Raw genomic sequence first — 57,671 nt, forward strand, 5'->3', positions numbered from 1 at the left:
GCTTCTTTAAGTTCAAGACGTTCGATAATATCAATATGAATATCGCTTCGCTCAAAATTAGCAATTGTTTTTGACAAATTCGTTGAAAGCTCTTTTAAGATGCTGGGGTCTTGCTCAATTAACAATATACGAAGTAAGGGTAACATAGATGGTCCGCACTATAATTTTATTTATGCTCAGTAGCATAACTAAAGGAATGATACTTGTGAAATTAATACTTTAAAAATGTGCCTATAACTGCTTTTAGTACGGGTGCAGATATAAGCGTTTATTTAATTAATTTGCAGTATAAGAAAGTGCAAGGTGCCAAGTTAGGCACCTGCATTAGGAAATTGTACGTGTTGATCGAAGAGCACTCGCCATATAGTTATTCAGTTTTACCTTTAAACTCACACAAGTCTTTAATAATACAGCTACCACACTTAGGTTTTCGGGCTACACAGGTATAGCGACCATGTAAAATGAGCCAGTGGAGTACATCGACTTTGAACTTTTTGGGCACTAGTTTTTCGAGCTTCTTTTCTACTTCAACAACGTTCTTACACATTGCAAACTTAGTAAGGTTTGAGTCGGCCAGCCGAAAGATAATAAAAGTAGATGCAAAAGGTAATACCTATAGGAGGCTTTTATTAACTTCCTGACTGTTACTATCGACATAGCATTATTTACTCTAATTAAACAGCTAACAGTCTCAATAGTTTTAGTTTTTTAAAACAATGTTTTGGCCTACTAAGTGCATTTTTTAAAAATCCATTCTAAAGGCCCGTGTTTAAAATACTTGAGCCAAAACACACTGAAAATTATGCTAATTATGCAAAAAACCAATGCGGAAAATATTGACAAGTCTATGGTTTGATTAACGAGTAAGCCAGTTGCCTCAAGAATTCCCATGCCAATAATGACATGTGCTACATACAGAGTTAACGTTAACTGCCCAGTTTTGCTTAGCCACTCAATTAACCGGTTGGTAGGAAATACACTTGCTAGTTTTAGAGAAACCAGCAAAACAAGAACGGCAGAGCTTGCAGCTGAAAACATATATTGTGGCAACGGCGGTATTATTGACGTGGTTAACAAAAACTCAATTTCATCTTTTGACATGCCAATAGACGGGTCATCTCCTGCCCACATTCTCAGCATATAGAAGCTTGCTTCTACAATAAGTAAAATACTTAAAGACCATGTAAACAAAGACTTCCTTACATTAGTATTGGATAAATCTTGTTTACCCAACCATATGCCAAATAGCAAGAAACCACACCATGGTAAAACTGGGTGATAACCATTAAAGAAAAGGTGTCTAATCACTCCTTCAGTTGTCCAAAAACCAGAATAACTAAGCTCAAGCCAATCCCATCCTTTTTCGTAATCAAAGAATAGCCACATTAATGGAAATGCAAAAACAAAACCGATAGATGCACTGAGCAGTTTCTTGCTGCTAAGAGTAAATAATAATGCAGCTATCAAAAAATAGAATGCATAGAATTTCAAGATGTCGGCTTCCCAAATAGGTGTAAAAGCCAAGCCAATCAAAAGTAGTAAAACAGACCTTTTTATCAAAGAGGTTCTTACTTGCTTGATGTGTTCAAGTGATCCACTGGTAACACATTTTTTAGTTAAAAACGCAATACCTATACCCGCTAATATAACAAACAAAGCCGAAGCCCGACCTTCGAATAGAGCCGCAAACTCTATTAATTGTGGTGTGCCAATATCGGCGTTCATGGCTAACTTAAAGTTGACAATAACCATACCAAAGAGCGCTAACGCTCTTGCAAAGTCAATACCGATTAGTCTATTCACTCTCTTGCTCCACAGAATTCATTTTTAACTTTTGAGACATTGCTGTATCATAATGGAACTTAATAGATGATACAAGGCTGTCTCATAAAATGGATGCAAGAACAAATAATTCGAGAAAAAAAATTATTCAATCGGGGTTAAAACTGTTTATTCAAAATGAGGATTCAACGCTAGTTGACGTGGCTAAAAGGGCTGAAGTTGGTAGAGCAACGGTGTACCGCCAATTTAAGCATAAGGAAGCGCTTCAAGAAGAGATTGCGTTATATTGTTTAGACCGCTTTGACGAAGTAAATATGTCCGTTGAAAATAAAGCTAAAGACTCATTGGATGCTATTAGGCTTGTATTCGAAAATACTTTGCCGTTATACGAGGAATTCGCTTTTTTGCAAAAGTTCGAGAAGATGTTTCAGAAAAGTGAAAAGCTTCAAGTTCGTATGCAACAGCAAGATAACGAGATACGAGAATTGATAAAACTTGCGAAAGATGAGGGGTTATTAAGTAAGCACTTCTGTGTTGATTGGATTTTTTATTTTTTTGAAGGTTTATTGTACGCAGGTTACAAGATGAGTCATCTAGATAATTACAGTTCAGGTAAGGCAGCACATTTAGCTTTTTTATCGTTCAAGAGTGGGGTTGCTTCATAACCCCCTGCAAGAATATAGATGTAACATTAATTTACTGAAGACAGTTACTACGCCAGCATAACCCCTGAGCCATTCAACGAGCACACTTAGCTGCTAAAAGAAGTGAGTGAATCGTTATAAGTTTACTAGGCACATCTTGTGGTTAATTTATTTAAAAGATCAGTTTGCTACCTATCAGTTCTTTTTTGGGGGGAAATCGACACAACTTAAGCCAGCTATGTCGCAACTTGACACTGGGTAAGCCAAATCTAACGTCCGCTTTCGTACCTTAACAGGTGGGAGCTATTCAGTCTTATCTTTAAACTCACATAAATCTTCAATAATACAGCTGCCACATTTGGGCTTTCGTGCAGTACACACGTAGCGGCCATGTAAAATGAGCCAGTGGTGCACGTCTACTTTAAATTCTTTGGGGATAACTTTTTCGAGCTTTTGCTCAACCGCAACCACGTCTTTACCCATAGCAAGTTTAGTACGGTTCGATACACGGAATATGTGCGTGTCTACGGCAATGGTCGGCCAGCCAAAATATAATGAACGTAGAACGAAAATACTTACTTTTTCAAGACTGCTTTGAGCGAAAACCTGTCATTGATATTGAATAATATAAAAGTCAATTGGGTGATCAAACTCTGCTTTGCGCATATATTCACGAAAATGAGCGACGCGCGCATATTGTTCTATTTAACTTTACTTTAAATTTTGAGAAAACTTAGTGATAGTAATACCTTAGGTAATTTGTTAAAACTATATAAAATAGATAAATGAGCGTTAAGTCGGCAGAAATATGCGCGATGAGCGCACTATTAAATTGTTATGCATCAAGGAAAAGTTACTATGAATCAACTCGAAGGTTTTGGTTTAGGCCCTTTAGCAAAGACAAAGCTGAACGGGGGGCGTCTAAGTAATATTCCGGCTTACAAATTTTTACACAAAGAAGATCTTCGATATTGGCTGGAAGACAAAACAATTAAGATTGACAGCCTTCTCTCATTTTCAGGACAAGAGAATACAGGTGGTGTTGGTGATCCTTTAGAGATGGAAATTAAAGGAATTTCTGCCTTTGTAGAAAATGTCAACGATCCGATAACTAGTTTGATAGTTAATAACCTTAGATCGCTAGGAGTTGCTGACTTGAAGTGCGGGAATCGTATTACTATAGAAAACTTTACTACACGGAGGGCAAATCGTTTTATTTACTGCATGTCGAGTAGTATAAATGAAAACTTATATAAAAAATGGCATGAAGTCGAAGGTTATGACTCAATAATAAAGATCAAAGATATAGCCGCTTTTGTGAAAGCAATTCAGTTTGCTGATTATTATGACCAGCGCTTGCTTGGAGGGAGAGCCATATTTGATTGGGTTGAATATGTTGACATGCCTCCTGACCTATCAGTTGTAGATTTAACTGAATACAAATTTATTAAGGATAAAAACTCGTTTGAGTGGCAAACAGAATTACGCTTTTCTTGGCCAAATGGTCCCCAAGAAAACAATTTACCTTATTATTTACATATTCCAGATTTATGTGACCACTTAGAAGTAATAGATATACCAAATAGTTGGAAGAATAATAACAATGCATAACAAGTTGCTTAAACGGAAAAATAACAGTTGGCCATCGCTTCGCGATTATAGCCAACCATTATTTTCCGCTTAGCAAGGCGTTAGCTGGCAAAAGGAAATTGAGGCTTATGTGGACAGAAAAAAGCTTAATTGAAGGTCAATATGTTGCTCTTGAACCTCTTACTTTAGATCATGTTCCGGCATTGATTGAGGCAGTTAAAGACGGAGAGCATTGGAAGCTATGGTTCGCTAATGTACCAAGCCCAGAAAAGATGCATTGCTATGTCAGTGATGCAATCACTCAGATGCTTCTAGGTAATATCGCCTATGCGGTGAGAGACAGAGTGACTAATAAGATAGTAGGGTCGACTCGTTACTATGGAGTTGAGGATTCAAATAAACGGGCTTTGATTGGTTATACTTGGTATGCAAATTCGGCTAGGGGAACTCTGATAAATACAGAGTGTAAATATCTTCTCCTCAAACAGTTATTTGAGAGGTACGAGGCAATTGCAGTAGAGTTTCGAACTCATGTTTGCAATACAGCTTCTCGAAAAGCTATTGAACGGCTAGGTGCAAATCAAGACGGTATTTTACGCAACCATCAAATACTAAAGGATGGTTCTGTAAGGGACACGGTTGTTTATTCAATTATTGATTCAGAGTGGTCTGAAATTAAGCAAGGGTTGCTAAAAAAGCTCTGCTAACAAAGCGTTTAAGGCAGATTAGCAACGCGCGGTAATTTCGGTTTGGTTGAGTTTTTGTGTTTCTGGTGGCAAGGTTAAGTTTCGTATCAGCGTTGCTCACTACTTAACGCGGCGTTACCACTGTCTGCAAATGGCACTTAGCTGAACTTCGCCAAAGAGCTACAAGCAAACATTGAGTTATTGGTTTTAATAATTAGCTTTTAACTAAATTTAAATAAACTTTAAAGCTGGTAGTTTGATTATTTGAACTGACCTCTATATCTCCACCGTTTGCTTGCGCTAGAGCTTTAACTATTGCAAGCCCTAAACCTGCTCCGTCACTGTGTCGTTGCCGCGACTTATCAGGTCGATAAAAGCGGTCAAATAAATAAGGTAAATGCTCAGAAGGTATTCTCTCCCCTGTATTAATCACTGAAATGCATATTTTTTCAGCGGTGGTCATTTCACTGTTTACAGTGATTGATGAGCCTTTTGGAGCGTACCTAATTGCATTGGATAGTAAGTTTGATAATAATTGACGAAAGTGTAATTTGTCACAATAAAAACAAAGGTTTTGACCTTTTTTATTAAATGCAATCAATGAGTCTTCAGCCAAAGCGTCAAAATACTCAAATAACACTTCAATTTCATCATGGCTTTTTAGAGTGTTTTGAACTGGTTTAATTAGCCCGTTTTGAGTTTTGGCGAGCCAAAGCATATCACTAACCATTTTCGTTAATCGCTCGAGTTCTTCTAAGTTAGAAAATAATAATTCTTGATACTCTTCCAACTGCCTTTTTTTAGATAATCCAACCTGTGTTTGAGTAATTATATTCGTTAGTGGAGTTCGTAGTTCATGAGCAATATCACTAGAAAAATTTGATAAGCGAATAAATTCACCCTGGAGCCTGTCGAGCATTGAGTTAAACGACTGCACCATATTAACAAGCTCAATAGGCACTTTATTTTCATCGAGCCTTACATCCATTTTATTAGTTTGGATATCGTGTATTTTCTGACTTAAACCTCGTAAAGGGTTTAATCCTTGATGTACAGCAAACCAAGCCACCAATGAAATGAGTACCGCTGAGCCAAACATAATGGCCCAAAGGCTTTGTTGAAATTGATTGAGAAAGTGTAAATGAAAGCTCATGTCTATCGCTGTAGTAATTTTGTATTGCTGTTGCTCAGTACTTAAATTACTCACCAGAGCTCGGTAGGTGTGGGTATCATTTTGCCATGAGGTAATGTTGTTACGGTTAAAGCCAGTTGAAGCCTTAGCACTCATTACAAAATCACTAAAATCTCGTTCAGAGCTTTGAAAAATGAGATCTCCTTTTGCGGTATTTACCTGATAGTAAACACCGTGATGACCCGCTACAGCGTTAGATAATTCATTTTTAAATTTCAGGTTTGATTTATAGTGTTGTCTTAAAACTAATTCAATAGATTGATTAATAACATGCAGTTCACTACTATCTTGCTGGAAAAAATGATGTTTTATCGAACTATTTATTAAGGTGGCAACTAAAGTTAAGCACGCAATAACGGTTACAGCCACAAACAACACAACACGCATCGTAAGTGATAAAGGCCGTGACTTAATAGCCATCAGTTTCAACCTCTAATTTATAGCCCATACCGCGAACTGTATGAATTAATTTAATAGTAAAGTCATCATCAACTTTTGCTCTTAGCCTACGAATGGCAACATCAATCACATTGGTGTCGCTATCAAAATTCATATCCCATACTTGAGAAGCAATTAACGAACGTGGCAGTACTTCACCTTCGCGCCGTAACAATAGTTCAAGTAAGCTAAACTCTTTATTACTCAATAAAATACGCTTGCCTGCACGTTGTATTTTTCGCTTTGGAATATCCATTTCTAAATCAGCAACGATCAGTATATCGTCAACTGTTTGTACTGCACCACGGCGAATAAGAGTGCGTACTCTTGCTAAAACTTCAGCAAAAGCAAAAGGCTTTATTAAATAGTCATCAGCACCAAGTTCGAGCCCCTTTACTCTATCGTCTATGCTATCGCGAGCAGATAAAAATAGTACTGGGGTTTTGTTATCTGCTTCACGTAGCGACTGTAAAATTTTCCAACCGGATACGTCAGGTAACATGACATCAAGTATTATTACATCAAATAATTCGGTCATTGCTAGGTGATGACCGTCAAGACCATTGCGCGCCAAAGAAACCTGAAAACCAGCTTCACTTAGTCCCTGTTTTAAATAATCTCCCGTTTTTGCTTCATCTTCAACAACTAATAAGCGCATACAATTCCTTCATTAAAGTCCTAACAACTACCTCTGCAAATATTATGCAGTATCTGTCACTACAGCAACATGACACCAAGATTACAACTTTGTAATGTTCGCGTCATGTTGAAAACAGGTCTATTTTCTATACTCAATACATATTCTGCTATGAAGGAGTAAGGAAATGGGGTTTAAAAAGTCATCACAACAGGTTAGCACACCACGAAGACGATTTGTTCAAGGCTTAATTGCAGGAGGTGTACTTGCTGCTTTTCCGAGTGTATTACATGCTGCATCATCTTTAGTAGCAGGAACAATAACAGGCACTGTGCCCGAACTTAGCGGCGAAGTAATTGATCTGGTTATAGATGAATCGCCGGTTAACTTTACTGGCGTAGTACGTATGGCGACAACTATCAATGGATCTATACCCGCTCCTACCTTGCGCCTCAAAGAAGGCGATGACGTTACTATTAGAGTAACAAATAAGTTATCAGTACCGAGTTCAATTCATTGGCATGGCATTATTTTACCGTATCAAATGGATGGCGTACCAGGTATCAGCTTTAAAGGCATTATGCCGGGCGAAACCTTTGTTTATAAATTTAAACTGCAACAAAGCGGTACATATTGGTATCACTCACATAGTGGCTTTCAAGAAATGACAGGCATGTACGGTGCATTAATTATTGAACCGCGAGAAAACGATATTATTAGTGCAGATAACGAGCATGTTATTCAATTATCTGATTGGACTGATGATGACCCAATGGCGCTGTTCCGTAAATTAAAAGTACAGAGTGATGTATTTAATTTCAATCAACCCACTGTCCCAGAGTTTTTCGATGACGTTTCAAGCAGCAGTATTTCAAATGCTCTACAGCGCCGAAAAATGTGGAATCAGATGCGAATGAATCCTACAGATTTAGCTGATTTATCTGCATCAGCAATGACTTTTTTAATGAACGGTAGTACTCCAATGGCAAACTGGCGTGGATTATTTAAAGTCGGTGAAAAGCTTAGGTTAAGGTTTATTAATGGCTCTAGTAATAGCTTTTTTGACGTGCGTATCCCCGAGTTAAAACTAACGGTTGTACAAGCAGATGGGCAAAACGTTGAACCAGTGACAGTTGATGAATTTAGATTCGGCCCTGGTGAAACCTACGACGTAATTGTTGAGCCTAAAAATGATGCCTATACGATTTTTGCTCAAAGTATGGATCGCTCTGGTTACGCAAAAGGAACTTTATCAAGCTCGCCTAATATTGATGCGCCAGTACCTGCACTTGACCCTGTTGAATGGTTAACGATGACCGATATGATGGGCAATATGACCCACGGCGGTGAGCACTCTGCAATGGCTGGTATGGCAGGCATGTCAGGTATGAACTCTAAAGAAATGGATCATAGCGCTATGGGCCACGGTGCAATGGCGATGGATCATAGCAAACATGGTATGTCTGAAAACCCATTAGCGGTTGCCAGCTCTAAAGTGCGTCATGCAAAAACGGAGTATGGAGCTTCAGTTGATATGCGCGTTGATATGCCTAGAACAAATCTTGATGATCCTGGTATTGGTTTACGTAAAAATGGTCGTCGTGTTTTAACACTTGCAGATTTACACTCACTTGAAGGGATCACTAACCAGCAAGAGCCAGAAGCTGAAATTGAGCTGCATTTAACCGGAAACATGGAGCGTTATAGCTGGTCATTTGATGGCTTAGAATTTGGTAAAAGCACGCCAGTGCATATGAAGCATAACCAACGTTTAAGAGTTATTTTACAAAACGATACCATGATGACGCACCCTATGCATTTGCATGGTATGTGGAGTGATTTAGAAAACGAGCAAGGTGATGTGCAAGTGCGACGTCATACGATACCTGTTCAACCCGCACAAAGAATCAGCTTTTTAACCACCCCTCACGATGTAGGTCGCTGGGCTTGGCATTGCCATTTATTATTCCATATGGATGCCGGTATGTTTAGAGAGGTAGTCGTATCATGAAACAATTAAAACTATCTAAATCATTAGGTTTATTAATGTTAACAGGGGCTTCATTAATTAGTTTCCCTTTATTAGCGCAAAGTGAAATGGCACAAATGAATAGCGCTAAGATGCAACCACAAGGAGGAAGTGCACCTAAAGATGCAAGAGACCCCCATGCTTACTCTGCGGGAACAACTTTAACAGAAGGCCCATATGCGCTTGAGGGCAATGAGCGATTAACACTCGCTGATGAGCATCCATTTTACGCATTACTAGGCGATCGTCTTGAATATAACGAGCAAGCAAACGCAGGTGTATTTGACTTACAAGCATGGTACGGCACTACCTTTGATCGATTGGTAATTAAAACCGAGGGTGATTTCAGCGAAGGAAGTATTGAAGAAAACCAAACCGATATTTTATGGGGTCACGCCGTATCAGCATATTGGGATACTCAAGCAGGTGTTCGTCTTGATTACAATAAAGAAGGTGAAAATCGGCAATGGTTGGCTTTTGGCTTACAAGGTTTAGCCCCTTATTGGTTTGAACTTGATATGACAGCATACGTAGGTGAGCGAGGCAATACCGCATTTACGTTAGAGGCAGAGTACGAACTATTACTCACGCAAAAGCTAATTATACAACCGCGAGCCGAAATTACACTTTATGGCAAAAACGATAAACAAAACGAACTTGGAAGTGGCCTATCAAGCAGCGCGATTGGCTTTAGGGTTCGTTATGAATTTACACGCCAGTTTGCGCCCTATATTGGCGTTGAATGGAGCAATAAATTTGGCAATACCGCCGACTATGCCACATCAAGTGGACAAAGTAGCAACAACACCGCATTTGTTACGGGTATTAAATTTTGGTTTTAATCATTTTAAATAAGAGGTAATTATGAAGTTTTTTAATTCTGCAGTAGCTATTTTAGGTTTAGTACTTACATTTTCCGCATCAGCGCATATATCACTCAAGCAATCAACACCTGCGCAAGAAGCCATGTTAATGAAAAGCCCAGAGCAACTTTCGTTAACTTTTGGTGGTGAAGTAAGGCTAGCAAAAGTCATCATCAAAGATGAAAAAAATAAATCAATAAACTTTGATTTCAAACCAAGCTCTACCCCAAGCACAGACTTTAGTTGGTCATTGCCGAGCTTAGTCCAAGGCACTTACACGGTTAAATGGACAGCACTGGGTGGTGATGGACATAAAATGACCGACACGTTTAGATTTATGGTACACAAAAGTGAATCGCATAAGATGATGCAAGTACAATCTAATACCCACAGCAAACATAATCATTAAGTAGCAACATAATGCAATTAAGTGAATGGTCAGTACTCTTACTATTATTAAAACTAGCAAGCTATATCGCAATTTCAGGGCTTGCGGGCACTTTATTAATGCGCTTTATGTGTGGCAACAGCAATGTTGCAGGGCATCACTTAATTAGCTTTTATCAGTTCTTAAAACGTTGGCAAATTACGTGTGTAGTTACAGGTAGTATTGCTGCACTTTTACAAGTACCAATAGAAGCTGGAGCAATGGCTGAATCAGGCTTTATGGGAATGTTTGACCCCTTTATGCTTGAAATTGTTTGGCAATCAGTCATAGGTGACCAAGCAACGTTTAGAATACCAGCGCTTATTATTGCTCTAATTAGCGCATGTATGTGGAGTGTGGAATCAGATGATAACGTAGCAGGTTATAAAAACGTTGCCGTTATACTAATCATGCTTGGGTTTATCGCTTATAGCTTCACTTTTACTGGGCACAGTGCAAATGAAAATGGGTTAGTGAAAAGTATTTTAACCTTTCACCTTATTGCCATTGCGAGCTGGTTAGGGTCATTGTGGCCGCTTTACAAAAGCTGCACTTTACTACCTACCAGTGAAGTAAAGCGGTTAATGCATTACTTTGGTCAACTCGCTATTGTTATTGTATTTGTACTACTTATTTCGGGCTTAACTCTGCTCCTGCAGTACCTAGAGTCATTTTCTGCATTGTTTACATCAAATTATGGGCAACTAATTTTATTAAAGCTGTTACTCGTCAGCGCGATGCTGTTACTAGGTGCATGGCATAAGCTTTTTTTAGTCCCGCAAATCACTCAACAACACCATATAAGTATATTAAAACGCTCGATCACTGTTGAAATATTAATTGCCCTATTTGTACTTATTACAACAAGTGTATTTACAACACTTGTTGGTCCGCCTATTTAACGATTAATAAAAAAGGAAAATGTATGTTAATTAAATCCTCTAATTTAAAAATTTTATTGCTACTAATTTTTAGCGCTGTTAGTTCTTTTGCTGTGAACGCACACACCCATGAAGAGCACACAAAAAAAGGCTGGGTCTTTGTTAATGTTGATAGCGAAGCTGCAAAGGCAGTTAGCTTATTTCATGCATCCCTAAAACAAGGCGATGCCAAAGGTGCCCGTAAATTACTGGCCGACGATGTCGTCATTTTTGAAGGCGGAATTGTTGAGCGTTCTGCAGATGTATACGCGAACCATCATATGATAGCGGATATGAAATTCTTAAGTGCAGTTGATAGTGAACTGCTAGAGCATCAAGTTCACACAAATGGAGACATAGCTTACTCAATTTCAAGAAGTAAAACTCAAGGAAAGTATAAAGGGAAAGATATTAAGTCTACGGGAATGGAATCAATCACATTAAAAAACACCGATAAAGGTTGGAAAATCACTCATATTCACTGGTCTAATTAAGGAGTTAACAATGCGAGTAATCTACATTACCTCAGCGTTTTTTTTATCATTAACTATGTCATTTTCGGCAATGAGTATCGAAAAACAGCATAAAACATCAATAATCTATGAAAATTCAGAAAAACCTGAAATTGAGCTTACCGTTTATAAAAGTAAAAATTGTGGATGTTGTAATAAGTGGATTGCTCATTTGAGTGAAAACAATATTCAAACAAAAGCAATTAACGTTAATGACATGGGGTCGATTAAATCTCAGTATCAAATAAAACCTAATATGCGCTCATGCCATACAGCCGTGTCAGCCGATGGATTTGTATTTGAAGGTCATGTTCCCGTTAAACATATAAAACAGTTTTTATCTGGGCAACACGCTCCGCACATTACAGGCTTAAGTGTACCAGCCATGCCTATTGGCACTCCCGGAATGGAAATGGAGGGTATATTTCACAAATATAATATTGAACTACTCACTGACAACTCAAATGAAGAAACCTACAGATACATAAGTAAATCCAGCGAGCAATTTTAGCCTAACGGCATAATTCTTGAGTTAATTATTAAATACCCATTTTACACAACAGGAAACACTGATTTGTGAGCTTGATAGTGTAAAAATTACTCACATGTAAAAACAAAATACAAAACTTTTAAGGAGCAATACAATGTCACACTATTCAAAATTTTTTTTAATGATAGCAACATCCACAATAACCATGTTTGTATTGATGTATTTGAACACCTACCAACTTAGTCATGTTTATTTTAGTGAAACTCGTACTTATATGGCGCTTTATATGGGAGCCACGATGGCAGTGATAATGCTACTTTTCATGCTCAATATGTATAAAGATAAAAAGAAAAATATAACAGTACTCATTGCTAGTGTTGCCGTATTTGCAGGAAGTTTATTTTTAGTTCGCTCACAAGTGACTGTTGATGATAGCTCATGGATGTCGGCGATGATCCCACATCATTCAATTGCCATACTCACCAGTGACAGGGCAAAAATCAAAGATAAACGCGTTCAAAAGCTTGCTACAAATATAATTGAAGCCCAAGAGCGAGAAATAAAAGAAATGCAATGGCTCCTAAAAGATATAGAGCAAAACGGCATTGCACAAACCAATGCTCAAGCACAATTAAGAGCTGTTCCAGATTTCAATTCAAATAAATAAATAAACCGCATAACATAAGGAGTAAAGCATGAGTAAATCAGCCCAACTTTTTAGAATGGCAACAGATGAGCATATTTGTCCGTTTGGTTTAAAATCAAAAGACCTACTAGAGCGAGAGGGATATACAGTTGATGATCAGCTTTTAACTTCTCGAGAGCAAACAGATGAATTTAAAAAACAACACAGTGTAGAAACTACACCTCAAGCATTTATTGATAATAAACGTATAGGTGGCTACGACGATTTACGTGATTACTTTAATAAGCCACAAGCAGCCCAAGAAGGTACAACTTACACGCCCGTGATTGCGATTTTTTCGGTTAGTTTTTTGCTTAGTGTGGCATTTAGTTTTGCATCGGATAATAGCTTATTATCAATGCAAACCGCTGAACTGTTTGTAGCCCTAACAATGGCAGTGTTAGCAATACAAAAGCTTCAAGACTTATTTAGCTTTACTAATTCATTTATAACCTATGACTTAGTCGCTATGAAAGTAGTCAGGTACGCTTATGTTTACCCATTTTTAGAAGCATTTGTTGGCATTGGAATGATAGCCGGGTTACCAGCCTATATTATTGCCCCTATTTCATTATTCATAGGTGGGGTTGGTGCTGTTTCAGTGATAAAAGCAGTCTATATAGATAAACGAGAGTTAAAATGTGCGTGTGTAGGCGGTGACAGTAACGTACCACTAGGGTTTATCTCTCTAACAGAAAACTTATTTATGATAGCTGCCGGTATTTGGATGTTTGTTAGGTAAATAACAGCTTTAATTTAAAAATATGATGACGAGCTTATTTATAGCACGAACCAGATTCAGTAGTTGAGTCTGGTTCTGCCTGAACTTAAAATGCCATCAATTTGCTCTGGCTTCTCTAAGGTATCTTGAAGTTACAACGAGACTAAAGTTTTTTATCAATTGCATGATTTAAAAAAGCACTAGCCCTCTAATTTTATTAAATAGATCTAATCTAAATTTGATTCCAGAATTCTTTTGGCAATAAATTTTTAATCATCCTAGTGTTTAAGAATTTATAAATTTAATTAATAAATTTTGTGAAATTTTTCTAGTCCGCTTAGAGCGAGAAGCAGACGGTCATCTTTTTATATCAAATGCATTTAAGATTTCCTGACTTGAATTAACTGTTGTATTGTAAATAGTAATTTTGCTTCTGTATAAGGAGCGATATAAGTATCGTGAGATAAGGTTTACTTAGCTACTTTTTGTTAATGTAAATAAGGTAATAATTAATTTTTAAGGTTGAAGTAATGGAATATAACAATCTATCCAAGCTTGTAAAAAAAGTTCTCAAAACAGATCAAAGTGGTAATACAACAATGCCCTCAAGACGCGAAATGACAAGCAAAATTTTTGCGTTTATTATGCTTATTCCTGGAATTACTAGCATTGTGATGACAGTAACAAGCGAAGGAGGGGAAAGTATTTTCTTCGCTATTTCTGCAAGCTTCTTTTTAAGTATATCAATATTGCTTTTTGGTCGAAAGAGCCGCTTAGAGTTTAACGGGACAGAAAAACAGCTTAATTTAAAAACCGCATTATGGGGTTACTTTCAAAGAAGTAAAATTGTTGTACCGTTTGATACACTATCATTTGAATTAAGTAGTATAGGCGCGCAAGGCCCTTATCAAATTAAGTTTGTTGATCAGTTATATGAATTTAAACAGTATACAGATGCTAAGATGTTCATTTCGTTTTTATATACGAAATATAATACTACTGCAGTTGAAACCATATCGGATTGGCCTAATAAAACACCGATAAGGTTTGCTCAAAGTGAATTATATAACTCACCTCAAGTTACTCATGATACTAAAAAAGCTAATTCAAACTCTCACCTGGAAGATGAAGATTTTAATAGTGAAGATCTTGTTTTCATTGAAATATGGGATCGCAAATCGCTAATAAAACTATCCCTGCCATTTTTTGTTTTTACAGCCATTGCCGGCTTAGTTAAATACGGAGTGCTGTAATGTATTTTAAAGAACTATCTAGTGAGCTAGCTATTTATCGACAACCGAGGTTAACTAGATTATTGCTAGTTTTGTTGTGTGGTTTCTTTTTATTTATCGGGCTAATTAATGTGTTTAATTCTGATGAAGCAAAATCATTACCGATATGGGTATCTGGGTTTATATGCTGGCTAGGGTGGAGTGGTTCGTTTGGTGGCTATGTATGTCGTTTTGATCTCGCAAAACAAACCTTGGAATTAAAGTCGAGTAGTTTATATACTATTTTTAAACGTGTTTATAAATTATCAGATATTAAAGGTTTTAAAGCTATACCTAGAAAAGGCTACACACATGACTATAGATTATATGCAGTGTTAACTGATAATACTCATATTGCTTTCGCAAACTACAAAGGACGAGGGTTTGCAGTTAAGGAGTGTATAAAAATGGCTGAATTTGTCAGTAAGCCTTATCAAATCAATATTGATACAGCTTCATTATGATTTTCTTAGAACAAAGTAGCGTGGATTAACATTTTTTTAGAAACCAATGCCAGACGCTTACTTCAGGTCTGGCATTGGTTCAAACTTAAGCATCGATCTGTTCTGATACTTCTAACGCATCATCAACTTCTATTCCCAAGTACCTGACAGTGCTTTCTAGTTTTCTATGGCCAAGTAGAAGCTGACAGGCTCTTAAATTTTTAGTTTTTTTGTAAATTAGTGATGGTTTAGTACGTCTCATAGAATGAGTGCCATATTGAGTCTTATCTAACCCAATTGAAGTGACCCAAGAATCAACTATACGTCCATATTGACGGGTTGAAAGGTGTTCTGAGGAATGAATTCGTGACTTAAACAAGTAATCATAAGAGTTGAGAGTAAATTGCTCTATGAGCGCCACAATTGATTTCCTTGTATTCCCAGTAATTTCAAATTGGACGGGCATACCAGTCTTTTTTTGAACGACTATTGCCCTTGATTGAATTGTTTTACCATGTGCGATGTCGTTAACTTTTAGTGAAACTAAATCACACCCTCTTAGTTTGCTATCTATGGCTAGGTTAAATAGTGCTAGATCTCTTATTTTATGAAAAAGTTCTAGTCGTATTCGGATAGCCCATATTTGCTGTAATTTCAGAGGTAACTTTTGTCCTACAAGCTTATTTTTATTCCAAGGCTCTTTAGGCTGATATATTGTTAACTGGTGCATTAGTTGTACTCCGGTGTTTATGGAGTTTTAAGCTTAGCCCGCTACAAAAGAATTCGGGTATGAGCGATTACCGGCCATTGAGGTTGGTTAAATACAATGGAAAACTGTGATAGTAATATCTAAAGTTATTTGTTAAAACTATATAGATTATAAAGGCGAGCTTTACATCCGCTCAGATGTGCCCTTCGAACACTAAGAAATGTTAAGCATTTAAGGAATAAATTTGAAACATCCCAAATATAAAGGTGTTAACTTTCTAGATGCAGAAATACGAAAACTTGAACAAAATGTAATTACTAGAGAGATAGAGTTCGAGTGGGCAGTAAAAAAATTAAAAAATGCAGATCCTTATGACGATATACATAAATTAAGGAAGGCCTTAAAAAGTAAAGAAAAGTCTGTTATTAAAGCTAGACGACAAGTTAAGTCAAAAATAGCTCAAAAAACCAGAAAGTTAGCTGAGCGAAATAAAGAAAAATTTGGTGGTAAAGTTCAAAAAAGAAAGAATATTGCACTTAATCAATCATTAAATGAAGAATTAAAAATTCAGGGAAACATATTGTCTCAATTAAAAAATATGCCGATCAGTTTTGCTAAGGATTTAACTAAGCAAGATGGTAAAGCAAGCGACTTATTTATTTCACACGCCTCTGAAGATAAAGCTGATTTTGTGAAATCATTAGCAGATGAGCTCATAAAACAGGGAGTTTCAGTTTGGTATGATGAATACGCACTAAGAATTGGTGATAGTTTAAGGAAGTCCATTGATAAAGGCCTTTCTCAATCTAGGTTTGGTTTAATTATTTTATCTAAAAGTTTTTTCGAAAAAAACTGGACACAATATGAACTAAATGGATTAGTCGCAAAAGAGATGGAGGGTGAAAAAGTCATTCTTCCTATTTGGCATAATATTAGTAAAGATGAGATTATGAAGTTGAGTCCTACGCTTGTGGATAAGTTTGCTCTTAATTCAGCAACTAATACGGTATATGAAATTGCAGAAAAAGTTGCAGATGCCGTAAACAACGCGTGAAAGCTAATTAATTAGAAAATCCCTAAGAGAGAATAAGAGCAAATTTTGGCTCATGAATCTCATTATCGAACGTCTGCAACTGGCACTGAGCCGAACTTCGGCAAAGAGCGAAAAGCAGACATTGACCGTTAATCGTTTCAACGACGGCAATTAGCCATACGTTGCATGTTTGCTCCCTTACTGGTTTTACGATATCCAAAACCGACATAACGACCATTAAGCAAATACCAAAGTAAAATAGGTATGTGCTTCAATCATATAGCCAAAGAGGATAAAGCGTTAATAGCACTGCTACAGGCCCTAGAATGCTGAAGACAGCTCTGGTATGGTTTTTATTTTTGTGCCAGTTGTATAAGTTTACCAATAGTTCCAAAGATGCAAAAATAGGTAAAAGCGTATTTACAGCTATTCCTTCGAAGTGAGAGAAGAAGCCTAGTCCTAATGCCGATGCAAGTGACCTTAATGCAGGGAAGCAGGCCGTGCCGCTAGCCAAACGCCACTAGAGCCTACTCTGTCTAATATTTTATTTATCATTTGAAAGTCTATTGGTTGATATTACCATCATTCTAAACTCCGTATATAAGTACGGAGTCAATCATTTTAATGAATCAATTATGGGGCAATGTGTTGGATCTTCGTTTTGCATACAGGTATTTGTCATATCCACAATTACTTTCTCTAAACGTTGAAGGTCATTAATTTTGTCTCGAATGATTGCTAACTTTTGTCGGCTTAATAGCTCAACTTGAGTGCAGTTGCTGTCCATAGACATTAGCGATTTTATTTCTCTTAACGTAAAGCCGAGCGCTTTGGCTTTTGTGATAAACCTAAGTTGTCCTGCTATTGTTTCGTCATATTGTCTATAACCAGATATTGGTTTTTCAGGTTGTGTAATCAGCCCTTCTCGTTCATAAAAACGAATGGTTTCTACATTTAAATTTAATGATTGTGCTAATTTGCCAATGGTTTACATTATTGCCTTTGTGAATACTACTAATCTAAAGTTATATTTAGTTTAGCTATCCAATGATTTGATGATGCCGCACGCTTCAATTGTATTGTCTGAACCACAAGCACTTGCCATCTGTTGTAATTCAGCTTTAAGCGCCCTTAATTCTTTCATACGTTTATTCACTAGTGCAAGTTGCTGATCAATTAATGCATTAACGCTAGAGCAGCTTTCTTCTGGCTTATTTTTTAATTCGATAAGACGTTTAATATCATTGAGTGATATATCTAGGCTGCGACAATGCTTTACGAATTCCAATTGTTTAAGTGCTTTACTATCATACAGCCTGAAATTACCTTCTGAACGGTTTGGATTTAACAGTAATCCTTCTCTTTCATAATATCTAATCGTTTGTATTGAACAGCCCGATTTTTTTGACAATTCGCCTATTTTCATCAATTTCCCCCAGACATTTGACTCTATAGTTACTATAGGATCTATAGTATAGGTATGCAACGAAAGGGATATATAAAAATGACTGAGAAATATTTAAACAATACGAATATCGTTAATTTTGAACACAAAGATATCCAATCCCTGATCGATCAACGAGGGTGGAAAAATTTGGATAATTTCAACAAAATTGGTGCCGCTTATCAGTTTGTAAAAGATGAAATAATGTTTGGCTATAACAAGAGTGATGATATTTCAGCAAGCGATGTGCTAGCAGATGGTTATGGACAATGTAATACTAAGGGTAATCTGTTAATGGCACTATTGCGTGGACTAGGTATCCAGTGTCGTTTCCAAGGTTTTACCATTGATCAGCAACTATAAAAAGGTGCTATCCTAAGCTTGTATTTTGGTTAGCACCTAAATACATCATTCATAGTTGGGTAGAAGTTTACTTTGAAGGGCGTTGGATAAACTTAGAGGGCTTTATATTGGATGAGCAATACTTAAGCTCACTACAGCAGAAATTTAGCCAAGCAAAAGATGAGTTTTGTGGTTATGGTGTTGCAACAAAGTGCTTATCTTCACCCGGTACGGATTGGCGTGGAGAGGATACCTATATTCAAAAAGAAGGTATTCATGACGACTTTGGGCTTTATGATTCACCAGATAAGTTCTATCTCGAAAAAGGTACTAATCTATCAGGTGTAAAACGTTGGTTGTATCAACGAGTGATCCGACATTTGATTAATATGAATGTATCAAAAATAAGAAATAAAAAAGTACTGGAGGTACAAAATGCACAACCATAGTCACAGTCATCAGCATGGTAAAGACGACCGGATTGGTTGGGCATTTTTCCTTAATGTGATATTTACCATTATCGAATTTATAGGTGGTTGGCTCACAAACAGTACGGCGATAATGGCGGATGCCGTTCACGATCTTGGTGATAGTCTTTCAATAGGTTTTGCGTGGATTTTAAGTCGTTTTTCAGATAAAGAAGCATCAGACAAATTCAGCTATGGTTATCGCCGACTTACACTTTTTGGTGCATTGGTAAATAGTATTGTTTTGATTATCGGCTCTATTTGGGTTTTATTTGAAGCAATACCTAAGCTGTCCAATCCTGAAATGCCTGTAGTTGAGGGGATGTTAGGGCTAGCCATACTCGGTGTTGCCGTAAATGGTTATGCGGTATTCAAATTAAAAGCGGGTGAAACACTAAATGAAAAAGTGCTGACATGGCACCTACTTGAAGATGTACTCGGTTGGGTTGCCGTTCTTATAGTCTCTATTGTATTGTTGTTCGTTGAACTGCCGATATTAGATCCTCTATTATCAATAGGGTTTACGCTGTTTATCTTATTTAACGTTTTCAAAAATCTTAAATCAACATTGGTGCTTTTTCTTCAAGCTGCACCCGATAAAGAGACCCAAGAGCGTATTAAGCAGTCATTAATTGAATTTCCTGAAGTAAATGGTATACACCATATGCATTTTTGGTCACTGGATGGTGAAAGTCACGTTTTAACAGCGCACCTTGAGCTGAGTGACAACTTTGACGTTAAAGAATTAATTAAGCTTAAACAAGAGGTTGCAGCTAAATTATCTTCCTATCATTTATCGCATACGACGATAGAGTTTGAGTTTTTAAATGAAAATTGTAGGGATGAAGCAGAGTAAGTTTTATCAATAAAATTTTGGAGCATACAATATAAAAAGCAGCTTAATTAGGCATAACTTAGTAATTAAGCTGCTTTTTTGCTTTTAGATTTCGTCGGATTGCTGTTTGTTACTCTCAGCGCCATGCGCCCATTGATATAAAATAGGCAATACAAACAAAGTTAAAATGGTAGAAGATACAATACCGCCGATAACAACTGTTGCTAGTGGTCGTTGTACTTCTGCACCAATTCCAGTGTTTAACGCCATTGGAATAAAACCTAAACTTGCGACCAGTGCCGTCATTAAAATAGGTCTTAAACGAATGATGGCACCTTCAATGATCGCTACGTATAGGTCGCCTTTTTCATGCCAAAGATCTCGAATAAAAGCCAACATAACCAAGCCATTTAATACTGCGACACCTGACAATGCAATGAAGCCGACACCTGCCGAAATTGATAAGGGCATGTCTCTTAAATAAAGTGAAAATACGCCCCCTGTTAATGCTAAAGGCACGCCACTGAAAATGATTAATGCATCTTTTAATGAACCAAATGCTATAATCAAAATACCTAGGATAACAACCAATGTTATCGGTACAACTAGGCTTAATCGCTTACTTGCTGATTCTAGTTGTTCAAACGTTCCACCATAATCAAGCCAGTATCCTGCTGGAATTTCTCCTTCCTGATTAATTTTAGCTTTAACTTCTTTTACAAAACCGCCTAAATCTCTACCACGAACATTGACGGTAACCACAACTCTTCTTTTTCCGTTCTCTCGGCTAATCTGCGCGGGTAAAGACTCTGATTTAAGCTCTGCAACTTCTTCAATTGGCACATAGTTACCATTCTCAAGTGGAAGCGGCAGATGCTTCAAGCTATCGATATCCGTTCTTATTTGCTCTGGTAGGCGAACAACTAACTCAAACCGTCTGTCACCTTCATAAATGATCCCCGCAGATTCACCGCCAATCGCAGTGGCAACCCAGTCTTGCAATTCGGTAACGTTCAATCCATACCTACCAAGCGCTTCTCGTTTAGGAATTACTGATAAAGATGGAACACCTGTGACCTGTTCTATTCGAGCATCAGCGGCACCATCCACGGTTTTCACAATATTTAGAATATCTTTTGCGGTAAGTAATAACCGATCCAAATCATCACCAAATATTTTGATGCCGACATCAGCTCTAACGCCAGAAATCAATTCATTGAAACGCATTTGAATAGGCTGAGTGAATTCATAGTTGTTGCCTGGAATGTTTTTCAGTACTTTTTCCATTTCTTCAACTAATTCACTTTTTGGTTTTGAAGGTTCGGCCCATTCTTTACGTGGTTTTAAAATAACAAAGATATCAGCAATACTCGGTGGCATTGGGTCGGTTGCTACTTCTGGTGTGCCAATGCGCGAGAATACTTTATCAACTTCAGGAAACGCTTTAATACGTTGCTCAAGTACTTCTTGCATTTCTACTGATTGCTCTAGGCCAGTCGATGGAATTCTTAATGCCTGTAGTGCAATATCACCTTCATTTAATTGAGGAACAAATTCTGTCCCAAGCGTAGTTGCTAACCAAAGGCTATACCCCATTAACAGCGTTGAGAATGAAACAATAATCCAACGAAATTTCATCGCCATTTTTAACAATGGTTCATAAATAGACTTGGTTGAACGAATAACTACACTTTCTTTTTCGCTGATTTTACCTTTCATAAACACAGCTACAGCAGCAGGAACCAGTGTAACTGAAAGGATCATTGCGGAAATTAACGCCATAACGACAGTTGCCGCCATAGGGTGGAACATTTTCCCTTCAACGCCAGTTAGCGTGAAAATGGGGATGTAAACAACAGTGATAATTGCCACACCAAACAAGCTTGGACGTATCACTTCTGAAGTGGCTTCAAAAACGGTATTTAGGCGTTCTCTTAAGTCTTGCCTATGACCGTTGTGTTGGGCCTGTGCTAACCTACGGACAGAGTTTTCAACGATGATTACAGCCCCGTCCACTATCAAGCCAAAGTCCAATGCGCCGAGACTCATTAAATTGGCAGATACTCCTGCTTGCACCATACCTGTGATTGTCATTAACATGGAAATAGGGATAACAGCAGCGGTAATGAGAGCTGCACGTAAATTTCCAAGTAGAATAAATAACACAACAATAACTAAAAGCGCACCTTCAACGAGGTTTTTGGTAACGGTTGCAATCGCTTTATCTACTAACGTTGTTCTGTCGTAAACAGGCTCTGCGGTAATGCCCTTTGGCAGAGATTTTTGTATTTCGCTGAGCTTATGTTCCACTTCTAAAGCAACGGTGCGAGAATTCTCACCAATCAGCATCATGGTTGTACCAAGCACTGTCTCAATGCCATTACGAGTAGCAGCCCCTGTTCTAAGTTCTTTGCCTATAGCAACATTGGCAACATCACTTATTTTTACAGGAATACCATCGTTCTTTTTGATGATGACATTGAGGATTTCATCCATTGTCGCAAGTTGCCCGATGGAGCGCACTAACACTTGTTGTCCGTTTTGCTCAATATAACCCGCGCCACGGTTATCATTATTTTTACGTAATGCATCAGAAACGTCTTCAAAGCTTACCTGATGAAAAAGTAATTTTTCGGGTTTCGGCGTTATATGATACTGCTTGTTATAGCCGCCGATGCTGTTGACCTCAATGACGCCTTTAACTTGAGCCAATTGCGGTTTAATGATCCAGTCTTGTATTTCTCTTAAGGCAATAGCGGTATAAGGCTCTCCATTAGGCATTTTAGCGTCAGGAGAAGCTTGTACGGTATACATAAATATTTCACCAAGCCCTGTGGAAATAGGACCCATCTCTGGCTCTAAGCCAGAGGGAATAACGCCTTTTATCGCAGCTAATCTTGCATTGATTAAGTTGCGTGCGAAATAAATATCGGTTCCCTCTTCAAAGATAACGGTCACCTGGGATAAACCATATCTTGAAAGAGAGCGGGTGTGAGACAGCTTTGGTAGTCCAGCTAATGCGTTTTCTACTGGAAAAGTTACCCTTTGCTCCGCTTCTAAAGGTGAATAACCGGGGGCAGAGGTATTTATTTGTACCTGTACGTTTGTTATATCTGGAACAGCATCAATGGGAAGTTTTTGATAACTCCACATACCAACGCCGATGATTACCATCAGCAAGCTTAATACTAAATAGCGCCTATTTATTGCAAGACGCAAAATTGATTCAATCATATTGCGTCTCCTAATCGTCGTCTTCTACTTCAGATTTCAAGATATCTGCTTTAATCAGATAACTGTTTTTGTTTACATATTCAGCGTCTTTACTGAGGCCATCAATGACCTCGATATAGTTTTTGTCTGAACGACCAAGGACAAGTGGTGCAAACTCGTACTCTTCATTTTCTTTTACAAAGACACCTAATTGTCCACCTAGCTCTTGTATGGCAACTTTCTCGACCGCTAAATCCACCTCAAATTGGTTTATCTTTACGTTGCCTTTTAATAATTGACCTGACGTTAGCTTTAACTCAGTGTTGTTTAATCGTACCCGTGCTAAAACATAAGGCTGATCTTTAGCTGGAATAATATTAGTGATGACTGAACTGAATGCGTGTTCACCTTGCTCAATATCAACATGCTGACCGACTTTGATTTGATTATATTGGCTGGTAAACACCTTAAATTCAGCCCACAAGGTGTCAAATTTGACGATTTCAAACAAGCTAGTGTTTTGCGTGATACCGCCAATATTTCCATTTCGCTGTAAAACAGTCCCAGAAACAGGCGATGTTATTTTATAAGTATTTAAGCTCTCATTAGATTCAATAACGGCTAATAGATCGCCTTTTTTTACCGTATCACCAACAGTGAAGTTTATTGTCTTTATAACGCCGTTATATCTAGCGCTAACTTGAAATAATTGTTCAGCGCCTATCGTCGTAGAGCCGTATACAGGGATAGTTTGGTTCAACGTTTTTGAAGCTAAATAGGCTGTTTCAACACCAACCTTTTTTGCCATGTTATTGTCGATTTTGCTTATGCCTTCTTCGCCTTCATGTTCATCTTCACTAGCGAAAACACTTTGAATGGGTGATAGATACCCAATAAAAATCAATAGTGCGAGTAAATAGTTTTTCATTTTGAATTCCTAAACGATTCAGTTAATCACTGAATCAATAAATTGTTATTAAACTTAAAGTGATGTTTATTTAGAGTGACAGCGCTTCGTTTGTTAGTTTTTCTATCTCTGCGCCATAAATTAGGGCAGCAGATGCCGCGTCAATAAGGGTTCGCCGAGCATTTAACAGCTCTTGTCTAGCCGATACATAATCAAGATATCCATATCGACCTTTTTGATAGGCGTCTTGAGTATCTTCCAGTGCATCTTCAAGCATTGGGATAACCGACTGCTTTAATGAATTAGCTGTTAATATGGCTTGTTTTCTATTGGAGTATGCTCGTAGTAAGTGATTTCTAAATCTTAACTTAGTCGCCTCTTTCTCTATGGCAACTTGGTCACGCTCTGCTAGCGCACTAGCGATTGCGCCAGAATTTCGCTTTTCAGCAAACAAAGGTAAGCTAAAGCCAGCGACCAGTGCCGTATCATTGGCTTCTTGAGAGCGCCTAACACCAACAGACCATTTGATATTGGCCGTTGACTCTGTTTTAGCCAACTGTAACTCGGCCTCTTTTAGTCGCTGCTCACTTGCATAAACTTGAATAGCAGGGTTTTTCTCTAATTTCGCAAAGAGACTACTAAAATCACTATCATTGCCAAACTGAAACAGATCTCCAGTTACTCTAGAGAATGACACTGATGTTTCTCCCCAGTAAGCTGATAAAGAAAGCTTTAGATATTCCAAGCGCTTTTGTTCAGATTGAAGGGTGAGGTTAGCCTGAGCAATAACTGCTTTTGAGCGTTTCACTTCAGCCTCAGGAGTAGCACCTGCGCGGTTACGCTGAGATACAATCTCTAAGGTTTCTTGTGCTAAGCTCAAAGCATTTTCTGCCAATATAACTCTTTGTTGGGCTGCAAGTACTTCCACGTACTTCTCAGTGACTTGAGCCATTAAATTAAGCGCAGAGACTTCTTTTTCAGCAGTGAGTAGTGTTCTTGATTTTGAAACAATTCCAATCCGCGCTGAGCGTTTATCTCCCATTTCGATAACCGAAGATAGAGCGACTGTTAATTCAGCACTGTCGAATGTATTAAATTCACCTGAGCCTGCAAAGTTCTCAGCTTCAAGCTCTAGTTCATAAGCAGGATTTAAACTTGCGATTTGTTCTCGTCCAATTAATGCCGTTTGCTTGAAATCAAATATTTTAAGTTCTGGATTTTGTTTAAGCGTCCACTGAATTGCCTCTTGAAGGTTTAACTGCTTCTCAAAGGCATAAACATTAAATGTAAAAAGTGACAAAGCGAGAAACGCGATATATTTAAGCCGAGGTGTTACACACCTTAAAATTGCTATCTTGCGATGCACACAGGTATTAAGTGCCATGTATACTTTCCTATAAATTTATATGTGATATTTAGGTCATTAACATTTGACCTTTCTTAATTTTCTATAAAATTTAGGCGTATTTAGGTGGGCGGAATGGCACCGAGATATAGCCTTTTAGCTCAGGGGAAACTAAGGCGTAGGTAGGGAAATATTCTATTGCTTGTAAAATATTACAAGAAGAATCTGTATTTAAAAATAACTGACAGCAGCAACAAAAATTACAATTATCAATTAAAGTTTGGCTATTACCCTCCTCAAATAAATTAGAGCTTTCAGGAGCTTTTAGCGGGGTAATAGACTCAGTTAGTGATATATTAAAAGAACTTTCAATTAAGTTTCCTTCAATCTCTTCTTGCGAAAAAAACACAGACTGCACCGCGATTAAAATCATTATCACGTATGATATATATGGTTTAAAATATGACGGGTGCATTCTTTTAACTACTTTCTACTTAAGACTTTAGCTGTAAGATGCGGCGAGCACCGTTTAAAACGACAACAGCAATAATCAAACCAATCACTAAATCTGGATAACGGCTGCTAGTTACTGTAACTAATAAGCCAGCTAAGATTACACCTACGTTTGCGATTACGTCATTTGCGGAAAAAATCCAACTCGCTTTCATATGAGCGCCGTCTTCTTTGTTGCCAAATATTAAAAACAGACAAGCAATGTTAGCGATTAGTGCTATTCCACCAAATATCATCATTAAAGAAGAGATAGGTTCACTACCGTAAATAAAGCGTCTTACGACTTCACTCAAAGCACCTAGCGCTAGAATAATTTGAAGTACACCAGATATATGTGCCGCTCTAAGTTTCATGCTTATGCTTTTACCGACAGCATATATAGCTAAACCATAAACAGCAGCATCAGCAAACATATCTAATGAGTCGGCAATAAGGCCAGCAGATTGCGCAATAATCCCAGCAATTACTTCTATAAAAAACATGACTCCATTAATGGCTAACAACCATTTTAGCGTTGATGCTTCTTTCATCTCATTTTTTTGGGCTAGATCTTTTGCTTTTGCAGCTTCGGTGCTGCAACTTTCTTTAGTTGATGCCAACTCTGCACCGAGATTGAGTTGTTGTAATTTTTTTGTTATCTCATCTAAATTTTCATCATGAAAAACCTTGACTAAACGGCTAGGAATATCAAATTGCAACCCAACTGAAGGCTCAATTGAGTCAAGTGCTAACCTAATCAATCTCTCTTCTGAAGGACAGTCCATTTGAGGTACTTTAAATGTACTGACAAACGCGCCACTATAGTTATCTAATTGTGTATCAATTTTTACATCTTCATTGGTAGAAGATGATTGACACTGACCACTACATTTTTCTGACATATTTAACACTCCGTAATAATATTAAAATAAGTATAAAATCTATAGTGGCTATAGAGTCAAATAAAAAATTATTTAATGTAAAAGCGTGGAAACTGAATTGAAAAGCTAGTTTAAGAAAATAGTTTCTGCTAGTATTTTAAATACTATATTTAACTGGTGATAACTTTGAACCTTAATGTTGTACTAAAAATGCTCTTGGTTATTTCGATTGTTTTACAATCGTTAACTGCTGTAGCATCCTCAACATCTGAGAATCACCAAATAGATATAGAGCACCTTCAAACTCAACATGATCATGCAGATGATCGAAATGTCTCAAATGATAATGTAGGTGATGAGCAGCATAATGAAAAAGATTGTCATCACTGCGGTCATTGCAGTGGCAGCCACTTATCTTGGATTTTAGTCAGTAATTCAAATACCACGGGCAAACTAAACATTATCAATAAAACGCCTTATCAAATTGATCAAACAAATACTTACCTTGAAGCGATACTTCGCCCACCCATTTCTTAATTAGATTGATTTTTAATGACCTATTTGTCCATGAGAAGGATAAAGGGTTCGTGTTTATAAATTAAAAAATTAAGAAGTTTTATGTATATATTTTTAAAAAATACAGGTTTAACCCTGTCTTTATGCATGGCTGTGAGTTTTTCAGTTGCCACTTATGGCAAACAGAAAAGTATTTCATGGCTAGATAGTCAAATAAATAAAGATCCCGAAGTTGTTGCGGCTAAAGAGTTACTTAATGCAAGTAATCATAGAGCCAAAAGCTTAACTCAAGCCGTATATAACCCAGAGCTTGAAGCAAGCTATGAAAAAGAAGGTGATTTTGATAATTACTCTATTGGTATCAGTCAAACGATAGATTTTTGGGATAAGCAATCAACAAATAAAACCATTGGTGAAATTGATGTTTATGCAAACCAGCAACAATTGTTATCTCTACTCGATTCTAAAAAGGCTAATGCCTTAACTGCATTAGTTAATTGGCAAGCAGCAAAAAAAGCTGCTCAGTTACTTTCAGAAAGAGAAGAGCAATTGCAAACGCTCGTTGGAATTGTTGAAGACAAACGAAAAGCTGGACTTCTAGAGCCACTTGACGCTGAGCTAGTCTATTTAAACTTGTCGCAAATTTTTAGTGAAATATCTGAGTCTCAAATTGCTTTGAAAAATGCAGAGGTAAAGGTTCAGGAGTTATTGCCTGATTGGACGCCTAATACTACCAATTTGTTTTCATTTACTTTTGGAGCAACAAGCTACTCATTTAACTCCCAGTGGGTTGAGGAACATCCAAAAGTTAAACTTGCTAGAGCGAAATGGAAGGGACAACAATCTAAAGCTCAACTAACCACTATGGAATCTAAAGCTAATCCAACCATTGGCGTTAGCGCAGGGAAAAGTGGAGATGAAGACTTGGTTGGTGTGACTTTTTCAATGCCTTTAAACATCAGAAATAACTATACAGATAATGTTAAAGCCGCTTATTCAGAAGCCATTGCAGCCGAGGCGAATTTTCAGTCGGTATATCGAAAGCAGTCTTTTGAAGCAAAAGCTAATTATGAATCGCTTAATGTCAGTAGAAAATATTATGAGCAATGGCAAAAACTGACAAAAGGCAGATTAGATAGCAGCGAAAACTTATTAAATAAGCGCTGGCAAGCTGGTGATATTAATACTTCTGACTACTTACTTGCATTAAATCAACGTGCGGAAGGGCTTCATGCAGGAATACGTTTGGAAAATCAATTCAAGCTTGCAGAAATATCCTTCATTTTAAGTATGGGTCAGTTATCCAAATTTGAGATTTGAGCGCTTTGTTTTTTCAGTAGCGAAAAACGAAATCTTAAATTTATTAAAAATATAGGTTACAAAAATGAATACAGTAATTAGTAAAAAATTTTTAGCCGTAGTAATTAGCAGCCTGTTAGTTGGGTTTACTACAAATCATGATGCTTTTGCACAGTCGTCAGATGGAACTGGTTCTGTCACAAACGTTTCGAAACAAGAAGAAAAAGAACATCAAGATGAGCATGAACACGAAAAGGGACATGAAGAAGATAAAGGTGACCATGACGAGCACGGCCATGAAGGTGGTAATAAAGAGGGAGAAGAAGAACATGAAGAAGGTATCACTATTGATCCAAAGAAGATGTCGCTTGCTAAAATTAAAGTGGAAAGTGTTAAGCCTGAATATCAATTTAGCTCCGTATATGCACCTGGCGAAATAAAAGCTAATGGCTATAAAAGTTATGTGGTATCACCACGTACAGAGTCAGTCATTATCAGTCGCCATGCAGCGCTTGGCGAGTATGTAGAAATAGGTCAGAAGTTAGTTACATTATTTAGTGAAGCAATGGCACAAGCACAAGCTGACTATTTAATCGCTTCAACCGAATGGCAACGTGTAAAAAAGCTGGGTAATAAGACGGTGAGTGAAAGTCGATTATTACAAGCTGAAACAACATACAATGCGAGCTATGGCAAGCTCATTGCTTTAGGGTTAACTGAAAAAGCAATAAATGGTATTTCTAACAAAGACATTAAAGCATTTGGGCAATATGCATTAACGGCGCACCGTGAAGGTGTCGTGCTTCAAGACGACTTTATCCAAGGGCAACGTGTTGATGCTGGGGATTCAGTCATGTTGTTAGCTGATGAAAAACAACTATGGGTTGAAGCAAAAGTTTCTCCAAATAAAAAGCTAAATTTATCAATTGATTCTCCTGCGGTACTTAAATTAGAAGGCCAGAGTTACAATGCCAAAGTTATCCAAGAAGCCCATACAATTGATCCCGTAACTCGTACAAGAATTATTAGATTGGGGGTACAGAATGCTGATGATAACCTTCATTCAGGTATGTTTGTAAAAGTTTACTTTCAGTTTGCCACAAAGCAGAAAGTGATGGCTGTGCCAGAAGAAGCATTGATCCGCAGCGCAGATGGTGATTGGACCGTATTTGTCGAAGACCACCCTGGAGAATTTAAAGCTGTAGAAGTAGAACTAGGCCGAGCCTTAGGTGATTTTAGGGAAATCATTGGCCTTGATAGTGGGACGCGAATTGTAACCAAAGGCGCATTTTTTGTTGCTTCTGAAATCGCTAAAGGCGGATTTGATCCGCATAACCACTAAGGAGCAAGACTATGTTTAATAAAATAATAGATTGGTCTGTTAATAATAGACTCCTGATTTTGATTGCGCTGTTTGCCACAATTGTCGGCGCAATTATGGTTATACCAAAACTAAATTTAGATGCCTTTCCTGATGTTACTAATGTTCAAGTTGCTGTAAATACTGAAGCGCCAGGACTAGCTGCTGAAGAAGTTGAACAACTCATTACGTACCCCATTGAAGCGGTCATGTATGCCTTACCTGATGTAGAACAAGTGCGCTCAATTTCTAAAACAGGCTTGTCTGGCGTCACGGTTGTTTTCAAAGAAGGCACCGACATTTACTTTGCAAGACAACTTGTATTTGAGCGTCTTCAAGCCGCAAAAGAACTGATACCAGAAGGTGTCGGCACACCCGAAATGGGGCCAAACACCTCAGGGCTAGGCCAAGTATTTCAGTACCTTCTTATTTCAGATAAAGATGCAGGCTATGATGCTATGGCACTCAGGAGTCTCAATGATTGGGTAGTAAAATTACTCGTTATGCCTGTCGATGGTGTTACTGATGTACTCTCCTTTGGAGGTATTGTTAGGCAGTACCAAGTAAATGTAGATCCATCTAAGCTTCTTTCTTATAACCTAACGCAAGAAGACGTTGTTGGTGCCCTAGATAACAACAATGCCAATGTTGGCGGATGGTATATGAACCGTGGGCAAGAGCAGCTTGTTATTAGAGGTGCAGGTTGGTTTGAAAGTGGTGACGCTGGTATTAGTAATATCAAACAAGTTCCCGTCAAAACAGTTGATGGGACAGTTGTGACGGTTTCGGATATTGCTAAAGTTGAAATGGGCAGTGAAATTCGTCAAGGTGCTGTCACAATGACGCGCAAAACCGAAGACGGTAAAGTCGAAAATTTAGGTGAAGTTGTCTCTGGCATTGTCTTAAAACGCATGGGGTCTAATACTAAAGCCACCATTGATGGTATCAATGCAAGAATCCCATTAATTAATCAAGCATTGCCTAAAGGTGTTCGCTTTGAACCATTTTATGATCAGGCTGATTTGATTGAAAAAGCCGTTGATACAGTAGTTGATGCACTATTACTAGCATTTATTTTCATCTGTATTGTATTAGCACTATTTTTAATGAATATACGTGCAACCTTCCTTGTCCTAATATCTATTCCAATTTCAATTGGTATCGCGTTAATGATCATGGCTTGGTGGGGCATTTCTGCAAACCTTATGTCATTGGGTGGCATTGCCGTAGCCATTGGTATGCTAGTTGATGGTTCAGTCGTGATGGTTGAAAACATGTTTAAGCATTTAAATAGACCAGACTCTACCCATTTAAAAACTGTAAAAGAAAGAGTGCCTAGTGCTGATACTGATCCACATGATGTAGAACAAGATGAGCATGGTATTAAGTTACGTCTTCAAAATGCGGGTAAAGAAGTGGCTCGTCCCGTATTTTTTGCAGCTTCTATTATTTTAGTCGTATTTACGCCTTTATTTAGCTTTGAAGGTGTTGAGGCAAAGTTATTTCAACCTATGGCAATAAGCATCATTTTAGCTGTTATATCTGCTATTGTGGTTGCGTTGTTTGTTGTACCCGCTTTAGCTACTTATTTATTTAAGTCAGGTGTAAAAGAGAGGGAAAGCTTTGTTCTTAGGCCATTAGACAAACTCTACAGAAAAGGGCTTACATTCGCACTAAAACGCACCAAATTAGTCATTTCAGCCGCACTTATATTAGTTTTCTCTGCCTTTGCATTAGTTCCATTAATTGGTACTGAATTTGTACCTGAGTTAGAAGAAGGGACGATAAACTTAAGAGCAACGCTTGCACCTTCTTCCAGTTTAGATACCGCGCTCACTGTGGCACCAATTCTAGAAGAAAAACTAATGGCTTTCCCTGAAGTAACCTATGCATTAAGCCGAATTGGTCGAGCAGAAATAGGTGGAGACCCAGAGCCTGTGAATAACATCGAAATTTACATAGGGTTGAAGCCTGTTTCTGAGTGGACCAGTGCATCTAATCGATATGAACTTCAAGGAAAAATGGAGAGATCTTTAGAAGAATTCCCTGGGTTGCTACTCAACTTTTCTCAACCTATTGCGACTCGTGTCGATGAGCTACTATCTGGTGTTAAGGCTCAGTTGGCGATAAAGTTGTTTGGGCCTGAACTTGAGGTACTGGCGGCTAAAGGTCAAGAAATAGAAACAGCAATTAAAAACATTGAAGGTGCAAGGGATGTTGCATTGGAGCAAATTGCTGGTGAAGCGCAATTGGTGATAAGTCCTAACAGGCAAGAACTATCGCGCTTTGGATTGTCTGTGAGTGACATAATGGAGGTTGTGCGTGATGGTATTGGTGGTGTTGAAGCCGGACAAATAATCAATGGTAATGAACGTTATGATATTTACGTTCGCATAGAGGAAGAGTACCGAAGTAACAAAGAAGCTATTGCTGATATTCGGCTTCAATCACCTACTGGTGCTTGGGTGCGACTGGGTGACGTAGCCTCAGTCTCATTTGAGTCAGGCCCACCACAAGTTAGACGCGATGATGTACAACGAAGAGTCGTTATCCAAGCAAATGTACAAAATCGAGATATGGGAAGCGTGGTTGCCGATATCAGAACGGTAATTGCTGAAAAGGTTGACTTACCTTCAGGTTATTCTGTTTCGATTGGCGGCCAGTTCGAAAGTCAAAAACGTGCTCAAAATAGGTTAGCTATAGTTGTACCTTTATCGTTAGCACTAATCGCACTACTACTTTACTTTGCCTTTGGTTCTGTTGGTCAAGCTATGCTGATATTGGTCAACGTGCCGCTTGCTGTAATTGGCGGAGTTTTCTCCTTATATTTATCTGGACAATACTTGTCTGTACCAAGCTCCGTTGGCTTTATTACCTTATTTGGTGTAGCGGTATTGAATGGGGTCGTTATGGTAGAAAGTATCAACCAACGTATTAAAGACGGTCTAGAAGCATCTAAAGCCGTTTTTGAAGGCGCTACTTCAAGATTAAGACCTGTACTTATGACTGCTATAACATCAGCTTTAGGTTTGATACCGATGTTAATGTCTAATGGTGTTGGTGCAGAAATACAGCGCCCCTTAGCGAGTGTTATTGTTGGCGGCTTGGTAACTGCAACACTGTTAACATTATTTGTTTTACCTGTTTTATATCGCTGGTTTTCAGAGAAAAAAATAAAAGAGCTATCCAGATAAAATGACTGTGAACTCTAACCCCACGCTAAAGTCACGTTTAGCGTGGGGTTATTGAGTAGATGAACGAAAAGAAAGATTAGATTTAACAATAAACTAATAGTCATGACTGCTTTGTCGGAATATTTGTCGTTAAACAGGCCAAAGCTAACTTCCGCTTTCGTATCTTTGCAGTCTTAATCTTTATGTGTCTCAAGGTCGGCTTATGGCACAAACCGGAAATAGCTTCCAATTAACTCCGTATTTAAATTTTAGGTTTTAGCTGGGCTCTAATTAATAAATCATAATCTATTTGCAACACCTCGCTTAAATTCAAACTATTCTGAAGTTAACGCAAATTTTCAATTTAATTGGTGCTGGCCGAATAAAGGCTCATATGAGAATCAAATCGCCAGCTTCTTAAATAGAAACTAAAGATGTGACCGTTAAAAGGTTTATGCTAATTAAAAAATAACTACTCTTAACTATGACTCAGTTTTCTCTTTATAGTCACACAAATCCTCAATTATACAACTTCCACATTTTGGTTTTCTCGCTGTACACGTATAGCGCCCATGTAAAATAAACCAATGATGGAGGTTAAACATAAATTCTTTCTTATTTGGCGTATTTTTAATTATAGCCTGTTCAGTCTGCTCAACAGTCTTACCCTTAGCGTAACCAGTACGGTTTGCAAGACGTTGGATGTGAGTATCTACTGCTAAAAAGTATCTACCTTCATTATCTTTTAGCCAGCCAAAAGCGGTGTTCAGTACAACATTGGCTGTTTTACGGCCCACGCCAGGGAGGGCTTCGAGCGCTTCACGATTTTCTGGCACTTCACCGTTATGCTGATCTACCAATATTTGGCACATTTTATATACATTGGCTGCTTTTGAATTAAATAAGCCGATGGTTTTTATGTAATCACGTAGTGTGTCGTGGCCAATATCTAAAATGGCTTGTGGCGTATTAGCAACCGGAAATAATTTACGAGTGGCTTTATTTACCCCAACATCGGTGGCTTGTGCTGAGAGCGTAACGGCAACTAACAACTCAAATGGGCTTGAATATTCAAGCTCCGTTTCAGGATGTGGATTGTCATCGCGTAAGCGAGTAAGTATTTGGTGACGTTTTTCTTTATTCATATAACTTAAAACGCATTAGCTTTTATTAAGTTAATGCGCTTTCCCCTTAAGTTAAGCTAGTAACACGCGCTCTAGGGCCTTTTTCAGCTTCTGGCGGTGCGACTTGTTTTGATTTTATTTGTGCATCAATTACATTTTTAGCGGCGATCAGTAGCCCAAGCCCTAAGAATGCGCCTGGTGGTAAAATGGCCAGTAAAAACTGGCTATCAAAGCTAAACACTTCAATGCGCAATATAGCAGCCCAAGGCCCGAGTAATAAATCGGCACCATCAAATAATGTGCCTTGTCCAACCAGCTCTCGCATAGCGCCAAGTACAACCAGAACCAACATAAAGCCTAAGCCCATCATCAAGCCATCAAAGGCGGATAAGTGCACTGGATTTTTTGAGGCAAACGCTTCTGCACGGCCAATAATGGCGCAGTTGGTTACAATTAACGGAATGAAAATCCCTAAAGATTGGTAAAGGCCAAAAGTGTAAGCGTTCATTAACAGCTGCACAATTGTTACAAAACCGGCAATGATCATTACAAACACAGGTATTCTAATATCTTTAGGTACCCAGTTACGCACTATTGATACGGTAATATTAGAGCCCACTAATACCAATAAGGTTGCTAAGCCTAAACCTAGCGCATTAGTAATTGTAGAGGTAACAGCGAGTAAAGGGCATAAACCTAATAACTGTACCAAGGCGGGGTTATTTCCCCATAAGCCTTCTTTGTAAAGGGTTTTTAATTCGCTCATGGCGTTACCTCTGGGCATGCGTTTGCTGCTGTGAACAGAGCATCAAAGTTATCTTGTGCATAAAGTACCGCGTTTTTGACTGAGCCTACAACGGCACGAGGTGTAATTGTAGCGCCAGTAAACTGGTCAAACTGGCCGCCGTCTTTTTTAACAGCCCAACGATCGTCGCTTTCGCTTTGTACTGTTTTTGCATTAAATGTGGTGATCCAGTCTGATTTTTTTATTTCAACCTTATCACCTAAACCTGGTGTTTCTTCATGTTTGGTGACCCTTACACCCGCAACGGTACCATCGCGATATACCGCACTGAGTAAGTTTATATCACCACTGTAGCCGCTAGGGGTGACATGACGAATGACTAATGCCACAGGTTCGTTATCTTTTCGGGCACGATAAATAACTTGGTTGTCGTATGGCCCTAGTAATTGATCAGATATAATTACACAATCTTGCGATAGCTCATTGCTGTATTTGGAATGCGGCAATACTTCTTGAAGCTGATTAGTTAATTGTAATTGCTCTTGCTCTGCAATTTTATCAGCGGTAAGTGTATTAATTGTGGCAACGAGTCCCGTTGTTAGTAACGCAAACCCACACAATATTGCGCCATTTTTTACCATTGAAGAAATAATCATTTTACTGCTCCATGGCCATAGGTTCTTGGTTGTGTATAGTAATCGATAAGCGGTACCGCTATGTTTATTAGCAACACCCCAAATGCAACTGCATCAGGAAAACCACCAAAGGTGCGAATTAAATACACGATTAAACCAATTGCTGCACCATAAATAAGGCGACCTCGATTGGTGGTTGCAGCTGATACAGGATCGGTGGCGATAAAAAAGGCCCCCAGCATAGTCGCACCACTAAACAAGTGAAACACTACACCCGGCTCTGTACCTGGCGAGGCAATATAACCAATTGCTGCGCATAAGCTTAAGCTTGCAATAAAACTCACTGGTATATGCCAGTTAATTACTTTTGTTTTTAACAGGTAAAGGCCGCCGAGTAAGAAGGCTAAGTTAACCCACCCCCAACCTAGGCCAGTCCACTCATTAAATACGCTCTTTTGCATGCTCTCTGTCACCGTTAGTCCGTGAGCAATATCTGTTTTTAAGGTATCAAGTGGGGTAGCCATTGTGCTGCCGTCTATTCCTACTCGGAGCTGATCTAAGCTGTATCCTAACGTGGTAAAGTCGCTAAAGATTAAGCTTAACTGCTGGCTAAAAGTAATACCCGTATTAAGTAATTCTGTAACGGGTAACCAAGCAGTCATTTGGACAGGGAACGACACTAATAAAAGCACATAGGCTGCCATTGCAGGGTTAAATAAATTAAACCCTAAACCACCATATAGCTGTTTAACAATAACTATGGCAAACAAACACCCTATAACAATAATCCACCAAGGCGCTAAAGGCGGAATACTTATTGCCAATAACACACCGGTAAGCCATGCACTGCCATCGCTTAATGCAGGCCAAATAGGGCGCTTACGCATTAACATAACGGCTGCTTCAAACGCGCTTACACACACTAACGCCAATAATAATTGGATAAGGACACCGGTGCCAAAAAATACAACTTGCGCAATAACACCAGGAATACAAGCCGCAATTACAGTTAACATTAACCGTGTCACAGATTTGTGACTATGATTGTGGGGTGAACTGGCCATGGTTAGTTTCATGACTGATCATTTCCTTCTTTTTGTTGCTTTTTAGCTTTAGCGCGAGCAATAGCGGCGGCTACGGCGGCTTTCTTTTTTTCTTGAGCTGTTTGCTGTGAACCTTCTGAAGATTCATCGTTGCTTTGTGGCTCAGTGTTTTCACTTTGTTTTGCTAATTCATCAGCCTGCGCTGCTTTTTTTGCTTTAGCGCGGGCAATGGCTGCAGCGACGGCAGCTTTTTTATCATCGGTAGCGACAGGTGATTCACTTGCAGTTTCATCGCTTGGTGTTTGCTCATTAGCTTGCGCTGCTTTTTTGGCTTTAGCGCGGGCAATGGCGGCAGCAACGGCGGCTTTTTTATCATCTGCAGCAACTGGAGATTCACTTGTTGTGTCATCGCTTGGTGTTTGCTCATTTGCTTGTGCTGCTTTTTTGGCTTTAGCACGGGCAATGGCTGCAGCGACGGCGGCTTTTTTATCATCGGCAGCAGCTGGAGATTCACTTGTTGTGTCATCAGTTGCTGTTTGCTCATTAGCTTGTGCTGCCTTTTTGGCTTTAGCGCGGGCAATAGCGGCAGCGACGGCAGCTTTTTTATCATCGGCAGCGACGGGTGATTCACTTGCAGTGTCATCGCTTGCTGTTTGCTCATTAGCTTGTGCTGCCTTTTTGGCTTTAGCGCGGGCAATAGCGGCTGCAACTGCTGACTTTTTGTCATCTACAGCTTCGTCATCACCATTACTTTGTGCTTTTTGCTCTTTATAAAGGCGAGCTTGCTCTTTACGGGCAGCGCGTTCTTTTGCAACTTCACTGTTATCTGGCTCAAGTTCGCCACCTTGCTTTTTAGCTTTAGCACGCGCAATTGCCGCTGCTACAGCTGATTTATTGTCACCATCGCTGGTTTTATCTTTAACGCGGGCAAGGGCATCGGCTACTTTTTGCTGCTCTTCGGTAGATTTAGCTGCAGGTTTACGTTTATGGCGATTTTTTCGCTCAGCTTGCTCTTGCTCTAAACGCGCTTTACGTGCATCAAATCGTTCTTTAGCGCGATCAGATTTTATCTTCTCGGCAATTTGCTCTTTAATCTCAACTTTTGCAACGCGGTAGTACTGAACGAGTGGTATTTCACTTGGGCAAACATAGGCACACGCGCCACATTCAATACAATCAAATAAGTTATGTTCTTGGAGTTTGTCGTATTCTTTTGATTTAGCAAACCACTGTAACTGCTGTGGTAACAATGAAGCAGGGCACGCATCTGCACAGGCACTACAGCGAATACAGGCTTTTTCTGGGCCAGGCTCTGCTAATTCTTTATGATCTGGAGCAAGTATGCAGTTTGTTGTTTTAACAACGCCAATACGAACCGTGGGTAAGGTAAAGCCCATCATAGGGCCGCCCATAACGACGCGCTGTTGTGGTACGGGTGAAAACCCTTGACAATCAAGTAAGTGTTTTATCTCAGTACCTAATAGCGCCCATACATTACCTGGATTATGTATAGTATTGCCGGTAACGGTAACAACACGTTCAATTAACGGTTTACCTTCGTATACGGCTTGCTGAATCGCAAATAAAGTACCTGTGTTATGTACTAAAATGCCGATATCAGCAGGGATACCGCCGTTTGGTACTTCACGGTTAGTGAGCAGTTTTATTAGCTGTTTTTCACCGCCAGAGGGATAAACAGTAGGCACGGTTTGTATTAAAATATGCTCGTTATGCTTCGCCGCTTCTGTCATGGCTGTGATAGCTTCGGGCTTATTATCTTCAATACCAATAATACACAGGGTAGGATTGAGCAGCTGTTGCATGAGCTCAATACCTTTGATTATTTCAGCGGCATGTTCGCGCATTAAAGTATCGTCAGCCGTGATGTAAGGTTCACACTCAACCGCGTTCACGATTAAAAACTCAATCGGCTGCTTAATATCTGCTTTAACGTAGGTTGGAAAACCTGCGCCTCCCATACCAGAAATACCCGCATTATGAATAACATCAACGAGTTCATCGTGTGATGCATTGGCTGGGTTTGCTAAAGGCGATAGTTCACACCAGGTATCTTTGCCATCGGGTTCAATAATAATGCTTAATTCAGGCAAAGCAGAAGGGTGTGCTGATGGCATAGGCGTAATATCAATAATAGTGCCTGATGTAGGTGCATGCACAGGTACCGACCAGTTAGCAGAAGGCTTAGTTAATGGTTGACCTTTTAATACGTGCTGGCTTTTTTCTACAATTAACTTGCCGCTAGCGCCTATATGCTGCTTTAAAGGCAGAACGAGTTTTTCAGGCAAAGGAAGGCGCGCAATAGGCGTATTATTAGATAATGACTTTTGCTGCGGAGGATGTACGCCGCCAGGAAATGCCCAAACGGTGCCTTTTTTTATTTGTTCAAGTAACTTTTCCACTCAAACCTCTAATCTATTTGGGTAACAGGAATAGCGTCTAGTTGCCATTTCCAAGTTTGTTTTGTTGGTGCAACGGGTAGCATGTCAATACAATCGACCGGACAAGGTTCAACGCACAAGTCACAGCCTGTACATTCGTCAATTAGAACGGTGTGCATTTGTCGGGTTGCACCAACAATGGCATCAACAGGGCAGGCTTGAATACATTTGGTACAACCAATACATTCATCTTCGCGAATGTAGGCCACCGTTTTAACTGGCTCGGCTTGTTCGCCACCGGCTAGAGGTTTAGCCTCAACACCCATCAAATCAGCTAACTTTTTAACTGTCGCATCACCACCGGGTGGGCACTTGTTTATCTCATCGCCATTGGCAATGGCTTCTGCATAAGGGCGACAACCAGGATAACCACATTGACCACATTGTGTTTGTGGCAAAATGGTATCGATTTGCTCCACTACAGGATTACCTTCAACTCGAAAACGTACGGCTGCAAATCCTAAAATTAATCCGAAAATTAACGCCAGTAAACCCAGCGCTATTAAAGCGTACAACAAGGTCATATTAAAACTTCACTAATCCAGTAAAACCCATAAAGGCCATTGACATTAAACCTGCCGTTATCATTGCGATTGAAGCACCTTTAAATGGAGTGGGAACATCTGCTGCGGCTAGGCGTTCGCGTAATGCCGCAAATAAAACTAAAACTAATGAAAAACCCACTGCGGCACCAAACCCATAAACGGCAGATTGTAAAAAGGTGTGATCTTCTTTGATATTTAATAAAGCAACACCGAGTACTGCACAGTTAGTCGTTATTAAAGGTAAAAATATTCCCAATAAACGATATAGCGTTGGACTGGTTTTTCTAACAACCATTTCAGTAAATTGAACAACCACTGCAATAACTAAAATAAAGCTCATTGTTTTCAGGTAGGTGATATCTAGTGGTAATAAAATATACTCGTTTACTAAATAACTGGTCACAGAGGCAAGCGTTAGCACAAAGGTAGTTGCTAAAGACATACCTATGGCTGTATCAAGTTTTCCTGATACACCCATAAACGGGCAAAGGCCTAAAAATTGTACTAATACAAAGTTGTTAACTAACACTGTTCCAATTAATAACAAGACGTATTCTGTCATGTGTGCCTCACGCTAATAAAATCCCGTGTATTATCCTTTTTTCTACTGCGATTAACAACACGTTGAGTGATTATCAGTTAAATAAACAACGTTAAATAATGGGCTAATTGTAAAGGGTTAAATTTAAGGGAGTTTGCAATTAAAAAACTGTCAGCATTTTAACGGCTGAACAGTCATAAAAGCACACTTTAAAAAGTAAAAAAGAGCATAAATGCTCTTTTTTATTATTAAATAGGGTAATTAGTTAGATGTCTTTAGGCTTTTCAATATAGTAACCTTGGACACCATCAAGGCATAGGGTTTCTACAATGTGCTTTTCTTCTTGGCTTTCAACGCCCTCTGCAAAAACACTAACGCCAATTCTATGAGCAAGGTCGACCATTAAACGCATAAAGTATTGATTGTTTTTATCGTCCTCTAAACCTCGGGTATAGCTTGCATCCATTTTAATAAAATCTGGTTTTAAATCTCTGAAAAATTTAAATGAGGTGAGCCCGACACCAAAGCGTTCTACCGTTATTCTGGCACCTACTCGATGCACCATGTCAATGAAGCGTTTGCTTGCTTTAATATTTTGTTGAAGACCAAATTCACTCACTTCAAAAATTAATTTAGAAGCAATATGCGTATCTTTAAGTAAACGGCGCTCTAACCAAATCATAAACTGGTCGCTATGCGCGCTTGAAGGGGTAATATTTAAGCCAAAATACTTTTCAGATAAATTACTCGATTTTATTCTTTCCAGAGACGATTCTATTATTAACTTGTCAATTTCAATGGCCATATCGAGCTTTTCAGCCATTGCTAAAAATGAAGCGGTAGGCAAAGCTTGGTTTTCTTCTGTTTTGAAGCGGGCTTGAATTTCAGCATAGGCTTTAATGCTTTTGCCTAAAGGCATAATATTTTGGATCACCAAATGGACGCTTTTAGACTCAATTACTTCGTTAATCACTTTACGCCAGTTTTGGTTACCAAATCCTGCGCTCACATTATTAACTAGATCAGTATCACGTTGCACATGCCACGCATTAGCTTGCTTAGACTGCGCCATGCTCATTGCATTATCAACAATAGAGAGTAACTCACCCAAAGGTTTTGATTTTTCGTACCCCACAATACCAGTGTTTGCAACCGAGCTAAGCTCTTGGTTTTGCATATATTGAGTAAAGCGAGATTGTAAGTTCTCACCAAATTTTTCGGCTTCTTTTAACGGGGTATTTGGTAAAATTGTTATAAAATCAGAGCTGTTAACTCTAAAAACTTGGCTGCCGGAATAGGTGCCACTGATGCTGACAATAATGTCTGCAACGGCTTTAATGTATTCATCACCTTTTTGATAACCGCGGCTTTGATTTATAGACTGCAACTCACTACAGCGAACGAGTGCTAAAGAGCCAAATGTACTTACTTCGGTGTTTTCAATATTCTTTTCGTAGTAATCAACAAACATATTGCGATTACCTAACTCAGTCACACCGTCTTTGTAGGCCTCACGTTTTATTGTGTGTGCAGCATTTTTTATATTGTCATTCTTACTTTTTAAAAAGTGCGATAAACGATTAAAGCTAGGAATTAAACTTTTCCCTAACTTAGCTAACTCTGGCGAATCAATTTTAGTCGCAAAATCATCGCCTAGTTGATTTTGGTTTATATAAATATCAATGACATCAGCAACGTCCGTACATATATTGTCATTAATGTGCTTAACAATGGTTTTCATTAATGCAATAGGTATTAGAGCGAGTAGGGTGCTAATAATTAAAATTATAAAAAAAGCAGCTTGAAACTGCTCACTCAAATGAGTGATGTTGATTTTAAATTCAACTTTTATATCGGCGTTATCATTAGTGGCATACTGAGGACGCACCGAGTTGTTGCTTGACTGAATAAGTTCGGCAATAAAAGGCAATTGCGGTGCGTTGTTAACTGAAAATACTTCAGCACCTTGATAATCACGTAAGGTAAAGTGTGAAAAGATTTCACTGCTTGCAAGTGTGTTTTTTAAGTTATCAGCAGAGAGGTCAGTTGCAGATAGGTTTTTAATATATTGCTCGACTGTCGCTTGCGCATTTTTTTGAGCTTTACCGATGGCACTATCAAAATTTTGGCTAATAAAATAACAGCCAGCGGTCACAAGAATCAACCAAGCCATCAGTTGTATAAAAATAAGTTTTTTAAAAGCTGCCATTGTTTAATCTTTATATGTCAAAGGGGAGGACACAACCTCATGATTATTAAAATAATTATAGCTTGATAGTGAAAGTTATCAAATAGTTAGTTTTTGTAATCAAAAAGTTTTTGTTTTAAAAGAGAAATGGTAGAGCAAATTTGAAGAGATGTCTATGGAAGTGAAGTAAATTGGCTCCCCCTCCCCGACTCGAACGGGGGACCTGCGGATTAACAGTCCGTCGCTCTAACCAACTGAGCTAAGGGGGAACTAAAATATACTTTTTATGACTTGGCTCCCCCTCCCCGACTCGAACGGGGGACCTGCGGATTAACAGTCCGTCGCTCTAACCAACTGAGCTAAGGGGGAACTACATCATAAACATAAACTTGGCTCCCCCTCCCCGACTCGAACGGGGGACCTGCGGATTAACAGTCCGTCGCTCTAACCAACTGAGCTAAGGGGGAATCGTTTATGGCTGAAAAACTTGGCTCCCCCTCCCCGACTCGAACGGGGGACCTGCGGATTAACAGTCCGTCGCTCTAACCAACTGAGCTAAGGGGGAAGCGTCTTGCCTTTCAACGGGGCGAAATATTAATGACCGCATAGCAAAGTGTCAACATATAAAAGATCATAAATTCAAAAAAGAGGTCTATTCGTTGTTTTTATGTGCAATCTGCGCGTTTTATAACACTATTTAAGTAAAGCGTAGTGATATTGTTTTACAAAAACAGCGTAATATTTGAATCAAGTAAGGATCTTTATCCAATAAAAGTTGCCATAAAATTTAAAAAAGTAGCTTTTAGTAATAAAAAACTGGTCTATTTCCTTTATTTTTAAAAAGACTTTATAAACGTATTTAAAATAAATACCTCACTTTTACTTTGTATCGTTAAAGTTTGTTGAACTAAATCTAAATGAAAGACGTAAAAGATAGTCTCTATGTTGATTAAAATAAAATGTTTGTAGAGTTATGTGGGTTTTGTATAAAAACAGAGCAATCAAAGAGTTGGCTATTTATTCAACATAAATATGGTTTTGCATTAAATAAACAAATAATCTCGTTTTAATGAGTTACAAAACCATTTTGCGCTGTTTCCATATTGATAACGTAAAAAAACCATAACACTGTTAAATTTGCACCGGGTTGTAGCCCTTTATAAACGCGGGGTTGAATGAGTTATCCACGGTTTCTGTGGATAACTCTGTTTATTAAACTTTAAGAACATCAGCACCCCCAGCACTGTAGGGCGCTACAACGATTTCAAGTATTAAAAAGCTTTTTTTTTATATATTAAAAAACAAAGGCTTATGATTCAGCTTAGATAGCCACCTAAACGATAAATAAAATTTTTCGTGACGATAAAGCATCATCGCTAACTGTGTAATAAAGCAACAAAATCTAAAAGGTAAATGTTGCAAAAGTTACATAAATGTATTTAATTTGATTTTTAATGTGTTTGTGCAAAATTTATTTACAACAGCGTAAAAGTAATAGTTTGTAGATTAAAGGCTGATTTAGTTGTTTAGATTTAATAAAGCATGGCTTGAACTCTCCGGATGCTTTAAAATATGCCGTTCAGTAAAAGAGGCTTATTTATTTTATGCGCGCACATTCTCAATCACATACTCGCCCTGATTTACTCACTGCTCCAATCTTGCCTACGTTAAAGAAAATGACCGTTCCAATGATCTTTGGGATGATTACCCTGATGATGTTCAACATAGTTGATACTTTTTTTATTAGTTTATTGGGTACAGAGCCGCTTGCTGCAGTTAGTTTTACATTTCCTGTTACTTTTACCGTGATTAGTTTAGCAATTGGTTTAGGTATAGGGACTTCTGCGGTTATTGCAAAAGCATTAGGCAGTAACAATTTAGAAGAAGCGCGTTTTGATGCCAGTGTATCGTTGTTGGTAGCGGTAATATTAGTATTAATTTTATCTGCTAGTGGCTATTTATTGATTGATCCCATATTTACGTTGCTTGGGGCAGGGGAGCAAGTACTCCCGCTAATTCATCAGTATATTAGTATTTGGTTTTTGGGCAGTGTGTTTTTAATTACCCCAATGATTGGTAATTCTGTACTGCGTGCGAGCGGTGACACTAAAACACCGAGTATTATTATGGGGGGGGGCTGGACTTATAAATGCCGTACTCGATCCTATGCTGATTTTTGGCTTTGGTCCCATTCCCGCATTAGGCATTAAAGGGGCTGCTATTGCCAGTGTTATAGCTTGGGCAGTTGGAGTGGCGATTATTTTATACATATTAATTGCTAAAAAGCAGTTACTTAGTTTAAAAGCGGGCAAACAAACTGTTATTGGTGCAATTCGTAAAATTTTAAAAATTGGTTTACCGGCAGCGGGTGCTAACATGCTCACCCCAGTTGCTATGGCGGTAATGACTGCATTGGTTGCTCATCATGGTCCCGAAGCCGTGGCTGCTTTTGGAGTAGGAAGTCGAATAGAGTCAATAGCGAGTTTAGTGGTATTAGCCTTGTCGATGACCTTGCCACCTTTTATTAGCCAAAACTTTGGAGCGAGTCATTTTTCTCGCGTAAAAGATGCTTACCTAGGTACGCTCAAGTTTGTAATGTTGTGGCAGTTCATTATCTATATTATTTTAATTATTTTTTCAGGCGTCATTAGTGAAATATTTGGTAAAGAGCAAGCGGTTGTTGATGTCATCAAGCTGTTTATTTATACCATTCCTTTAAGTTATGGCTTGCAAGGAGTGATCATTTTATCAAACTCCTCGTTTAACGCTTTACACAAACCCATGAACGCCTTAGTTTTAAGCGTTATTCGATTGTTTGTTTTTTATATTCCCTTTGCGTATATCGGGAACGAACTTGCAGGCTTAATCGGCTTGTTTATTGGCGCGGCCATTGGTAATTTATTTACAGCACTTGTAGCCTACAAGTGGTTTATGAAAGAAATTGAAGCGTTAAGCAGTCAAGCATTACAGGAGTGTAGTCATTGAGCGATCATTTTCAGCTAGTATCAAAATTTAAACCCGCAGGGGATCAGCCAACCGCTATTGCTCAGTTGTGTGAAGGCTTAGAAGCCGGACTGGCCCAGCAAACCTTATTAGGCGCAACGGGAACAGGTAAAACGTTCACTATGGCTAACATTATTAGTGATTTAAACCGGCCAACTATTATTATGGCGCATAATAAAACCTTAGCGGCGCAATTGTATGGCGAAATGAAAGAATTTTTTCCACACAATGCGGTTGAATACTTTGTATCTTACTACGATTACTACCAACCTGAAGCATATGTGGTAGCCAGCGACACCTTTATCGAAAAAGACGCATCTATTAATGAGCATATAGAGCAAATGCGACTCAGCGCCACCAAAGCGCTTTTAGAGCGACGCGATACCATCATCGTTGCCTCTGTATCGGCAATTTATGGTTTGGGCGATCCTGACTCATACATGAAAATGATGCTACTTTTAAAAGTAGGTGAAAAGGTCGATCAACGAGATATGCTGCGCCGCCTTGCAGAGCTACAATATACGCGAAACGATATTGATTTCAGTCGCGGTACATACCGCGTTCGTGGTGAAGTGGTTGATATATTTCCAGCTGAATCAGACACCTATGCAGTGCGTGTAGAAATGTTTGATGACGAAGTTGAACGCTTAAGTATTTTCGACCCATTAACCGGTGCGTTAGAAAAACACATAGTACGTGCCACTATTTATCCTAAAACTCACTATGTAACGCCACGAGAAAAAATTCTCGAAGCCATCGACAAAATAAAAGCAGAACTCAAAGAGCGAAGAGCACAATTACTTAGCGCTAATAAGTTAGTCGAAGAGCAACGCATAGCTCAGCGTACCCAATACGATATAGAAATGATGACCGAGCTTGGTTATTGCTCTGGTATTGAAAACTACAGCCGTTATTTATCGGGGCGCACACCTGGCGATCCACCGCCAACATTACTGGACTATTTACCCGACGATGCATTAATGATTATTGATGAATCGCACGTAACCGTCTCGCAAATTGGCGCCATGTATAAAGGTGATAGAAGCCGTAAAGAAAACCTTGTTGAATACGGTTTTAGGATGCCCTCAGCTATGGATAACAGGCCACTGCGTTTTGAAGAATTTGAGGCCATTGCACCACAAACTATTTATGTATCGGCCACCCCGGGCGACTTTGAATTAGAGCGCAGCAATGGCGAAGTTGCAGAGCAGGTTATTCGTCCAACCGGTTTACTTGACCCGGTTATTGAAGTGCGCCCGGTAGGCGATCAGGTTGATGATTTACTCTCAGAAATTTACAAATGTGTTGAAGCAAAAGAGCGAGTGCTGGTAACCACACTTACCAAACGCATGGCTGAGGATTTGACCGACTACCTGAGTGAGCACAATGTAAAAGTTCGTTATTTACACTCTGATATTGATACCGTAGAGCGGGTAGAAATTATTCGTGATTTACGTGCCGGTGTATTCGATGTGTTAGTAGGCATTAACTTACTACGTGAAGGCTTAGATATGCCAGAAGTGGCATTAGTGGCTATTTTAGATGCCGATAAAGAAGGTTTTTTACGCTCAGCACGCTCACTTATTCAAACAATAGGCCGTGCGGCGCGCCACCTTGATGGTCGCGCTATTCTATACGGTGACAGAGTGACTAAATCGATGGCTAAAGCCATTGAAGAAACCGACCGACGTCGAGAAATACAACACGCTTATAATGTTAAGCACGGTATTGAGCCCAGTGCCTTGGTTAAAAAGATACTTGATGTAATGGATGTAGGTGAAGATGCCTCACCACAAGACAATCTACAGCTTATTCGTAAAGACTCTAAAAAAATCCTCAGTGCTAAAGAGATTGCAACGCAAATTAAGCAGTTAGAAACCAAAATGCATGCGTATGCCAGTGATTTAGAATTTGAAAAAGCCGCCTCAGTGCGCGACGAAATACATGAACTACAACAACAGTTGATTAATTAAATGACAACCGATTTTACTCCCCTTATAAATGCTTTGGCAGACACGCCTTTTTCCGACAATGAGCTTTGCCGCGTTTTTCATGGGCGTGGCCACAGTGTGGAAGCGCTTAGTCATATTAACTTAGACTTTTACCCACCAAGTTTGTTTTTGGTGTCATACAGTGAAATTGACGAGGAAACACTTGCTGCACTCACCGATACGTTATGGCAATGGGCACAACAACATCATCCAGAGTTAATTACTGCATTGGTGTATCAACAGCGAGCTGGGCTACAAAGCCATAACACCCTTGTTCACGGTCAACTGCCAGTTCGTCATAGCGTAGCCGAAAATGGGGTGCGTTTTTTGGTTGATTTAATGAGTAAGCAAAACACCGGTATTTTTCCTGATATGCGAAAAGGCCGTGAGTTTGTCATGCAAAATAGTAAGCACGCCAAAGTACTTAATTTGTTTTCTTATACCTGTGGTTTTTCGGTTGCGGCTATGCACGGCGGTGCAGATCATGTGATGAACATGGATATGAGCAAAGGTGTGTTAAAAGTAGGTAAGCAAAACCACCAACTCAATAATGTCGATCGTGGGGTCAGTTTTTTACCGCACGATATTTTAAAGTCGTTTGGTAAGCTAAAAAAAGCCGCACCGTTTGATTTAATTATTGTTGATCCGCCCAGTTTTCAAAAAGGCAGTTTTATTTTAACCAAAGACTATCAAAAAGTGCTGCGCAGACTTCCTGAGCTTTTAAACGATACTACACAATTATTGCTATGCGCTAATAGCCCAGAGCTTACAGAAAACGATTTTAAAGCACTTATTGAAGAGCATACTCAAGGTGCTATTGAGTTTGTTAAACGCCTAAAACCTACCGATCGCTTTATTGAAATTGATAGCGATAAAAGCTTAAAAGCATTGGTGTACAAAACAAAAACATAGTGAGTTAAATGAAACTGAGTAAACGTTTAAACGCCATCAATTCGTTAATTACACAGTCTTACGATATTGTTTGGGATTGTTGTTGCGATCATGGCTTTTTAGGTATGGCATTACTTGAGCGCGGCATAGCCAAACAAATAAACTTTGTTGATATTATTCCAGAGTTAATGGAAGCGCTTGAGCAGTCGCTACAACAATTTGAGCAAGGAAAGTCTTTGCCTTCATGGCAAGTGCGCTGCGAAGATGTTGCGCAAATTAAACTGCCAACAGGTGCTAAGCAAGTAATCGTTATTGCGGGAGTGGGGGGCGATTTATGCTTAAAGCTCATTGAGCAAATTATTGCTAATAATCCGCACAGCCTTAAACAACTAAGTTTTATTATTTGCCCTATTATGCACCTCTATAAAGTACGTGCGGGTTTAAAAGCGTGTAATTTTCAGCTCGATAGCGAGCAAATTATTGTTGAAAACAAGCGTTTTTACGAAGTGCTACAAGTCAGTTTTAATGCCACTGGCACTATTACTAAAACGGGGGCTCATATGTGGGATAAACATAACCCTCAACATCATCAATATCAGCAACAATTGCTTGACCATTATACTCGAATGCTCAATAAAGATAGAGTTTACTATCAAAAAGTTATAACAGAGTATCAACGCGTATTTGAACGCTAAATACTGCCAAAAAGTGTGATCGCTTTTTATGATTAACTACGTAAAGTGCTTCATAGTTAATATCTTGCCGCTAGGCAGATTTATTTGGTTTATATATGTCAGATAACAACACAAAAATTGAGTCATTATTAGATGATGGGCAAAAATGGCAACACAGTTACGAGCAACCTATTTCGTATGCGCCCCTAGTACAACTGGCTAATAAAAGTTGGATTGTTCCACAGCATTTTTTGCGTTACAAGCATACGCTGGCCAGTGTTAATGAAGTGCTTAACGACATTAGTTTTTCCAACCACTTTAGCGTGTTAGCAGCTGAAAAAAATAGTGATGTTTATTTGCAAGTAGCAGTACTGAGTCCCGACAATTATCGCGCTGATAATAAAGCAAAAAAACTATTGTTTGGTCGCCGTTGGCCAGTAGAGCAGAACCTGCCTACCTCGGAGCTTATTCAAACAGCATTTTTAGCGTTAAAAGTGGCGCGTGAGCATGAGGTAAGAGAGCTTTTTCAGCTGCAACACCAAGGCGCAACCAGTACGCCATTTAATAATCATCATGACTTACCCGTTATGGCACAAAATCCCGAGCTTGTTAAAAGTACATCGTTTAAAAATATTTCATTGAACGAGCTGATAGATCGCCTTGTGTTTGCGGATAACCAAATAGAGCTAATTAACTGCCAAGCTATAATCACCGGTGAGCAGGTGTATACGGTTAAACTTCATTGCGATAGTTGCCAGCTGAGTGAGTTTAATAACAAAACTTTGTCATTTTTAGCACCGGATACAACAACAAATAGCTTTTTACATAGTTTTATTGCCGCATTGGTTGCTATAAGTAATGATTATGTGAGCGAGCATTTTAAATACCAAGGTTTTGCACGTTTTAGTAAGCATGTACAGGCGGAGCAAATAGGCGAGTTAAGTGTTTCTATGCGTTCGCCAAGTTCAGTTAGTTTGTGCTCAATGGGTAAACAAGAGGCGAATCAGTTAAATTTTGAGATAGACAGTGGCCGAGCGCCACAAGGGTGTGGTCAAGCAATTGGTGGTTTTTTAGCTGCCCATGGCATTGAGCAGCCTGAAAACGCACATTTATACCCAAATTACTTGTAACGTATACATTAAAGTTTGTTTATTTCTTGTTTTACGTTGTAGCTTGAGTCGGTAACAATGGCTTCAAGTGTTTGTACTCGTTGTTTAAGTTCACTCACTTGAGCGGTTACCTCAGCTAGTTGTTTGTGTGCGTCTTGATTGTTGTCCTGTACTTTATGTTTAAATTCAAGGTGCTTTTTATACATATCGTAAATAACTCCCGAACCTACAGAAATAAGTACAATGAGAACTATCATTGTTGTGCCAGACATAATTACTTCCTTTAACTTTTCTTTAAGCTTAAATTATAACCATAATTAAGCGCTCATAAAGCTAATTAATTGTAACTTTATTTGTATTTATAAATATTCGATAAGTCATTGTTATTATTTGTGACGCCACCATATAGTAATTATGAAGTTTTTTAATCGATACAAGGAGTAGGTATGTTAAATAATAAAATTCCACCGGTTGTGGTTGTGGTGTTTTTTGCTGCTGTAATGGCACTGATTGCACATTATACCGTGATTGATTTTAGCGCATTTATTACTTATCTCTCGCTAGCACTTGTCGCTACTGGGTGTATATTTTGTATTGCTGGGGTCGTGAGTTTCCGGTTTGCTAAAACAACAGTACTACCTAACAAACCAGAACAAGCGTCTAGTTTAGTTACCTCAGGTGTTTATAAATTCTCTCGTAATCCGATGTATTTAGGTTTTGCGTTTATATTAGCAGGCTGGGGCGTGTGGCTGGGTTCAATGTGGGCTTTTTTAGGTGTAGCAGGGTTTATTGCTTACATTACCTTATTTCAAATAATCCCAGAGGAACGGGCGCTCCACAAATTATTTGGTGAGCAATTTGACGATTATAAATCACGAGTAAAACGCTGGCTTTAACGTTTTATCGCAACAAAAAAGGCTACCCTTGGTAGCCTTTTAGTGTATTAACGTTAAACTTTACTCATATTCAAGCGGGTCTGTCACGTTGTTAAGCTCAAAGGCCTCTAAACGTTCTTGGCAGGCACCACATTTACCACACGCTTTGTCACGACCATTATAACAGGTCCATGTTTGGCTGTAGTCTAAGCCCATTCTAATACCGTCGGTTAAAATATCGATTTTAGTATTGTTTAAATACGGGCTAAAAATTTCTACTGCATCGTAATTTGCAATACGACATACATCATCCATCTTTTTAACAAACTCAGGACGACAGTCAGGGTAAATTGCATGATCGCCTGAATGCGCGCCGTAATATACTTTGCTCGCTTTAAGCGACACTGCATAACCTACCGCTAAAGAAAGTAAAATCATATTGCGGTTAGGCACAATGGTGCTTTTCATGCTTTCTTCTTCGTAATGGCCTTCTGGCACATCAATATCGTCTGTTAACGACGAACCACCAATAAGCTGATTAATTGCTGATATATCAACAATTTTGTGCGGGACATTTAGCTTTTCACATACGTTGGCGGCAACTTTAAGTTCTTTAACATGACGCTGACCATAATCAAACGAGAGGGCATAAACATCATGGCCTTGCTGCAAGGCTTTATTTAATACAGTAAATGAGTCCATACCGCCGGAATAAATAACAACTACTTTTTGCGTCATACGTGGTTTGCTCTTTAGTTTTGATAGAGGTTTATATCAGGGCGCGATATACTACACGGCCAAGGCATAAATGACAATTTTTGCACCGTGCTTTGCGATTTTTAATAGTAACAATTTTGCCGTCAGGTTGTAAGTGAGATTTCTTTTGTACAAAATTAATGAAGTGTTTGAAACCATTCAAGGTGAAGCGAGCTTTACCGGTACGCCGTCTATATTTTTACGCCTGCAAGGTTGTCCTGTGGGATGTTCGTGGTGTGACACTAAACAAACCTGGGATGTTGATAATGTATATAAAGTATCACTAGATGACACGGTAGAAAAAAAAGCCGACTCAGATCATTGGGCTGAGGCCAGTGCCGCGCAGGTCCTGGAGTTATTTAAATCCCGTGGCTATACCGCCAAGCATGTTGTGATCACCGGTGGTGAACCTTGCATGTACGATTTAAATCCAGTATGTAATTTATTGCATGATCATGGCTTTAGCACGCAAATAGAAACCAGTGGCACCTTTGAAATTCTCGCCCCTGCCCAAACGTGGGTTACGGTATCGCCAAAAATTAATATGCGTGGTGGTTACAAAGTATTGAGCAGTGCTATGCAACGCGCCGATGAAATTAAACATCCGGTTGCTATGCAAAAGCACGTAGAAGAACTGGAAGAGTTATTTGTCGCCACGGGTGTTAACCCAAAACTGGTATATTTGCAGCCAATCAGCCAAAAAACGTCGGCAACTAAATTAGCCATTGATATTTGTATCGCCAAAAACTGGCGCTTATCAATTCAAGTACATAAGTATTTGGGTATTAGTTAAAGAGAAAGCGCAGCTGCAAGTGTTTAGCTAAATACTCATCAAGAAGAGATACAAGGTTGGGTGAGTAAATCCCAACCTCCCTTAACAAACAAGGCGCAGTTCGCTTACTGCTCCCAGGTAAACAAATTTCAGCTCATAAAGCCAAGCAGGCTTTAAATATAATTTTCATCAATAAACTGGCACCACTGCGGTGTATCTAATTCTGGTACGCCTGGCTTATTTCTAATACCGAGTTTAAACATGATTACAGAGCGCCATTCTAAAGAGCCAATGTCTGGCCCATGTCCATAACCGTCACCGGTACTTATTTGCTGTTCAACATGATTAAACCATGGTTCAGAGCACGGCGAATATTTTTCACCCTTTTGCGCAACACTACTGCATCCAGCAATAATGAGTAATAAAGGGGCCATTAATAGTTTCATATTTTACCTATATGTTTATTTTGCTAATCGCTGCTGTGTTAAGTTTAAACGTTTATGTGAGCTGTATACTTGCAACCTTTCATCGCCCGTAATTAAAAATGCATCCATTTCTACAGATATTAACGCGGATATGGGGAAAACCTCTAAAACACCAAGGTCAGCAAGTTTTGCTGAAAGAAGTGCCGTTTTGCCATTAGCAATAAAGGTAGAGTCTTGATCACGGTAATCGCCATCAACATATAGTTTTGCACCACCAAACCATGAGTTAACAATTTTAATTTTATGACCCTTGACCGTGAATTCGAACTCTTTTCTCATTTTAAAACTCCATTTTTTGAAAAGTGTATAACATGTTAACGCCGTAAATAAACGGCAGAAAATAGTTGGCAATAACTTGTTGGGAACGAACAAAATAATCTGTTTTTATCCCACTTCTAATTTGTTTTGTTCAATTGCGATTTGCACAATACATTTTCGTTAAGTTTATTACCAAACAAAAATTTCAACCTTTCTGTACCACCCGTTTTTTCATAAAACTCTTGTAATGTAATTTCTTTTTTCTCGTAGCTCATTAGCTGCCAAAAGCCGTAAAAGCCTTTGAACCAAAAGTAATAAAACACCGCTCCAACAGCCAATAGGAAATATGCTGATTTGCCAACTTTTCGTTTGTACTTTATGGCGCAATAAAAAAACCAGACACAGCTTAAAACTGCCACTATTAAAAATGCCGTAAAAGGTGTAATTGCAGTATCAATATTATCCCAAAGGAAGCTTAGACAAATTGAACTCCAATCTAATCCCATAGAGAAAATTAAAGTAATCTTAAAAAAGAAATATAATAAAACGGTAGTAAACACCGCATATAAGATCCCACTTTCCTTGTACTCTTCTTTATTCAATACTTGTCCTTATTGAGCGATTTAATAATCTTATAGTGCGCGAGTCGTGCAGGTTTATATCCATACCACGCTCACTTTTCTTCTGTAAAGTTTTAACAAATTACCTAAGATATTACTATCATTAAGTTTTCTATGACTTTTAAGCAAAGCTAATACTAAAAAACGTTGTTATTGAGCAGCGCTTTTGTTTTTATTTTGTTGAACCTTGAACCTTGAACCTTGAACCTTGAACCTTGAACCTTGAACCTTGAACCTTGAACCTTTTTAAAGTACCAAACTAACACCTAAGTTTGCAAAGTGCACTGGTGGTGCATATATTAAACTAAGTGATTGGGAGAATGCGCTTGGTTAAATACCTACTACTGTTGTTTGTTTTTTCTTATGTTTTTATAAACTCGGCTTTTGCTACTGTAAAAGTGGGCGTGACTCACTGGGTTGATTACACTAATCCGGATGAAACAGGCGTTTATATTGAATTATTAAAAGAAGTTTATGCGGATGAACAGCTCGAGTTTGATTTTAGTACTTACAAACGAATTACCAATTTATTTGAACAAAAACAATATGATATTGTTGTTGGTGTTGCTAAAGAGGATATTCCTTTAGCTTATTATCCTAATTGGTATTTAGACTACGATTACCCAATTAATGCGTATTTTGTAGATTCTGCTCATAAGTTTAATAAACTGTCTGATTTAAACAACAAAGTATTAAGCTGGCTCGATGGCTACAATTTCGATAAGTTTATTGAATACCCACACGATTATTACCCGGCTTCTACTATTGAAAACGCAGTGGCACTGCTACTCAATAAACGCATAGATGCTTTCGTTGATTTTGACTACAACATTCCCAAAGAGTACAAATCAAAGCTTAATTATGTAGAGGTTGTGCCCGCAAGGCCTATTTATTTAGCCTTTTCGAACGATGAAAAGGGCAGAGCCTTGGCGCGAAGATTTGACCAAACAATGCCAAAATTAAAATCATCGGGAAGGTTGCAGGCATTATATAAATCAGATTATGAAAATACGCGTTTTGCAGAGTTTGACGCAAATAAAACAAAAATCGTATTAAGTAGTAATGATGAGTCTTTGCTACGACTGAACTCAGTTACCGAAGGAAAATCACTCGACGCGCAGCTTTATAAGTTAATTTTGGCTGAAATGCGAGATTACAGAATTGAGTTTGTAAAAGCGCCAGATATCAATGCGGAGGTGCAATTTGGCATTAGTCATTGTTTTGCCAATAAAATTAACACGTCAGAACGAGCAAGCCGCTATTTAATATCAAAGCCGTTTTCTTTGTATCTCGCACCGCGACTTTATTCTCCAAATAACTTGGCTCAATTTAAACATATAAAAAATTTAGACGAGTTGGTGTCACAAAGTGGATTAAGGTTGGGGTTATCAAAATTCAGAATATTCTCCGAAGACATTATGTCTCTACTTGAAGAGGTAGATAAAACTAAAATAAAACCAGCTCCCACTAATATATTCTCTAGATTACAACAATTAGCGAAGTTGCAAGAGTTTGATGCGTCTATTGAATACCCCAGCGATGTAGCCACGTATTGGCACGATATAACAGACGCTGATATTTACTCCTTTGATTTGAAATTAAAAACATCGTTTACTGTTGGGCATTTAATGTGTGAGCGCAGTGAAGAAAATATAAAATTTATGCAGGACTTTAATAATACACTCTCAAAATTAATTCAAAGCGATGAGTATAAAGCGCTTATCTACCACTTTGCGGCAGACTTACCTGCTGAACAGTTTAATAAAATTTATCAGCAAGCACTGTTAGATGAAGAGTGAGAACGCAAACACAACGTGGTTGTTTAACCGCTAGGGTAGGCATATTTATCATTGAAATAATAAGCCGATGATAAAAATAAAGCCGCCTTTGTAAGGTAGATTAGTATAACGCTGAATACTTGGCTCTGAAAATTCAAACAATGGCACTAACAAGTGCACCCGCGTCAGTAATACCGGCGTCTTTCATGGCTTGGCTAATCATTTGCACTAGCGCGACTACTTGAGATTGTGTTGATGAAACAATATTTGCCTGTGCTTCAATTTGTGCTTGTATGACCTCGTCTTCCGGATCGAATTGAGCTTGTAATTGAGTGAGTTGTTCTTTTTGTTCTTCAAGCTGCTGTTTGAGCTCTTTAAGTTGCTCTATCATTTTTGCGATATATTCAGGCATTTCTGAATTTGTTGCTTTTTCAGCGTTTTGCTCAGCCTCTTTTCCTGAGAGTTTATTGCGTTCTTTGTCTGATAATTGATAATCAGTGTTGTCCTGATTTTTTGTTGTGTCTTTTGTTTGTTGTGCAATATTTGTTTTTTCGGCTGTAATTTTAACGTCAAAGGCTGAGTGTTTATTTAGCTGTATCACGGTTTATTATCCATAATAGTATGTTTATTAATGTTGTTATCGGCCGCGATGCCAAAGTTTAAAGTGCTAAAGCAATAAAAAACGTTGCCTTTGAGCAACGTTATTTAGGTTTATACTACGATTTTTTGTTTTCAACTTTACCGCTTGAATAAATAAAAAATAATGCAATGGCTAAACACACTAACGCCGCTAGTCGACTGGGTGACAATGCAATAGCCTCATTACCAAGCCAGCCAAAATTATCAATTAATACACTCATGGTTAGTTGACCAAAAATAACCGCGACGGTTGCCACCGCTGTACCTATTTTTTGCACCGCAAGCACCATAATAACAATGTATGGTACGCCACACATGGCACCAAGTAGCTGCCATTTTGGTACATCCATTAAGGTTACAGCATGATTTGGTTCAAAATAAAATAAGAGCAGTGCGGTTACTAGTGCACCAACAGAAAAGGTTAAAAAAGCACTTTTAAAAACACCGACGTTACCGCCTAGTCGTCCGTTTAAGGCTGCTTGAATGCTTAATGTTGCGCCACCAATTACAGCTAGAAAAATCATAATAATAGTCATAGTGAGTTTATCCTTGTGCCATAAAAACCAGAGAGATAATAATAAACGCCAAAGCAATAATGCGTTTAACATCGATTTTGCGTTCAGTGGTGCCAAACAAACCGTAATGGTCAATAATTAAGCTTTTGAAAATTTGCCCTGCGAGTATGCCGATCATTGTCATGGCTATGCCGATGTTTGGCGTTGCAATTGTTAAAATAATCACGTAAACAGGGCCAAGCACGCCACCTAATAATAAAGAAGGGGGCTGGCTAAAAAATGAAGGACTATTACGAGGGCTAAAAAACAGCATTAGCAAAAATGTTAAGGCAGCACCAACCGCAAATATACTAAATGTGGCCCACAGTTCACCCACTTCACTACCCAAAGGCCCTAATAACCCCGCTTCTACGGACAAACCCATACCGCCCATAAAGGTCAGTAATATTAATAGAAATTGCATTTATATCCTCCAAATAGTAATTAATACCATTTTAACCCAGCTAATCAGCCAGAAAAACGCTACAATCCAGAAATGACTTTTGCAGGAATTGCACAAATGAATGACATAAATACAGTGAGCATTAAAACACTCGTTACGTTTATCGGTGTTTTTAATACCCATAGTTTTTCAGAGGTGGCTAGGCGGGAGGGGGTGTCTGCGTCAAATATTTCACGC

The 57,671-nt window shown here is 38.6% G+C and carries 56 protein-coding genes, 4 tRNA genes and 4 pseudogenes (2 of these 64 cut by a window edge); 29 read left to right on the forward strand and 35 right to left on the reverse strand.

Annotation, left to right across the window (positions count from 1 at the left end):
- The 3 genes and pseudogenes from PUND_RS07690 to PUND_RS07700 form a co-directional block, all read right to left on the reverse strand.
- Window positions 1-146: the start of an aminotransferase class V-fold PLP-dependent enzyme gene (locus tag PUND_RS07690; RefSeq protein ID WP_010388398.1), read on the reverse strand. The gene continues 1,765 nt to the left of window position 1, outside the view; the window shows 146 of its 1,911 coding nt (coding positions 1-146); the start codon lies at window positions 144-146; the stop codon falls past the left edge of the window.
- Window positions 147-367: 221 nt separating this feature from the next.
- A pseudogene (locus PUND_RS07695) lies at window positions 368-586 on the reverse strand (endonuclease III); the annotation flags it as partial.
- Window positions 587-729: 143 nt separating this feature from the next.
- On the reverse strand, window positions 730-1,803 hold the full coding sequence (locus PUND_RS07700) for a DUF418 domain-containing protein (RefSeq protein WP_010388400.1): 1,074 nt from the start codon (window positions 1,801-1,803) through the stop codon (window positions 730-732).
- A gap of 89 nt (window positions 1,804-1,892) precedes the next feature.
- Here PUND_RS07700 and PUND_RS07705 point away from each other — a divergent pair, with 89 nt between their 5' ends.
- The gene (locus tag PUND_RS07705; RefSeq protein ID WP_010388401.1) at window positions 1,893-2,447 is read left to right on the forward strand and encodes a TetR/AcrR family transcriptional regulator; all 555 of its coding nucleotides are present in this window, start codon (window positions 1,893-1,895) and stop codon (window positions 2,445-2,447) included.
- Between the two features lie 282 nt (window positions 2,448-2,729).
- On the opposite strand, the pseudogene PUND_RS07710 reads toward PUND_RS07705, so the two are convergent.
- Window positions 2,730-2,978 (reverse strand): annotated as a pseudogene (locus tag PUND_RS07710) (endonuclease III); the annotation flags it as partial.
- A gap of 306 nt (window positions 2,979-3,284) precedes the next feature.
- Here PUND_RS07710 and PUND_RS07715 point away from each other — a divergent pair.
- Both PUND_RS07715 and PUND_RS07720 read left to right on the forward strand, forming a co-directional pair.
- Window positions 3,285-4,037, forward strand: a complete 753-nt coding sequence (locus tag PUND_RS07715) for a hypothetical protein (RefSeq protein WP_010388403.1) — start codon at window positions 3,285-3,287, stop codon at window positions 4,035-4,037.
- Window positions 4,038-4,144: 107 nt separating this feature from the next.
- A complete protein-coding gene (locus PUND_RS07720) occupies window positions 4,145-4,723 on the forward strand; it encodes a GNAT family N-acetyltransferase (protein ID WP_010388404.1) in 579 nt (192 codons plus the stop codon).
- Window positions 4,724-4,916: 193 nt separating this feature from the next.
- Here the strand turns inward: PUND_RS07720 and PUND_RS07725 are convergent, their stop codons facing one another.
- On the reverse strand, window positions 4,917-6,314 hold the full coding sequence (locus PUND_RS07725; RefSeq protein WP_010388405.1) for a heavy metal sensor histidine kinase: 1,398 nt from the start codon (window positions 6,312-6,314) through the stop codon (window positions 4,917-4,919).
- Window positions 6,304-6,990 (reverse strand): heavy metal response regulator transcription factor, encoded by a 687-nt coding sequence (locus tag PUND_RS07730; RefSeq protein WP_010388408.1) that lies wholly within the window; start codon window positions 6,988-6,990, stop codon window positions 6,304-6,306. The genes PUND_RS07725 and PUND_RS07730 overlap by 11 nt, the downstream gene beginning before the upstream one ends.
- A 166-nt stretch (window positions 6,991-7,156) precedes the next feature.
- Between PUND_RS07730 and PUND_RS07735 the strand changes: the two genes are divergently transcribed.
- From PUND_RS07735 to PUND_RS07780, 10 genes are all read left to right on the forward strand, one after another.
- Entirely contained in the window at window positions 7,157-8,980 is a 1,824-nt protein-coding gene (locus PUND_RS07735; RefSeq protein WP_010388409.1) for a copper resistance system multicopper oxidase, read from the forward strand.
- Window positions 8,977-9,840: a copper resistance protein B gene (locus PUND_RS07740; protein ID WP_002963237.1), complete on the forward strand. Its 864-nt coding sequence runs from the start codon at window positions 8,977-8,979 to the stop codon at window positions 9,838-9,840. The genes PUND_RS07735 and PUND_RS07740 overlap by 4 nt, the downstream gene beginning before the upstream one ends.
- 22 nt (window positions 9,841-9,862) lie before the next feature.
- Window positions 9,863-10,270 carry a copper resistance CopC family protein gene (locus PUND_RS07745; protein ID WP_010388411.1) on the forward strand — a complete coding sequence of 136 codons (408 nt, stop codon included), beginning with the start codon at window positions 9,863-9,865 and terminating at the stop codon, window positions 10,268-10,270.
- Between the two features lie 11 nt (window positions 10,271-10,281).
- Complete coding sequence (locus PUND_RS07750; RefSeq protein ID WP_010388414.1) at window positions 10,282-11,190, forward strand: copper resistance D family protein; 909 nt, start codon at window positions 10,282-10,284, stop codon at window positions 11,188-11,190.
- A gap of 23 nt (window positions 11,191-11,213) precedes the next feature.
- Complete coding sequence (locus PUND_RS07755) at window positions 11,214-11,702, forward strand: YybH family protein (RefSeq protein WP_002963057.1); 489 nt, start codon at window positions 11,214-11,216, stop codon at window positions 11,700-11,702.
- A gap of 10 nt (window positions 11,703-11,712) precedes the next feature.
- A complete protein-coding gene (locus tag PUND_RS07760; protein ID WP_002963058.1) occupies window positions 11,713-12,231 on the forward strand; it encodes a DUF411 domain-containing protein in 519 nt (172 codons plus the stop codon).
- A gap of 133 nt (window positions 12,232-12,364) precedes the next feature.
- Window positions 12,365-12,877, forward strand: a complete 513-nt coding sequence (locus PUND_RS07765) for a DUF305 domain-containing protein (RefSeq protein WP_010388415.1) — start codon at window positions 12,365-12,367, stop codon at window positions 12,875-12,877.
- A gap of 28 nt (window positions 12,878-12,905) precedes the next feature.
- The gene (locus PUND_RS07770) at window positions 12,906-13,637 is read left to right on the forward strand and encodes a MauE/DoxX family redox-associated membrane protein (protein WP_002963060.1); all 732 of its coding nucleotides are present in this window, start codon (window positions 12,906-12,908) and stop codon (window positions 13,635-13,637) included.
- Between the two features lie 509 nt (window positions 13,638-14,146).
- Entirely contained in the window at window positions 14,147-14,869 is a 723-nt protein-coding gene (locus PUND_RS07775; RefSeq protein ID WP_010388416.1) for a hypothetical protein, read from the forward strand.
- The gene (locus tag PUND_RS07780) at window positions 14,869-15,351 is read left to right on the forward strand and encodes a hypothetical protein (RefSeq protein WP_010388418.1); all 483 of its coding nucleotides are present in this window, start codon (window positions 14,869-14,871) and stop codon (window positions 15,349-15,351) included. The genes PUND_RS07775 and PUND_RS07780 overlap by 1 nt, the downstream gene beginning before the upstream one ends.
- Window positions 15,352-15,436: 85 nt before the next feature.
- On the opposite strand, the gene PUND_RS07785 is transcribed toward PUND_RS07780, so the two are convergent.
- A complete protein-coding gene (locus tag PUND_RS07785) occupies window positions 15,437-16,060 on the reverse strand; it encodes a tyrosine-type recombinase/integrase (RefSeq protein ID WP_010388419.1) in 624 nt (207 codons plus the stop codon).
- A gap of 223 nt (window positions 16,061-16,283) precedes the next feature.
- Here PUND_RS07785 and PUND_RS07790 point away from each other — a divergent pair, with 223 nt between their 5' ends.
- Window positions 16,284-17,093 (forward strand): toll/interleukin-1 receptor domain-containing protein, encoded by an 810-nt coding sequence (locus PUND_RS07790; RefSeq protein ID WP_002962239.1) that lies wholly within the window; start codon window positions 16,284-16,286, stop codon window positions 17,091-17,093.
- Between the two features lie 250 nt (window positions 17,094-17,343).
- Here PUND_RS07790 and PUND_RS18445 read toward each other — a convergent pair whose 3' ends face one another.
- The 3 genes from PUND_RS18445 to cadR form a co-directional block, all read right to left on the reverse strand.
- Window positions 17,344-17,586 (reverse strand): MerC family mercury resistance protein, encoded by a 243-nt coding sequence (locus PUND_RS18445; RefSeq protein ID WP_327077832.1) that lies wholly within the window; start codon window positions 17,584-17,586, stop codon window positions 17,344-17,346.
- A 102-nt stretch (window positions 17,587-17,688) separates the two neighbouring features.
- Window positions 17,689-18,057, reverse strand: a complete 369-nt coding sequence (locus tag PUND_RS07795; RefSeq protein WP_028834999.1) for a MerR family transcriptional regulator — start codon at window positions 18,055-18,057, stop codon at window positions 17,689-17,691.
- A 51-nt stretch (window positions 18,058-18,108) separates the two neighbouring features.
- Window positions 18,109-18,498, reverse strand: coding sequence for a Cd(II)/Pb(II)-responsive transcriptional regulator (gene cadR / locus PUND_RS07800; protein WP_002962247.1), 390 nt, complete (start codon window positions 18,496-18,498; stop codon window positions 18,109-18,111).
- A 78-nt stretch (window positions 18,499-18,576) separates the two neighbouring features.
- On the opposite strand from cadR, the pseudogene PUND_RS07805 reads away from it, so the two are divergent.
- A pseudogene (locus tag PUND_RS07805) lies at window positions 18,577-19,307 on the forward strand (transglutaminase-like domain-containing protein).
- Entirely contained in the window at window positions 19,294-20,181 is an 888-nt protein-coding gene (locus tag PUND_RS07810) for a cation diffusion facilitator family transporter (RefSeq protein ID WP_002962252.1), read from the forward strand. The pseudogene PUND_RS07805 and the gene PUND_RS07810 overlap by 14 nt, the downstream one beginning before the upstream one ends.
- Before the next feature lie 84 nt (window positions 20,182-20,265).
- Here PUND_RS07810 and PUND_RS07815 read toward each other — a convergent pair whose 3' ends face one another.
- The 5 genes from PUND_RS07815 to PUND_RS07835 all read right to left on the reverse strand — a co-directional run bounded on the left by PUND_RS07815 (window position 20,266) and on the right by PUND_RS07835 (window position 27,019).
- Window positions 20,266-23,394 (reverse strand): efflux RND transporter permease subunit, encoded by a 3,129-nt coding sequence (locus PUND_RS07815; protein ID WP_002962253.1) that lies wholly within the window; start codon window positions 23,392-23,394, stop codon window positions 20,266-20,268.
- Between the two features lie 10 nt (window positions 23,395-23,404).
- Window positions 23,405-24,301, reverse strand: coding sequence for an efflux RND transporter periplasmic adaptor subunit (locus PUND_RS07820; RefSeq protein ID WP_002962254.1), 897 nt, complete (start codon window positions 24,299-24,301; stop codon window positions 23,405-23,407).
- A gap of 70 nt (window positions 24,302-24,371) precedes the next feature.
- Window positions 24,372-25,664, reverse strand: coding sequence for a TolC family protein (locus tag PUND_RS07825; RefSeq protein ID WP_002962255.1), 1,293 nt, complete (start codon window positions 25,662-25,664; stop codon window positions 24,372-24,374).
- Between the two features lie 73 nt (window positions 25,665-25,737).
- On the reverse strand, window positions 25,738-26,034 hold the full coding sequence (locus tag PUND_RS07830) for a hypothetical protein (RefSeq protein ID WP_232007049.1): 297 nt from the start codon (window positions 26,032-26,034) through the stop codon (window positions 25,738-25,740).
- A gap of 85 nt (window positions 26,035-26,119) precedes the next feature.
- Window positions 26,120-27,019 (reverse strand): cation efflux transmembrane domain-containing protein, encoded by a 900-nt coding sequence (locus PUND_RS07835; protein WP_002962256.1) that lies wholly within the window; start codon window positions 27,017-27,019, stop codon window positions 26,120-26,122.
- A gap of 156 nt (window positions 27,020-27,175) precedes the next feature.
- On the opposite strand from PUND_RS07835, the gene PUND_RS07840 reads away from it, so the two are divergent.
- From PUND_RS07840 to PUND_RS07855, 4 genes are all read left to right on the forward strand, one after another.
- Entirely contained in the window at window positions 27,176-27,535 is a 360-nt protein-coding gene (locus PUND_RS07840; protein ID WP_227006932.1) for a hypothetical protein, read from the forward strand.
- An 81-nt stretch (window positions 27,536-27,616) separates the two neighbouring features.
- A complete protein-coding gene (locus PUND_RS07845) occupies window positions 27,617-28,834 on the forward strand; it encodes a TolC family protein (RefSeq protein ID WP_010388430.1) in 1,218 nt (405 codons plus the stop codon).
- A gap of 64 nt (window positions 28,835-28,898) precedes the next feature.
- Entirely contained in the window at window positions 28,899-30,155 is a 1,257-nt protein-coding gene (locus PUND_RS07850) for an efflux RND transporter periplasmic adaptor subunit (RefSeq protein ID WP_010388432.1), read from the forward strand.
- A gap of 11 nt (window positions 30,156-30,166) precedes the next feature.
- Window positions 30,167-33,367: an efflux RND transporter permease subunit gene (locus PUND_RS07855; RefSeq protein ID WP_004588883.1), complete on the forward strand. Its 3,201-nt coding sequence runs from the start codon at window positions 30,167-30,169 to the stop codon at window positions 33,365-33,367.
- A 461-nt stretch (window positions 33,368-33,828) separates the two neighbouring features.
- Here PUND_RS07855 and nth read toward each other — a convergent pair whose 3' ends face one another.
- The 12 genes from nth to PUND_RS07915 all read right to left on the reverse strand — a co-directional run bounded on the left by nth (window position 33,829) and on the right by PUND_RS07915 (window position 43,191).
- The gene (gene nth / locus PUND_RS07860) at window positions 33,829-34,491 is read right to left on the reverse strand and encodes an endonuclease III (RefSeq protein ID WP_010388434.1); all 663 of its coding nucleotides are present in this window, start codon (window positions 34,489-34,491) and stop codon (window positions 33,829-33,831) included.
- Window positions 34,492-34,537: 46 nt separating this feature from the next.
- Window positions 34,538-35,236 (reverse strand): electron transport complex subunit E, encoded by a 699-nt coding sequence (locus PUND_RS07865; RefSeq protein ID WP_010388435.1) that lies wholly within the window; start codon window positions 35,234-35,236, stop codon window positions 34,538-34,540.
- Window positions 35,233-35,871, reverse strand: a complete 639-nt coding sequence (rsxG, locus tag PUND_RS07870; protein ID WP_010388436.1) for an electron transport complex subunit RsxG — start codon at window positions 35,869-35,871, stop codon at window positions 35,233-35,235. The genes PUND_RS07865 and rsxG overlap by 4 nt, the downstream gene beginning before the upstream one ends.
- A complete protein-coding gene (gene rsxD, locus PUND_RS07875) occupies window positions 35,868-36,926 on the reverse strand; it encodes an electron transport complex subunit RsxD (RefSeq protein ID WP_008115238.1) in 1,059 nt (352 codons plus the stop codon). The genes rsxG and rsxD overlap by 4 nt, the downstream gene beginning before the upstream one ends.
- Window positions 36,923-39,313, reverse strand: coding sequence for an electron transport complex subunit RsxC (rsxC, locus tag PUND_RS07880; protein ID WP_010388439.1), 2,391 nt, complete (start codon window positions 39,311-39,313; stop codon window positions 36,923-36,925). The genes rsxD and rsxC overlap by 4 nt, the downstream gene beginning before the upstream one ends.
- Window positions 39,314-39,321: 8 nt before the next feature.
- Window positions 39,322-39,876: an electron transport complex subunit RsxB gene (gene rsxB, locus PUND_RS07885; RefSeq protein WP_008115242.1), complete on the reverse strand. Its 555-nt coding sequence runs from the start codon at window positions 39,874-39,876 to the stop codon at window positions 39,322-39,324.
- Between the two features lies 1 nt (window position 39,877).
- Window positions 39,878-40,459: an electron transport complex subunit RsxA gene (gene rsxA / locus PUND_RS07890; RefSeq protein ID WP_008115244.1), complete on the reverse strand. Its 582-nt coding sequence runs from the start codon at window positions 40,457-40,459 to the stop codon at window positions 39,878-39,880.
- A 244-nt stretch (window positions 40,460-40,703) separates the two neighbouring features.
- Window positions 40,704-42,647: a bifunctional diguanylate cyclase/phosphodiesterase gene (locus PUND_RS07895; RefSeq protein WP_010388441.1), complete on the reverse strand. Its 1,944-nt coding sequence runs from the start codon at window positions 42,645-42,647 to the stop codon at window positions 40,704-40,706.
- A 171-nt stretch (window positions 42,648-42,818) separates the two neighbouring features.
- A tRNA-Asn gene (locus PUND_RS07900) sits at window positions 42,819-42,895 on the reverse strand.
- 23 nt (window positions 42,896-42,918) lie between these two features.
- Window positions 42,919-42,995: transfer RNA gene (locus PUND_RS07905), tRNA-Asn, on the reverse strand.
- Between the two features lie 21 nt (window positions 42,996-43,016).
- Window positions 43,017-43,093, reverse strand: a tRNA-Asn gene (locus PUND_RS07910).
- A gap of 21 nt (window positions 43,094-43,114) precedes the next feature.
- Window positions 43,115-43,191 (reverse strand) — tRNA-Asn (locus PUND_RS07915).
- Between the two features lie 1,039 nt (window positions 43,192-44,230).
- Here PUND_RS07915 and PUND_RS07920 point away from each other — a divergent pair.
- The 5 genes and pseudogenes from PUND_RS07920 to PUND_RS07940 all read left to right on the forward strand — a co-directional run bounded on the left by PUND_RS07920 (window position 44,231) and on the right by PUND_RS07940 (window position 50,315).
- Window positions 44,231-45,611 (forward strand): annotated as a pseudogene (locus PUND_RS07920) (MATE family efflux transporter).
- On the forward strand, window positions 45,608-47,602 hold the full coding sequence (uvrB, locus tag PUND_RS07925; protein WP_010388444.1) for an excinuclease ABC subunit UvrB: 1,995 nt from the start codon (window positions 45,608-45,610) through the stop codon (window positions 47,600-47,602). The pseudogene PUND_RS07920 and the gene uvrB overlap by 4 nt, the downstream one beginning before the upstream one ends.
- Window positions 47,603-48,532: a class I SAM-dependent methyltransferase gene (locus tag PUND_RS07930; protein WP_010388446.1), complete on the forward strand. Its 930-nt coding sequence runs from the start codon at window positions 47,603-47,605 to the stop codon at window positions 48,530-48,532.
- 8 nt (window positions 48,533-48,540) lie between these two features.
- The gene (locus PUND_RS07935; protein ID WP_010388447.1) at window positions 48,541-49,206 is read left to right on the forward strand and encodes a tRNA (adenine(22)-N(1))-methyltransferase TrmK; all 666 of its coding nucleotides are present in this window, start codon (window positions 48,541-48,543) and stop codon (window positions 49,204-49,206) included.
- 95 nt (window positions 49,207-49,301) lie between these two features.
- The gene (locus PUND_RS07940) at window positions 49,302-50,315 is read left to right on the forward strand and encodes a hypothetical protein (protein ID WP_010388448.1); all 1,014 of its coding nucleotides are present in this window, start codon (window positions 49,302-49,304) and stop codon (window positions 50,313-50,315) included.
- Window positions 50,316-50,323: 8 nt separating this feature from the next.
- Here PUND_RS07940 and PUND_RS07945 read toward each other — a convergent pair whose 3' ends face one another.
- Window positions 50,324-50,566 carry a hypothetical protein gene (locus tag PUND_RS07945; protein WP_010388451.1) on the reverse strand — a complete coding sequence of 81 codons (243 nt, stop codon included), beginning with the start codon at window positions 50,564-50,566 and terminating at the stop codon, window positions 50,324-50,326.
- Between the two features lie 174 nt (window positions 50,567-50,740).
- Here PUND_RS07945 and PUND_RS07950 point away from each other — a divergent pair, with 174 nt between their 5' ends.
- The gene (locus PUND_RS07950; RefSeq protein ID WP_010388452.1) at window positions 50,741-51,190 is read left to right on the forward strand and encodes a methyltransferase family protein; all 450 of its coding nucleotides are present in this window, start codon (window positions 50,741-50,743) and stop codon (window positions 51,188-51,190) included.
- Window positions 51,191-51,250: 60 nt separating this feature from the next.
- On the opposite strand, the gene queC is transcribed toward PUND_RS07950, so the two are convergent.
- The gene (gene queC / locus PUND_RS07955) at window positions 51,251-51,907 is read right to left on the reverse strand and encodes a 7-cyano-7-deazaguanine synthase QueC (protein WP_010388453.1); all 657 of its coding nucleotides are present in this window, start codon (window positions 51,905-51,907) and stop codon (window positions 51,251-51,253) included.
- A 145-nt stretch (window positions 51,908-52,052) separates the two neighbouring features.
- On the opposite strand from queC, the gene queE reads away from it, so the two are divergent.
- Entirely contained in the window at window positions 52,053-52,718 is a 666-nt protein-coding gene (gene queE / locus PUND_RS07960; protein WP_010388454.1) for a 7-carboxy-7-deazaguanine synthase QueE, read from the forward strand.
- 152 nt (window positions 52,719-52,870) lie between these two features.
- Here queE and PUND_RS07965 read toward each other — a convergent pair whose 3' ends face one another.
- From PUND_RS07965 to PUND_RS07975, 3 genes are all read right to left on the reverse strand, one after another.
- The gene (locus PUND_RS07965) at window positions 52,871-53,143 is read right to left on the reverse strand and encodes a hypothetical protein (RefSeq protein ID WP_010388455.1); all 273 of its coding nucleotides are present in this window, start codon (window positions 53,141-53,143) and stop codon (window positions 52,871-52,873) included.
- Window positions 53,144-53,158: 15 nt separating this feature from the next.
- On the reverse strand, window positions 53,159-53,461 hold the full coding sequence (locus PUND_RS07970; RefSeq protein WP_010388458.1) for a hypothetical protein: 303 nt from the start codon (window positions 53,459-53,461) through the stop codon (window positions 53,159-53,161).
- Between the two features lie 116 nt (window positions 53,462-53,577).
- Window positions 53,578-54,042, reverse strand: a complete 465-nt coding sequence (locus PUND_RS07975) for a hypothetical protein (protein WP_010388460.1) — start codon at window positions 54,040-54,042, stop codon at window positions 53,578-53,580.
- A 422-nt stretch (window positions 54,043-54,464) separates the two neighbouring features.
- Here PUND_RS07975 and PUND_RS07980 point away from each other — a divergent pair, with 422 nt between their 5' ends.
- The gene (locus PUND_RS07980; RefSeq protein ID WP_240539502.1) at window positions 54,465-55,859 is read left to right on the forward strand and encodes a substrate-binding periplasmic protein; all 1,395 of its coding nucleotides are present in this window, start codon (window positions 54,465-54,467) and stop codon (window positions 55,857-55,859) included.
- A 133-nt stretch (window positions 55,860-55,992) separates the two neighbouring features.
- Here the strand turns inward: PUND_RS07980 and PUND_RS07985 are convergent, their stop codons facing one another.
- From PUND_RS07985 to PUND_RS07995, 3 genes are all read right to left on the reverse strand, one after another.
- Window positions 55,993-56,439 (reverse strand): hypothetical protein, encoded by a 447-nt coding sequence (locus PUND_RS07985; protein ID WP_010388464.1) that lies wholly within the window; start codon window positions 56,437-56,439, stop codon window positions 55,993-55,995.
- A 115-nt stretch (window positions 56,440-56,554) separates the two neighbouring features.
- A complete protein-coding gene (locus PUND_RS07990) occupies window positions 56,555-57,013 on the reverse strand; it encodes a DMT family transporter (protein WP_010388465.1) in 459 nt (152 codons plus the stop codon).
- A 7-nt stretch (window positions 57,014-57,020) separates the two neighbouring features.
- Window positions 57,021-57,455, reverse strand: coding sequence for a DMT family transporter (locus PUND_RS07995; protein WP_010388466.1), 435 nt, complete (start codon window positions 57,453-57,455; stop codon window positions 57,021-57,023).
- Between the two features lie 96 nt (window positions 57,456-57,551).
- Between PUND_RS07995 and PUND_RS08000 the strand changes: the two genes are divergently transcribed.
- Window positions 57,552-57,671: the 5' portion of a LysR family transcriptional regulator gene (locus PUND_RS08000; RefSeq protein WP_010388467.1), read on the forward strand. 813 nt of this gene lie beyond the right edge of the window; only the first 120 of its 933 coding nucleotides appear in the window; its start codon is at window positions 57,552-57,554; its stop codon lies beyond the right edge, outside the window.

This window comes from Pseudoalteromonas undina, assembly GCF_000238275.3.
Classification (GTDB): Bacteria; Pseudomonadota; Gammaproteobacteria; order Enterobacterales; family Alteromonadaceae; genus Pseudoalteromonas; species Pseudoalteromonas undina.

Coding starts and splice junctions, on each gene's coding strand:
- PUND_RS07705 (WP_010388401.1), top strand. CDS start 1,893: ATGGATGCAAGAACAAATAATTCGAGAAAAAAAATTATTCAATCGGGG.
- PUND_RS07715 (WP_010388403.1), top strand. CDS start 3,285: ATGAATCAACTCGAAGGTTTTGGTTTAGGCCCTTTAGCAAAGACAAAG.
- PUND_RS07720 (WP_010388404.1), top strand. CDS start 4,145: ATGTGGACAGAAAAAAGCTTAATTGAAGGTCAATATGTTGCTCTTGAA.
- PUND_RS07725 (WP_010388405.1), bottom strand. CDS start 6,314: ATGGCTATTAAGTCACGGCCTTTATCACTTACGATGCGTGTTGTGTTG.
- PUND_RS07730 (WP_010388408.1), bottom strand. CDS start 6,990: ATGCGCTTATTAGTTGTTGAAGATGAAGCAAAAACGGGAGATTATTTA.
- PUND_RS07735 (WP_010388409.1), top strand. CDS start 7,157: ATGGGGTTTAAAAAGTCATCACAACAGGTTAGCACACCACGAAGACGA.
- PUND_RS07740 (WP_002963237.1), top strand. CDS start 8,977: ATGAAACAATTAAAACTATCTAAATCATTAGGTTTATTAATGTTAACA.
- PUND_RS07745 (WP_010388411.1), top strand. CDS start 9,863: ATGAAGTTTTTTAATTCTGCAGTAGCTATTTTAGGTTTAGTACTTACA.
- PUND_RS07750 (WP_010388414.1), top strand. CDS start 10,282: ATGCAATTAAGTGAATGGTCAGTACTCTTACTATTATTAAAACTAGCA.
- PUND_RS07755 (WP_002963057.1), top strand. CDS start 11,214: ATGTTAATTAAATCCTCTAATTTAAAAATTTTATTGCTACTAATTTTT.
- PUND_RS07760 (WP_002963058.1), top strand. CDS start 11,713: ATGCGAGTAATCTACATTACCTCAGCGTTTTTTTTATCATTAACTATG.
- PUND_RS07765 (WP_010388415.1), top strand. CDS start 12,365: ATGTCACACTATTCAAAATTTTTTTTAATGATAGCAACATCCACAATA.
- PUND_RS07770 (WP_002963060.1), top strand. CDS start 12,906: ATGAGTAAATCAGCCCAACTTTTTAGAATGGCAACAGATGAGCATATT.
- PUND_RS07775 (WP_010388416.1), top strand. CDS start 14,147: ATGGAATATAACAATCTATCCAAGCTTGTAAAAAAAGTTCTCAAAACA.
- PUND_RS07780 (WP_010388418.1), top strand. CDS start 14,869: ATGTATTTTAAAGAACTATCTAGTGAGCTAGCTATTTATCGACAACCG.
- PUND_RS07785 (WP_010388419.1), bottom strand. CDS start 16,060: ATGCACCAGTTAACAATATATCAGCCTAAAGAGCCTTGGAATAAAAAT.
- cadR (WP_002962247.1), bottom strand. CDS start 18,498: ATGAAAATAGGCGAATTGTCAAAAAAATCGGGCTGTTCAATACAAACG.
- PUND_RS07810 (WP_002962252.1), top strand. CDS start 19,294: ATGCACAACCATAGTCACAGTCATCAGCATGGTAAAGACGACCGGATT.
- PUND_RS07815 (WP_002962253.1), bottom strand. CDS start 23,394: ATGATTGAATCAATTTTGCGTCTTGCAATAAATAGGCGCTATTTAGTA.
- PUND_RS07820 (WP_002962254.1), bottom strand. CDS start 24,301: ATGAAAAACTATTTACTCGCACTATTGATTTTTATTGGGTATCTATCA.
- PUND_RS07825 (WP_002962255.1), bottom strand. CDS start 25,664: ATGGCACTTAATACCTGTGTGCATCGCAAGATAGCAATTTTAAGGTGT.
- PUND_RS07835 (WP_002962256.1), bottom strand. CDS start 27,019: ATGTCAGAAAAATGTAGTGGTCAGTGTCAATCATCTTCTACCAATGAA.
- PUND_RS07845 (WP_010388430.1), top strand. CDS start 27,617: ATGTATATATTTTTAAAAAATACAGGTTTAACCCTGTCTTTATGCATG.
- PUND_RS07850 (WP_010388432.1), top strand. CDS start 28,899: ATGAATACAGTAATTAGTAAAAAATTTTTAGCCGTAGTAATTAGCAGC.
- PUND_RS07855 (WP_004588883.1), top strand. CDS start 30,167: ATGTTTAATAAAATAATAGATTGGTCTGTTAATAATAGACTCCTGATT.
- nth (WP_010388434.1), bottom strand. CDS start 34,491: ATGAATAAAGAAAAACGTCACCAAATACTTACTCGCTTACGCGATGAC.
- PUND_RS07865 (WP_010388435.1), bottom strand. CDS start 35,236: ATGAGCGAATTAAAAACCCTTTACAAAGAAGGCTTATGGGGAAATAAC.
- rsxG (WP_010388436.1), bottom strand. CDS start 35,871: ATGATTATTTCTTCAATGGTAAAAAATGGCGCAATATTGTGTGGGTTT.
- rsxD (WP_008115238.1), bottom strand. CDS start 36,926: ATGAAACTAACCATGGCCAGTTCACCCCACAATCATAGTCACAAATCT.
- rsxB (WP_008115242.1), bottom strand. CDS start 39,876: ATGACCTTGTTGTACGCTTTAATAGCGCTGGGTTTACTGGCGTTAATT.
- rsxA (WP_008115244.1), bottom strand. CDS start 40,459: ATGACAGAATACGTCTTGTTATTAATTGGAACAGTGTTAGTTAACAAC.
- PUND_RS07895 (WP_010388441.1), bottom strand. CDS start 42,647: ATGGCAGCTTTTAAAAAACTTATTTTTATACAACTGATGGCTTGGTTG.
- PUND_RS07930 (WP_010388446.1), top strand. CDS start 47,603: ATGACAACCGATTTTACTCCCCTTATAAATGCTTTGGCAGACACGCCT.
- PUND_RS07935 (WP_010388447.1), top strand. CDS start 48,541: ATGAAACTGAGTAAACGTTTAAACGCCATCAATTCGTTAATTACACAG.
- PUND_RS07940 (WP_010388448.1), top strand. CDS start 49,302: ATGTCAGATAACAACACAAAAATTGAGTCATTATTAGATGATGGGCAA.
- PUND_RS07945 (WP_010388451.1), bottom strand. CDS start 50,566: ATGTCTGGCACAACAATGATAGTTCTCATTGTACTTATTTCTGTAGGT.
- PUND_RS07950 (WP_010388452.1), top strand. CDS start 50,741: ATGTTAAATAATAAAATTCCACCGGTTGTGGTTGTGGTGTTTTTTGCT.
- queC (WP_010388453.1), bottom strand. CDS start 51,907: ATGACGCAAAAAGTAGTTGTTATTTATTCCGGCGGTATGGACTCATTT.
- PUND_RS07965 (WP_010388455.1), bottom strand. CDS start 53,143: ATGAAACTATTAATGGCCCCTTTATTACTCATTATTGCTGGATGCAGT.
- PUND_RS07970 (WP_010388458.1), bottom strand. CDS start 53,461: ATGAGAAAAGAGTTCGAATTCACGGTCAAGGGTCATAAAATTAAAATT.
- PUND_RS07990 (WP_010388465.1), bottom strand. CDS start 57,013: ATGACTATTATTATGATTTTTCTAGCTGTAATTGGTGGCGCAACATTA.
- PUND_RS07995 (WP_010388466.1), bottom strand. CDS start 57,455: ATGCAATTTCTATTAATATTACTGACCTTTATGGGCGGTATGGGTTTG.